Annotated in this window: 39 protein-coding genes and 3 pseudogenes; 31 read left to right on the forward strand and 11 right to left on the reverse strand. The window is 59.0% G+C overall.

Annotated elements, in window-relative coordinates; translation table 11 throughout:
* Positions 1-473, reverse strand: a pseudogene (locus NKI61_RS22075) (transposase); the annotation flags it as partial.
* A gap of 91 nt (positions 474-564) precedes the next feature.
* Here NKI61_RS22075 and NKI61_RS22080 point away from each other — a divergent pair.
* From NKI61_RS22080 to NKI61_RS22090, 3 genes are all read left to right on the forward strand, one after another.
* Positions 565-768, forward strand: coding sequence for a DUF6471 domain-containing protein (locus NKI61_RS22080; RefSeq protein ID WP_023731283.1), 204 nt, complete (start codon positions 565-567; stop codon positions 766-768).
* 289 nt (positions 769-1,057) lie between these two features.
* Positions 1,058-1,363, forward strand: coding sequence for a hypothetical protein (locus tag NKI61_RS22085; RefSeq protein ID WP_352840808.1), 306 nt, complete (start codon positions 1,058-1,060; stop codon positions 1,361-1,363).
* A gap of 151 nt (positions 1,364-1,514) precedes the next feature.
* Positions 1,515-1,757: a hypothetical protein gene (locus tag NKI61_RS22090; protein ID WP_352543328.1), complete on the forward strand. Its 243-nt coding sequence runs from the start codon at positions 1,515-1,517 to the stop codon at positions 1,755-1,757.
* A gap of 269 nt (positions 1,758-2,026) precedes the next feature.
* Here NKI61_RS22090 and NKI61_RS22095 read toward each other — a convergent pair whose 3' ends face one another.
* The 6 genes from NKI61_RS22095 to hemP all read right to left on the reverse strand — a co-directional run bounded on the left by NKI61_RS22095 (position 2,027) and on the right by hemP (position 7,765).
* Positions 2,027-2,524 carry a hypothetical protein gene (locus NKI61_RS22095; protein ID WP_023706369.1) on the reverse strand — a complete coding sequence of 166 codons (498 nt, stop codon included), beginning with the start codon at positions 2,522-2,524 and terminating at the stop codon, positions 2,027-2,029.
* A gap of 776 nt (positions 2,525-3,300) precedes the next feature.
* Positions 3,301-3,912 carry a nitrogen fixation protein NifQ gene (locus NKI61_RS22100; RefSeq protein WP_023687343.1) on the reverse strand — a complete coding sequence of 204 codons (612 nt, stop codon included), beginning with the start codon at positions 3,910-3,912 and terminating at the stop codon, positions 3,301-3,303.
* A gap of 332 nt (positions 3,913-4,244) precedes the next feature.
* Positions 4,245-4,436 (reverse strand): ferredoxin, encoded by a 192-nt coding sequence (locus NKI61_RS22105; protein ID WP_081725572.1) that lies wholly within the window; start codon positions 4,434-4,436, stop codon positions 4,245-4,247.
* 40 nt (positions 4,437-4,476) lie between these two features.
* Complete coding sequence (locus NKI61_RS22110; protein ID WP_352840809.1) at positions 4,477-5,694, reverse strand: cytochrome P450; 1,218 nt, start codon at positions 5,692-5,694, stop codon at positions 4,477-4,479.
* 844 nt (positions 5,695-6,538) lie between these two features.
* Positions 6,539-7,630, reverse strand: a complete 1,092-nt coding sequence (locus NKI61_RS22115; RefSeq protein ID WP_023672205.1) for a hemin-degrading factor — start codon at positions 7,628-7,630, stop codon at positions 6,539-6,541.
* A 30-nt stretch (positions 7,631-7,660) separates the two neighbouring features.
* Positions 7,661-7,765 (reverse strand): hemin uptake protein HemP, encoded by a 105-nt coding sequence (gene hemP, locus NKI61_RS22120; protein WP_023672206.1) that lies wholly within the window; start codon positions 7,763-7,765, stop codon positions 7,661-7,663.
* 544 nt (positions 7,766-8,309) lie between these two features.
* Here hemP and NKI61_RS22125 point away from each other — a divergent pair.
* The 17 genes from NKI61_RS22125 to NKI61_RS22205 all read left to right on the forward strand — a co-directional run bounded on the left by NKI61_RS22125 (position 8,310) and on the right by NKI61_RS22205 (position 23,487).
* On the forward strand, positions 8,310-8,630 hold the full coding sequence (locus tag NKI61_RS22125) for a HesB/IscA family protein (RefSeq protein ID WP_023698282.1): 321 nt from the start codon (positions 8,310-8,312) through the stop codon (positions 8,628-8,630).
* A 55-nt stretch (positions 8,631-8,685) separates the two neighbouring features.
* Positions 8,686-9,036: a hypothetical protein gene (locus NKI61_RS22130; protein ID WP_352840811.1), complete on the forward strand. Its 351-nt coding sequence runs from the start codon at positions 8,686-8,688 to the stop codon at positions 9,034-9,036.
* Between the two features lie 36 nt (positions 9,037-9,072).
* Positions 9,073-10,239: a cysteine desulfurase NifS gene (gene nifS, locus NKI61_RS22135; RefSeq protein ID WP_023685015.1), complete on the forward strand. Its 1,167-nt coding sequence runs from the start codon at positions 9,073-9,075 to the stop codon at positions 10,237-10,239.
* A 25-nt stretch (positions 10,240-10,264) separates the two neighbouring features.
* Positions 10,265-11,473 carry a homocitrate synthase gene (gene nifV / locus NKI61_RS22140; protein ID WP_023727119.1) on the forward strand — a complete coding sequence of 403 codons (1,209 nt, stop codon included), beginning with the start codon at positions 10,265-10,267 and terminating at the stop codon, positions 11,471-11,473.
* Positions 11,470-11,850, forward strand: a complete 381-nt coding sequence (gene nifW / locus NKI61_RS22145; RefSeq protein WP_023687348.1) for a nitrogenase stabilizing/protective protein NifW — start codon at positions 11,470-11,472, stop codon at positions 11,848-11,850. The genes nifV and nifW overlap by 4 nt, the downstream gene beginning before the upstream one ends.
* Before the next feature lie 185 nt (positions 11,851-12,035).
* Positions 12,036-12,887, forward strand: coding sequence for an electron transfer flavoprotein subunit beta/FixA family protein (locus tag NKI61_RS22150; RefSeq protein WP_023672212.1), 852 nt, complete (start codon positions 12,036-12,038; stop codon positions 12,885-12,887).
* Positions 12,888-12,904: 17 nt separating this feature from the next.
* Positions 12,905-14,014 carry an electron transfer flavoprotein subunit alpha/FixB family protein gene (locus NKI61_RS22155; RefSeq protein ID WP_023685019.1) on the forward strand — a complete coding sequence of 370 codons (1,110 nt, stop codon included), beginning with the start codon at positions 12,905-12,907 and terminating at the stop codon, positions 14,012-14,014.
* A gap of 10 nt (positions 14,015-14,024) precedes the next feature.
* Positions 14,025-15,332 carry an FAD-binding protein gene (locus tag NKI61_RS22160; RefSeq protein WP_023712672.1) on the forward strand — a complete coding sequence of 436 codons (1,308 nt, stop codon included), beginning with the start codon at positions 14,025-14,027 and terminating at the stop codon, positions 15,330-15,332.
* Positions 15,333-15,343: 11 nt separating this feature from the next.
* Positions 15,344-15,643 carry a ferredoxin family protein gene (locus NKI61_RS22165; protein WP_023806340.1) on the forward strand — a complete coding sequence of 100 codons (300 nt, stop codon included), beginning with the start codon at positions 15,344-15,346 and terminating at the stop codon, positions 15,641-15,643.
* A 51-nt stretch (positions 15,644-15,694) separates the two neighbouring features.
* Positions 15,695-16,009, forward strand: a complete 315-nt coding sequence (locus NKI61_RS22170; RefSeq protein ID WP_352840813.1) for a hypothetical protein — start codon at positions 15,695-15,697, stop codon at positions 16,007-16,009.
* A 373-nt stretch (positions 16,010-16,382) separates the two neighbouring features.
* On the forward strand, positions 16,383-17,861 hold the full coding sequence (gene nifB, locus NKI61_RS22175) for a nitrogenase cofactor biosynthesis protein NifB (protein ID WP_352840816.1): 1,479 nt from the start codon (positions 16,383-16,385) through the stop codon (positions 17,859-17,861).
* Between the two features lie 31 nt (positions 17,862-17,892).
* Positions 17,893-18,087 carry a 4Fe-4S dicluster domain-containing protein gene (locus NKI61_RS22180; protein ID WP_023672218.1) on the forward strand — a complete coding sequence of 65 codons (195 nt, stop codon included), beginning with the start codon at positions 17,893-17,895 and terminating at the stop codon, positions 18,085-18,087.
* Positions 18,088-18,185: 98 nt separating this feature from the next.
* Entirely contained in the window at positions 18,186-18,506 is a 321-nt protein-coding gene (locus tag NKI61_RS22185) for a nitrogen fixation protein NifZ (RefSeq protein ID WP_023672219.1), read from the forward strand.
* Positions 18,503-18,715 (forward strand): putative nitrogen fixation protein NifT, encoded by a 213-nt coding sequence (gene nifT / locus NKI61_RS22190; protein ID WP_023672220.1) that lies wholly within the window; start codon positions 18,503-18,505, stop codon positions 18,713-18,715. The genes NKI61_RS22185 and nifT overlap by 4 nt, the downstream gene beginning before the upstream one ends.
* Positions 18,716-18,747: 32 nt before the next feature.
* Positions 18,748-19,641, forward strand: a complete 894-nt coding sequence (locus tag NKI61_RS22195) for an SIR2 family NAD-dependent protein deacylase (RefSeq protein ID WP_352840819.1) — start codon at positions 18,748-18,750, stop codon at positions 19,639-19,641.
* Positions 19,642-19,726: 85 nt separating this feature from the next.
* Positions 19,727-21,595 (forward strand): ABC transporter ATP-binding protein, encoded by a 1,869-nt coding sequence (locus NKI61_RS22200; protein ID WP_352755919.1) that lies wholly within the window; start codon positions 19,727-19,729, stop codon positions 21,593-21,595.
* Positions 21,595-23,487, forward strand: coding sequence for an ABC transporter ATP-binding protein (locus tag NKI61_RS22205; RefSeq protein ID WP_352840823.1), 1,893 nt, complete (start codon positions 21,595-21,597; stop codon positions 23,485-23,487). The genes NKI61_RS22200 and NKI61_RS22205 overlap by 1 nt, the downstream gene beginning before the upstream one ends.
* Positions 23,488-24,083: 596 nt before the next feature.
* Here the strand turns inward: NKI61_RS22205 and NKI61_RS22210 are convergent.
* The 3 genes from NKI61_RS22210 to nifA all read right to left on the reverse strand — a co-directional run bounded on the left by NKI61_RS22210 (position 24,084) and on the right by nifA (position 28,291).
* Positions 24,084-25,130 (reverse strand): LLM class flavin-dependent oxidoreductase, encoded by a 1,047-nt coding sequence (locus NKI61_RS22210; protein ID WP_352840826.1) that lies wholly within the window; start codon positions 25,128-25,130, stop codon positions 24,084-24,086.
* Between the two features lie 88 nt (positions 25,131-25,218).
* Positions 25,219-26,358 (reverse strand): histidinol-phosphate transaminase, encoded by a 1,140-nt coding sequence (hisC, locus tag NKI61_RS22215; RefSeq protein WP_352840829.1) that lies wholly within the window; start codon positions 26,356-26,358, stop codon positions 25,219-25,221.
* A gap of 232 nt (positions 26,359-26,590) precedes the next feature.
* Entirely contained in the window at positions 26,591-28,291 is a 1,701-nt protein-coding gene (gene nifA, locus NKI61_RS22220; RefSeq protein WP_352840845.1) for a nif-specific transcriptional activator NifA, read from the reverse strand.
* A 1,221-nt stretch (positions 28,292-29,512) separates the two neighbouring features.
* On the opposite strand from nifA, the gene NKI61_RS22225 reads away from it, so the two are divergent.
* The 3 genes and pseudogenes from NKI61_RS22225 to NKI61_RS32945 form a co-directional block, all read left to right on the forward strand.
* Positions 29,513-30,841 carry a dicarboxylate/amino acid:cation symporter gene (locus NKI61_RS22225; protein ID WP_023706359.1) on the forward strand — a complete coding sequence of 443 codons (1,329 nt, stop codon included), beginning with the start codon at positions 29,513-29,515 and terminating at the stop codon, positions 30,839-30,841.
* 304 nt (positions 30,842-31,145) lie between these two features.
* Positions 31,146-32,177: a LacI family DNA-binding transcriptional regulator gene (locus NKI61_RS22230; RefSeq protein ID WP_023703127.1), complete on the forward strand. Its 1,032-nt coding sequence runs from the start codon at positions 31,146-31,148 to the stop codon at positions 32,175-32,177.
* A gap of 291 nt (positions 32,178-32,468) precedes the next feature.
* Positions 32,469-32,696 (forward strand): annotated as a pseudogene (locus NKI61_RS32945) (IS1634 family transposase); the annotation flags it as partial.
* An 80-nt stretch (positions 32,697-32,776) separates the two neighbouring features.
* Here the strand turns inward: NKI61_RS32945 and NKI61_RS22235 are convergent.
* The gene (locus NKI61_RS22235) at positions 32,777-33,802 is read right to left on the reverse strand and encodes a LysR family transcriptional regulator (RefSeq protein WP_352840832.1); all 1,026 of its coding nucleotides are present in this window, start codon (positions 33,800-33,802) and stop codon (positions 32,777-32,779) included.
* A gap of 236 nt (positions 33,803-34,038) precedes the next feature.
* Here NKI61_RS22235 and NKI61_RS22240 point away from each other — a divergent pair, with 236 nt between their 5' ends.
* From NKI61_RS22240 to NKI61_RS22275, 8 genes and pseudogenes are all read left to right on the forward strand, one after another.
* Complete coding sequence (locus NKI61_RS22240; RefSeq protein ID WP_352840835.1) at positions 34,039-34,632, forward strand: NodA family N-acyltransferase; 594 nt, start codon at positions 34,039-34,041, stop codon at positions 34,630-34,632.
* Complete coding sequence (nodB, locus tag NKI61_RS22245) at positions 34,629-35,288, forward strand: chitooligosaccharide deacetylase NodB (protein WP_023672235.1); 660 nt, start codon at positions 34,629-34,631, stop codon at positions 35,286-35,288. The genes NKI61_RS22240 and nodB overlap by 4 nt, the downstream gene beginning before the upstream one ends.
* A gap of 13 nt (positions 35,289-35,301) precedes the next feature.
* On the forward strand, positions 35,302-36,660 hold the full coding sequence (gene nodC, locus NKI61_RS22250; protein ID WP_352840839.1) for a chitooligosaccharide synthase NodC: 1,359 nt from the start codon (positions 35,302-35,304) through the stop codon (positions 36,658-36,660).
* Positions 36,661-36,673: 13 nt separating this feature from the next.
* Positions 36,674-37,303, forward strand: a complete 630-nt coding sequence (nodS, locus tag NKI61_RS22255) for a nodulation methyltransferase NodS (RefSeq protein WP_023713711.1) — start codon at positions 36,674-36,676, stop codon at positions 37,301-37,303.
* Between the two features lie 37 nt (positions 37,304-37,340).
* Positions 37,341-37,574, forward strand: a pseudogene (locus NKI61_RS22260) (carbamoyltransferase N-terminal domain-containing protein); the annotation flags it as partial.
* A gap of 54 nt (positions 37,575-37,628) precedes the next feature.
* Entirely contained in the window at positions 37,629-38,540 is a 912-nt protein-coding gene (gene nodI, locus NKI61_RS22265) for a nodulation factor ABC transporter ATP-binding protein NodI (protein ID WP_023685034.1), read from the forward strand.
* A 3-nt stretch (positions 38,541-38,543) separates the two neighbouring features.
* Positions 38,544-39,332 (forward strand): ABC transporter permease, encoded by a 789-nt coding sequence (locus tag NKI61_RS22270; RefSeq protein ID WP_023687364.1) that lies wholly within the window; start codon positions 38,544-38,546, stop codon positions 39,330-39,332.
* Between the two features lie 64 nt (positions 39,333-39,396).
* Positions 39,397-40,371 carry a LysR family transcriptional regulator gene (locus tag NKI61_RS22275; protein WP_352840842.1) on the forward strand — a complete coding sequence of 325 codons (975 nt, stop codon included), beginning with the start codon at positions 39,397-39,399 and terminating at the stop codon, positions 40,369-40,371.
* The last annotated feature ends 505 nt before the right edge of the window (positions 40,372-40,876 follow it).

The following is a 40,876-nucleotide window of genomic DNA, read 5'->3' on the forward strand; positions in this document are numbered from 1 at the left end:
CCCTCGGCGCGCACCACGCCACCAAAGTATGCGCCGTCAATCTCGACCTCGCCTTCAAGGGTTTCGTTCTTGGTTTCAGCCGACAGGCTTCGCGCAGCTTGTGAGCCAGCACAAAGGCGGTCTTGTACTGCACGTCCAGATCGCGAGAGAACTGGACCGCCGACATGCCCTTCGCGCCGTTAACAAACAGGCAGATCGCGGCGAGCAGATCGACAAACGACAGCTTGCGCCAAGGCGAAGATCGTGCCCTCGTAACCGAGAACTGCGCCCCCGCAAGCGGCGCACTTGAACTTGCGACGGGTCGGAATGTCGTAATGATCCAGGCACCCGCATTTCCGGCAAACAGGCTCGCCTTGAGTTGAAGCCCAGCGAAGGCGCTTGAACGCGTCGTAAGCCTTTTCCTCGCCACCCTTGTAAATCTCTTTCAGAGAAAGGGAGCGGCTTTCGGCGGAAAGGAGGAAGTGTTGGGCTATTGTCATCATATCCGGTTATATGCGGGCTTGTATCGCCAAATACAGGGGCCTGTACCAAACCGACTGTGATGATATTTTTTGAGGCGAGGCTATGGCAGGCAAGGACGACCCGCAGACCGTCGAATACGAGACGAAAGCCAAGAACCTTTTGAAGTCAGAGTTGAAGCGGAAGGGCGTTACCTATGCCCAACTCGCCGAAAAATTGGCGACTATGGACATCCACGAAACCGAGCGTAATTTGAACAACAAAATAAGCCGGGGGGCTTTAGCGCTGCGTTCTTACTGCAATGCTTAGACGCTATCGGGGCATCCTCATTGCGGCTTTCGGAGTAGTTTTACTCGGGGCGGCTTTACCGCCAGACGAGCGCAAGAGCACTCAGCCCCAACATTCCGAACAGCATCAAGAGACCATAGGCAAACCTGTTGCGGCGAGTCCTCCGCCAGTCCAACAGGCAAATGAACCCCCAAGTTACACTAACCCATGCCAAGCAGGTCACGATGATCGCAGTTCCGATCTGTGTGCCCAGTGGAACGCTGCCGACGCTGCCCAACAGTCGGCGAACTGGACCACCATTGGCGCTATCGTGGGTGCTTTCACGCTCGCCGCTGCTATGGCCGCTGCTTACTACGCCAAAGAGGCTGCTAGGCACACCCAGCGCAGCGCCGACATTGCCGAAAAGGCTTTGCTCGATATCGAGCGCCCGTATTTGTTCGTCACCGCCACCAAACCGTTGGTGGGGGTGACGCACGATTGGGCTGACAAGCCCGACAACAAAAGACCAATTCCGGAAGCGGCATACTCGATTAAGAATTTCGGACGCACTCCTGCCATCATAAACGAGATTCGGGCGAGCCTCCGGCTTTGCAACTTGCCGCCAACTCCGCATTAACATCCCGGAGAAATCAATGACGTTGAACGGGTGCTCGGGGCAGACGATGCTCTTAGCCCTGCAGCTTTTGATCGCGGCGGCCCTATCACAAACAATGTGCTGAATGAGCTTTTCCTGTCCGATACTCACATAGGGGCGGGTTCCCTTCCATATGTATCTGTATGGCGAGATCACTTATACGAGCGTCAACGGGATCACCGACCAATTCGGATTTATCTACCGCTACTCGCCTCCCGGCAATACGTTCCATTTGCAGGACATTCCCGGCTACACCTACCGCCACCGTGACGTGAAGAAACATAAGCAAAACGATGAGTTATCGGCCTTAGACTTGCTCCGAACGCGTAAAAGCGGCCTCGGGCGGTTGCAAGATCGCTACAATGTTTATTTTTGATATCCGCTCGGCAAGGCGCTTTTCGCTTAAGCAACTAGGCGTTCTCACATTGTTTGTTCAAGAACAAGGCGTTACACAACTTGCCTACGAGGCGAAAGCGTCTTAAGTGTCAACGTTTACATACGCGAAAGTGCCTAAACATCCTGCCTGCTGCGGATGGAAAAACGCCGACTGTAAAAGCCCGCCAACCTTTCGGCGGGCGGGCTTCCACTGCCGGAACTGGAGAGTGTCATGTCGACAGCCCCGACAGGTCGGAAAGGGGTCGCTGGTTAGCGGCGCGAGATCAGCAAGCAGAGCCGGCGCAGCTCACGATCATAGGTATCTTCGTTGCTAAGCACTTCGACGCAGCGCTTCTTCATCCGAGTGACCTGGGCGTTCGACATATCGCCGACAACGCTAGCCAGATTCGGGTTGCTCGAAGCGGTCGGGTTGCTGGGGTTGGCGGCTGGATTGGTTCCAACGCCGACATTTACGTCGGTACCGACCCCGGTGACGACACCGACATTGGCGCGGCCGGTGCCGATGGAAGCAGTCGCTCCGCCAGTGCCGCCGACGGAGGCTGCGGCATTTGCCCCAGAACCGCCTAGGGATACGCTAGCCGTAGCGCCGCTGTTGCCGCCCACATTAGCGCTGGCGCCTCCGCTGCCGACGGATACCCCGCCGACGCCTCCGACATTAATTCCAGCTGCAGTCGCTGGCATGCAAAGAATTACGAGAACACATCCGGCAGTCAGACTGCCCGTAAGAATTTCAAAAATTCTTGCCATAGTACGCCTCCTTGTTGCCCTGCAAAGGATGGGACATTTTTTGGGACCTACGGACCCCATAGTGACGCACTAGAGTTGAAAAACAACTTAACGGCCCGCGAAAGATTCGTTCTTGGATCATTACTTGGTAATTCTCAGGAATCAGATATAATAAAATTTTACTTTGGCTCCCTGCGTGATTTTTCCATTTGTCAGATAATATCATTCCCTAAGCACTCCAGGTGCGGTGCAACAAGGTTCAGGGATGACCGTCCGGCGATCAGTAAGCGGCTACTACCGCCGATCGGACATACAACGCTATATTAGCACCTTTTGACGAACCCGACCGGCGGGCCGAGCCAGAATCCCGTCAGCGCAAAACCTGCAAAATCGCTTCCGATGCTCGCCATTGACTAGCACGGAGGAAGTTCTGAGCGCCAAACACGGTGACCATCAACCTACGGCCGCTGGTAACTGTCGACGTCGAGCATTTCGCCTGGTTGAAAGCTATGTGGCGCCGAAGCGGAAGAAAACACTGCAGACCCCGTTTCGTCCGGCCTGCTCAAGATCGCGCAACGTGTCCTTCAACTCCTTGCGCTTGTAGCGATTGATGATGCCGGCTTAGGTTGTGGCGGCATCTAACAAACATTCGACTCGCGCCTGCCATGACGACGACCCGCCGAAGCGAGCATCGCGAGCGCACAGTATTCAAATCCCCCAAGGCGTCCGTCGAGATTTGACAACAGACAGATGGCGCGGCGCGAGCTCTGACGCTGTACGACTGACGCAAGCGGCTCTCAATCCTGGGCGTTGTCCTTGGTCCGTGTGAGGCGGCTTTCGCCTTCCTCCGGGCCGAAGCAGCTTTCGAAATCATTGCAGTCCCGGCAACTGGGGGAGCTGCACAGCGAAAAGCCTTCGGCCTCGCAGAGCTTTCGGTAAAAGTATTTTTTCCATTTCATGTTTTGGGTGTTGCCGGCCGCCAGCGTCGGAAAATGCGAGGCGAGCAGGCGGCCGAGGTCGCTTCGACTAAAAAGACCAAGGTCTTGCCAGAGGTGGTCATTGCGCATGGCACGGCGGGCGATGATCTTGGCGAAGCGGGCGCTTGCCTTGTCGTCGGGCCGGGCATGCGCCAGCAGCAGTCCGCGCAGAAGTTCTTCTTCCAGATCCGGCTCAGGCTCGCTCCCCTCTTCCAAGGCAAACGCGTTGATAGGAAAAGCAGGGAAACAGCGGGACAGGACATCGCGCAACTCGGCGCGCGAAAGTCCGGTTGCCTCCGTCGCCGTCGCCTCGCCGGCCTCGATCTCCTCGAGCGCACGTGAAAGCACACAGGCAAGCACATGCTGGTCGAACCTTCTCTCCAGCTGCGGCCATTGGCCGGTGCTGAGCCGGGCATAATGTTGGGCAAATATGGTGCGTTCTCCTGGTTTCGCCCTATCAAATCATGCAGAGACCCGGCCTGCCGCAACATGGGTCGGGCAGTTCTTCGGTACGGCACTCCGGGTCGCCTCGCGTCGAGTAGTTCGGCAATTCTCGTCTGGTCCATCGGCTCTGGCGCAAATTCTGTGATTCGAAGAGGTTCGCGAACCCCGGCCCTGCCGTTTGCGCCTCACGGGGAACACTGGCGCCGGAATTTGCCCCGCAGAGTTGGACGTGAACCGTGCGGGACAGAGGTCGCGTGCTGAGTGCGGCCACATGGTTCAAGCCGCCAGACTCACGGTTGAATGCCGTCTCATCCAGAGCGTCAGCGAGTGAGTTCCAGCGCACGTTCAGGACAGGATCGCGCGCCTCGTGATGCAGGCAGTTCCTCCCCTTCCGCAACTTCAATGTCACCAGGCAGGATGTAACCGTCATTATCGAGTTTAAAGATGTCCGGCGCTTGCGCCGCGCATCGCGCGTGGCCCTGGCATTTGGCCTTTTGGACGATGATGCGCATGGCGCTGCCTCCATTGTCTGTGCCCGGGCTCGGGGCGGGCCTAAGACCAGTCCAGGATCAAATTTTCGATCCCGAACACATGGCCGCCAGAAGTTATCGGCGCCGTACCCTGCTTGATCCTAAAAGCCGGGATGCGCGCCAGCCACTCCTCCAGGCCAATGACAATCTCGCGCCGGGCAAGGTGTGAGCCAAGGCAACGGTGGGGACCATAGCCAAACGCTGCGTGGCGGTTGTCCTCCCGCTCCAAATCAATCGTGTTGGGGCATTCGAATTCCGCCGGGTCACGATTGGCAATCATCGTGGCGCAGGAAACATAGTCCCCCTTCCGGATCGGCGCGCCTTCGAAGTCGATATCTTTCGTGGCCACGCGGATCAACTGAATGGGCGGATAGGCCCGCAGCAATTCTTCGGTTGCGAGCGGGATGCGGTCCGGTTCGCTCCGCAGCAATTGCTGATCTTTGAGGTTGCGTGCGAGGTACGCCAAGTCAAAGCCTATAGCTGCTGCGACCGTGTCGAGCCCAGCGACGAAGATAAGCACGCCGATGCCGCGGACTTGGGTGTCAGTCAGCCGGCGGCCCTCGACCTGTGCCTGCACTATAAAGGTCATGAAATCGTCAACCGCCTCATCGCGGCGCATGGCTGCAAGTTCGTCGATGAATGCCACGATCGTCCGGGCAGCCACAGGTCGTTCCTTATCGTCGCCGTGGAGCAGATCTTTCCCCCAGCCGACGAATGTATCGAGTCGGTCATCAGGCAACCCCAGAAAGCGAAGAAACGTGCTCACCGCGAAAGGAAAGGCAAAATCCTTCATCACGTCGCAGCTTGTGCGCGACGCGGCGATCCTTTCGATCAGCTCGACCGCCCGTTCGCGGACAGCCGGTTCCAAAGCCAACACCCGCTTTGGCGAAAGCAGCGGATTAAGCAGTGAGCGAAAGACGCCATGGGCCGGTGGATCGAGCTCAAGCGGGATCGTCGGCCAGTTCTCACCCAGTATGGAGGAGAAGATGCTGCGATGGCTGGAAAAAGTCTCTGCGTCCTGCAGCACCTTCCGCTGGTCCGCGGCACGGGTGATGACCCAGGTACCCCGGCCATCTTGCGTGTTGTAGCGGGAGTAAAAGATCGGAGGCCCGTCATGTACGCAAGCGACAGCTGCGTGTGGATCCCCGTTGGGTGTTGGTGGCATCCCTGGCGATGTAAACAGGCTGAAGTCCCTCACCATTTCGGGCGGGACATGATCTGGAACGGGGTTGGTCGCCATTTTGTTTTCTCTACATTGGCGTTCATGGCTCAATTGAGATTGCACCGCTGTTCATAAAGTCGATTTCCAGCATGGGCACGTCTCTTGTCGGGCGCCTTCTAGATTCTGTCGCCTGATACAGCCCACCTGCACCAGCGCGGATGAGATGGGTTGCGAAGTCGATCAGAGGGGCATCTCCGCCGCGCTCCGGTCATGAAGCAAAGCGGCCGCTTCCCCGTTAGGGTTGAGAGACTGGTCAATCACCTCTGCCCTGCTGATCAAATTGTCGAAGCAAGTCGCGTGCCGGATAGGGTAGCCATGGCGGTGCACCAAGCAATGCCAGCCTGCGCTGGGTCTGCCGCTGATGATCACCTGTCCATCATTCTTATGACAACGTCCGACAACCGACATCCGTGGTCGGTTTTGTCGAGCCCGCGACATCGGGCTGTTCGGCTTGGCTGTTGCTGCACAGCCTGCCGGTCGACGAGCGAGTAGATCGCTCGCACGGCCCGGATTGAGCAATGACGCGATCCAGCGCAAGGATCGGGTGCGGTCCGAGAAGACCCGACGGCGCTTGCGCGAGACGATCGGAAATATCAAAAAGGTCAAGCCGCGCTTCGGTTCGGCGCTGATGGCGTATGCGTTTTATCGCTCGCAGGCGCTGCAAGGCTTTTCCGGCAGACGGCGATGCACTCGTGCGCACCGGTGCCGACCGGCGACCAGCTTGACTGTATAGATGCGGTCCATTCCGGCGTGCATCACCTGACCATGCGCATGCGCTACGACGGCATCCTTTCCGCTCATGGACCTAGATTTGCTCGCGAGCCGCTGTCGGAACGTGGTGCTGAGTCCTATCGCGGCCAATTCAATCCGAGGACCTGTCGGCAGTCAACACACCCCTGGAGGTCGGACCGGGAACGCGTGGCAGACTCTCGGCCAGAAACCGCCAGTCGCTGCCCTCGCGTTCGCCTTCCTTGCGCGTGCCGAAGAACTGGATGATCATCTTGCCGTCCGCGCCATAGGCTTCAATGGACGTAACGTGACCATCCCTCGTCGGCTTGCGCACGGCCCAGACCTCGCGGATGCGATGGGTCCTAAGATGCAGATGGAAGGTCTCTTCGAGCACATTGATCCGCGGCCCGATCTGCTTGACCGACCTGATCGGGCCGGAATGGATCTGAATGCAACCACGATTGCCGACAAAGCACATGATCGGCATCTCGTCTTCGGCCGCCTGTTGGAACAGGGCGCCAATGGCATCATTGTCGAGTAGCCAGGCGTCATCCTCGTCGGCCATACGCATCGCCTGGCAGCGGCTGAGCTTCAGTGTCTTCAACATATGGTAGAACTGATGCACGTCGCTTAGCCGGCCCCAGTGCTCGCGTAGGTCGTCGACCGTGGTGGCGTGGTCTGGACTCACTGCGTTATCGCGCGCCCCGCTCGCCTCGAGCGATATGATCGGCTCCTGGTCGGGGGATACAAGCTCTGCCGTCAGATCCTGATAGGCCTGCAGGTTCGAGGCGGGCGTGAGATGAGCTTTGTGCATCGCCTCGCCGGTGGCATCAAAGAATTGCAGGCTGCGGCGGATCTCGGCCCCCTCGCGCTTCTCGACGGCGAAGCCATACGCCCACGCTTTCGGGAAGATGCGCAGGTCGATCTCGTCGCCGAGCAGTATGGCATGCTGGTTGCCGGTGACCACTTTGCCGTAGACGCCAATCTTTTGGTGCACGGCACTTTCGTTGCTGGTGACCGCCATCACCTCGCCGACCGCTTCGAGGCCGGTCAGCAGATCATCGACGCGCGGCTCGATGCGCACCGCGCCGTGACCACAATGCGCCGCGACCAACTCGGCTTCCGAAATGCCCAATCGAGCGGCGAGATCATGCTCCCGGATCTTCGGATTGTCTTTGCACGCCCGCCGGATTTCGTCGGGCGACGGTTTCTCGCGTTGGTCCATGCTTACCCCTGTTTCTACGACGTGTGAGGATCATCTGCCCTGCCCGGGAACCTTCAGCCGATAAGGCGCGCCGAAATGCTCGATCCTGATCTGCTGCTGGCCCATGAACAAGGTGTCGCTGGACAGCGTGCGCACGGCGTCGCACCGATGCGAAAACCGGCGAGCAGCCACATGCCGATGGCATCCCATCGAGCCGGTCGGCGGCTACTGGGCGGTGGTGAGCCAGTATGGAGGTTGTCGCAATCGGCCAAGCGGGCATTCGGATGCCACGAGCGGCGCTGCTTTGCCAACAACGCGTATCTGCCCACGGTCCTGACATGTTACTCCCTTGCTTCGCCCCATCCATCGCGATGGCACCCACGGCATGGTTGTGGATCGGCATGCTCTTGCCGTCTCGCCAAACGGAGCTTCAAAAACCGTGCCAATTGCGCCGAGGCAAGCTCAGAAGAAGTTCTGTATTTGGTGATGTGAGTTCAACCAAGAACTCAGGCCCAACATCCCTCGTGGCGGACCCGACAAACCCGACAGCACGTGTCGATTGGCCGACACCTTCTCAGCAATGCACTCACAAGAAGCACCAGTGTGAGAGATGCCGCGCTGTGTTGAAACGTTTTTTGGCTTTGGCACGGTGCATGCGACGTGATGGGCAAGCAGGTCCCGGACTGAGGAGAATGGAGCCATGATTACGCTCACCGACAACGCTGTTGCCGCCTTCAAGACTGCTCTTTCCCGCGCCAGCGAGCCGGCGGACGGCTTTCGCATTATGGTCGAGGCCGGCGGCTGCGCCGGCTTCAAATACTTAATGGGCCTGGAGAGCGTGTCGCGCGAGGGCGACGCGATCACTGACACAGATGGGGTCAAGCTGTTCGTGGACGCGGGTTCCCAACCCCATGTAGCCGGCATGACCGTCGACTTCCTCACCGGGCTCCAATCTTCCGGTTTTGTCTTCGATAACCCCAATGCGCGCGAAAAGTGCGGCTGCGGCAAGTCGTTCAGTTAAACGCCCGAAGCGCCTGTGCGGCCGACAGAGTGATTTTGCGGCAGAGGAGACTTATATGGCCGGCACAACAGATGTCCCCGTCCTAAAAAACAAGACAAGGTCAAAGCCGATCTCGGGACCGCCATTCGCTCCCAGTAAGATTCAAAGAACGTCGCCTCCCGAAGCAGCTCGGTTCCTGGTGGCACCCGAGCTGCTTGCGGACAAATCGCGCCGCTGCGCCAAATTCGGCTCATCGGTAGCGTTATCGCGTTCGGGCGTCCTTACCTGCGGGCTGACCTACGGCTACTGCGAACATGTCGATATCGACGGAGATCCGGTTTACGTCAAACACTCCGGGCGCCTGCGCGCGCTGCCAGTTCAAATGATCATCAACGGCATGCGCCAGAGGCTCAACGAGTCGGTCTAGCGCTCGCGTCATTCTGTTTAACTGAGGATCGCACCTATGAAGCCTGTCTACCTCGACAACAACGCAACCACACGGGTCGATCCTGAGGTCGTGCAAGCGATGTTGCCGTTCTTTAGGGATCAATTCGGCAACCCTTCGTCGGCACACGCTCTTGGCGCCTCAGTCAGTGCGGCGGTGAGAAAGGCGCGGAGGCAGTTGCAAGCGCTGATCGGCGCGGAGTTCGAGGATGAGATCACTTTCACCTCGGGTGGGACAGAAAGCGACAATGCAGCGCTTCTTTCAGCGCTCGAGGCGGCGCCCAACCGAACCGAGATCGTGACGTCCGCGGTCGAGCATCCCGCCGTGCTGACGCTCTGCGCGCATCTTGAGAAGACCCGCCGCCTCAAGGTGCACAGGATCCCGGTGGATTGCCGTGGTCGGCTCGATCTCGACGCCTATATGGCCGCCCTCACCCCACAGGTTGCAATCGTGTCAATAATGTGGGCGAACAACGAGACTGGTGTGATCTTCCCCGTGGCAAGGCTTTCCGAGTTGGCCAAGGAAGTGGGCGCCCTATTCCATACCGATGCTGTGCAGGCGGTCGGCAAGCTTCCGATGGACCTGAAGTCGACCGCAATCGACATGCTGTCGCTCTCCGGCCACAAGCTGCACGGGCCGAAAGGGATCGGTGCGCTTTTCGTAAAACGTGGCGTCGATTTCCATTCGCTGATCAAGGGGGGTCACCAAGAGCACAACCGGCGTGCTGGCACCGAGAATACGCCTGGCATAGCCGGGCTCGGCACGGCGGCCGAACTCGCCTTGAAATTCATGGACGACGAGACCACACGGGTAAAGTCGCTCCGCGATCGCCTGGAGGGCGGGATCCTCCAGCGCATCCCAAGCACCTGTGTCACTGGTGATCCCTTGCAACGGTTGCCCAACACCGCAAACATCTCCTTCGAACATGTCGAAAGTGATGGAATTCCACTTCTCCTCAGCCGCATTGGCATCGCGTGTTCCTCTGGCTCGGCCTGCACCTCCGGCTCTCTGGAACCAAGCCATGTCCTAAGCGCGATGAAAACGCCACACGCGGCAGTCCGCTTCTCCTTGGCGCGGGACAACAGCGAAGAGGACATCGACCGGGTGCTCGAGGTCATGCCGGGAATCGTGGGGAAGCTGCGCAGCTTTTCCGGTTCTGGGCCGGGTAGTCCGGTCTATGCGTGAGCCGCAGAAGAACAGGCTGCCTGTCATGACCGGTCATGTCTCCCTCAACGATACGACCTTGCGCGATGGCGAGCAGGCGCCGGGCGTCGCCTTCACCACGACGGAAAAGCTGGAGATCGCTGAGTCTCTTGCGGCGGCTGGCGTGACAGAGATCGAGATCGGCACGCCGGTCATGGGCGTCGACGAGATGGAAACAATTCGCGCCGTGGTAGCGCGGCGTCTTCCGGTTCGGCTCATGGCCTGGTGCCGGATGACGTCGTTGGATCTCGATGCAGCGATCGAGAGCGGCGTCCAAGCGGTCAATTTGTCGCTGCCTGCGTCGGACATCCAACTTGCCGCCAAGCTCGGCCTCGATAAGGCGGGAGCGCTCCAGGTCATCGATCATATGGTCAGGCGCGCCGCCGATGCCGGCTTCTTCGTCGCGGTGGGCTGCGAGGATGCCTCGCGGGCCAATCGGGATCATCTCGCCCGCGTCATCGAGACGGCCGCACGCGCCGGCGCAAGCCGCGTGAGGCTGGCCGACACAGTCGGTGTTCTCGACCCGTTTTCGACCTTCGAACTTGTCGCCCAGCTCGTGGTGCAGTCTCCAATTGACCTTGAATTTCATGCGCACAACGATCTCGGACTTGCTGGCGCCAACACGCTGGCGGCGATCCGCGCAGGCGCGCGCCATGCCTCCGTCACCGTCCTGGGGCTCGGCGAGCGTGCGGGCAATGCCGCGCTGGAGGAGGTGGCCGCCGCAATGGCAGTCTTCGACGGCGCAGACACCGGCATTGAGCTGACCGCATTGCCCGGCCTCGCCGCCCAGGTGGCTTGGGCCGCCCGCCGGCAGACCGCAGCCACTAAGCCGGTCGTCGGCGCCGATGTTTTCACCCACGAATCCGGCATTCACGTCGCAGGGCTGCTGAAGGACTCGCGTACTTATCAGGGGCTCGATCCGACTCTCGTGGGCCGCTGCCGGCGGATCGTCATCGGCAAGCATTCCGGCGCCACTGCGATTGCCCATGTGCTGAGCGAAAGCGGTCGCGATCTCGACCCGGATCTGGCAGCCGCGATGGTGGCCCGCGTCCGACGCGAGGCGGCCGAGACCAAATCGACCGTCACTGCAACTCGACTGGTCGAGCTCTACGATGGAATGTGCAGCGAGGCATCCCTCATCGAGCTGTGCGGGTCCAAGTCAGCCGTGCGCGAGCGCACAGAGGCCACAGTTTTGCGACCAGGAAGAATGCAATGAATTGTTCCGCTGACAGCCGCCCCATGGATGTCACCGACATCCTCGCACGACTGAAGCGCTTGTCGGCTGCAGAGGAATTCTTCTCAGTCCTAGGCGTCGCCTATGACCCGAAGGTACTGAATGTCTCGCGGCTCCATATCATGAAGCGTGTGGGCCAATACCTCGCCGAAGAAGATTTCTCCGGTCTGCCCGACCAGGTGATTGCCGCGAGGGTGCGCGCGACGCTCGAACGAGCTTACGAGGACTTTGCGATTTCCTCGCCGCTCACGCATCGGATTTTCAAGGTGCTCAAGGACCACGATCCGAACAAACCTGCCGCGCCGGGTCACACCTTTGTTCCGTTCGACTCGGTACTGAAGCGGTTCGGACGGGAATGATCGGCGACAAGGGTGCGACGCGACAATGTCGAGCAGCCGCCAAATGCGGTCATCACCACAGCGCCGTCAGAAGCAACCAGCCGAAGTTGTAGGAAAGGGGGAGCGCAAGAGACTTGGCACGAATAATGCGGACAAAGGAGATAACCGCAATGCCGGACCCGGACAGGAGCCTAGAGGAACCGCCAATGCACATCGTAATCTGCATCAAGCAGGTGCCGGACTCGGCACAGATAAGGGTCCATCCGGTCACGAACACGATCATGCGCCAGGGTGTTCCGACCATCATCAACCCTTACGACCTGTTCGCCCTCGAAGAAGCGCTCAGACTGCGCGACGCACATGGCGGCGAAGTCACTGTGCTCACCATGGGTCCGCCCATGGCAGAGGACGCGCTGCGCAAGGCGCTCGGTTACGGCGCCGACCGAGCGGTGCTCTTGACCGACCGCTATTTTGCCGGCTCCGACACGCTGGCAACCTCGTTCGCCCTTTCCCAGGCAATCGCGAAGATTGGCGAGACGTTCGGCACGCCAGACCTCGTCTTCACCGGCAAGCAGACGATCGATGGCGACACCGCCCAGGTCGGGCCCGGCATCGCCAAGCGCCTCGGACTCCTGCAACTGACCTATGTCGCGAAGATCCCTTCTGTCGACCTTGCTGCACGCGAGATCAAGGTCGAGCGCCGTTCCGAAGGCGGCACACAGATGCTGAAGAGCAGGCTCCCTTGCCTCATCACCATGCTGGAAGGCACAAACGAGATCCGCCGGGGCTCGATCCAGGACGCCTTGTGCGCCGCGCGCAGCCAGGTCTTGAAATGGAGCGCGGCCGACGCCGGCATTGAGGATCTCACCAAATGCGGCCTGCGCGGTTCACCGACGGTCGTCAAACGTGTTTTCGCCCCTCCTGCTCGAGCTGAAAAGGCGGCACAAATCGACACCGCCGAGAAGGCCTTGCGCGATGTCGCTGACGAACTCATCACCGCAATCTTCACCCGCCAGCCGGCGCTGGAACATGAGCTCGCCTTTAACGGCGGCGCGTGACGGCAAGGAGCAAAACGATGTCGACCGCGAACGGAGAAACCCCTCGCCCTGCCGCCGGCCGCGCCGGCATAAAGAAGGAATTGCCCGCCCATTTCAAGGACTATCGGCACGTTTGGGTTTTCATCGAGCTCGAACGTGGCGAGGTCCATCCGGTATCATTCGAACTGCTCGGCGAAGGCCGCAACTTAGCAGACAAGCTTCAGGTCCAGCTTGCAGGCGTCGTGCTTGGACCGCCGGGAGAGGCCGTCGGGAACGCCGTTGCCGAAGCATTCGCGTATGGCGCTGACCTTGTCTACATCGCCGAGGCGCCCCTGCTCGCCGACTATCGGAATGAACCTTTCACCAAGGCGCTGACGGATCTGGTCGATACCCACAAACCCGAAATCCTTCTTCTCGGTGCCACCACACTGGGCAGGGATCTTGCCGGCTCCGTGGCGACGACCTTGCAGACGGGGCTCACGGCCGACTGCACCGAACTCGATGTGGATACCGACAGTTCGCTCGCCGCCACGCGTCCGACTTTCGGCGGTTCCTTGTTGTGCACGATCTATACGCTCAATTTCCGCCCGCAGATGGCGACCGTGCGGCCGAGGGTCATGCCCATGCCGCAGCGGACGGATAAACCGGTCGGGCGTGTCATCCGGCACAAGCTTTCGCTTGCCGAGGACGAGATCGCTACCAAAGTCCTCGGCTTCCTGCCGGACAATCAGTCGGCGAAGGCAAACCTTGCCTATGCCGACGTCGTGGTTGCGGGAGGCCTTGGTCTTGGCGCGGCGGAGAACCTGCAGCTTGTGAAGAACCTCGCACGAGCAATCGGCGCCGAGCACGGCTGTTCGCGTCCGTTGGTCCAGAAGAGCTGGATGCCAGCTGATCGGCAGATCGGCCAAACTGGCAAGACGATCCGGCCGAAGCTTTACATAGCGGCCGGGATTTCCGGCGCCGTCCAGCATCGGGTTGGCGTGGAGGGGGCGGATCTCATCGTGGCCATCAACACCGACCCGAACGCGCCGATTTTCGATTTCGCTCACCTCGGAATCGTCACCGACGCGATCCGCTTCCTGCCCGCACTGACGGAAGCCTTCACCCGGCGGCTGTCGCCCCACAGTCGCGATAAGCTTTCGAGCTAAGGGGATGGACATGATCGAGGAAAACTTCGACGCCATTGTTGTTGGGGCAGGCATGTCCGGAAACGCAGCTGCTTACACCATGGCCAGCCATGGCCTGAAGGTGCTGCAGTTGGAGCGGGGTGAATATCCGGGCTCCAAGAATGTCCAGGGTGCCATCATGTACGCGAACATGCTGGAGAAGATCATCCCGGATTTCCGGGATGATGCGCCTCTCGAGCGGCATTTGGTTGAACAGCGGCTTTGGGTGATGGACGACACATCCCATACAGGGATTCACTATAGGTCGGACGACTTCAATGAGGCGAAGCCCAACCGGTACACGATCATCCGTGCCCAGTTCGATAAATGGTTTTCGCGTAAGGTGCGCGCGGCCGGCGCGACCGTTCTGTGCGAGACGACCGTGACGGAACTCATCCGTGATGCCAATGACAGGGTGATCGGCGTCCGCACAGACCGGGCGGGCGGAGCCATCTACGCGGACGTGGTCGTTCTCGCAGAAGGTGTCTGCGGACTGCTTGGCACTCGAGCCGGCCTGCGCGAGATGCCAAAGCCGCAAACCGTGGCCCTCGCCGTCAAGGAAATGCATTTCTTGCCCGAAGAGGTCATTGAGCAGCGGTTCGGCGTAAAGGGCGATGAGGGCTGCGTGATCGAGGCGGTGGGCACGACCTCCCGCAGCATGGCCGGGCTCGGCTTCCTCTATACCAACAAGGAGTCCATCTCACTGGGCATTGGCTGCCTCGTCTCCGATTTTGCCGCGATGGTCGAGAGCCCCTACGTTCTCCTTGATGCCTTGAAGAGCCATCCTTCGATCCGGCCGCTGATCGCCGGCTCGGAAGTGAAAGAATATTCCGCACACCTCATTCCCGAAGGCGGCTACAAGGCTATTCCGCAGCTCTTTGGCGATGGTTGGGTCGTGGTCGGCGATGCCGCGCAACTGAACAACGCCATTCACCGCGAGGGTTCGAACCTCGCCATGACCTCCGGCCGCATTGCGGCTGAGGCAATCGTCGAGGTCAAGAGCCGCAACGGTCCGATGAACAAACGGAATCTCGCCCTTTACAAAGCCATGCTGGACAAGTCCTTCGTGGTCAAGGACCTGAGGAAATACAAAGACATGCCGGCCTTGCTCCACACCAATTCATGCAATTATTTCACGACTTATCCGCGGTTGATGTCGCAAGCTGCGCAGAACTTCATGCGTGTCGACGGCACGCCGAAGATCGAGAAGGAAAAGGCGACCACGGCGGCCTTCATCAAGGCGCGCTCGCGCTGGGGGCTGGTCAGCGACGCGGTCCGCCTTGCATTGGCGTGGCGCTGAGGGGAGACGAAATGACCAGCGCAGCGACGAAGTCACGTGTCGAGGACAAGCTTTACCAGAACCGCTACTTGGTGGATTCCGGCCGCCCGCACATCAAAGTGCGACCGCACCAGAAGCCGAGCGCGAATTTGCTCGCGCTGACCCACGTCTGCCCGGCGAAATGTTATGAGTTGAACGACAAGGGTCAAGTGGAGATCACTGCCGACGGCTGCATGGAGTGCGGCACCTGCCGGATTTTGTGCGGGACGACTGGTGAGATCGAGTGGAACTATCCACGCGGCGGTTTCGGAATCCTCTTTAAATTCGGATGACCGGCGCACGCATGCCCTAAGCAGATACCGCGCTCAGGGACTCTACGATATGTGAAGGTGCTGACCGCGCCAAGCGAGCTGGAGATTACGCTCGCCATACGCTGGGCAATTGTCGTGAACGTCCTGCCCACGTTTCTGCAGACGGGTGATGGAGAAGTCGTCGTCTGGACGCTGAAGGAGAGCCGGAGATTGCCGCCACTGCCGGCAACACCCACGCACCTCAATCAGGCACTCGCCGCCTCATACCACAGGCTGTACCAGATCGAGCGGATTGCGGCTGCCGGCCAGTCGCATCGGCGCCTCCGCAGCAAGGTATCTCCCCCTACGGCCGGCGTCCGAACCATGCCGCTTGTCGCCCGCATCTGACGGAACGCTAGTGGCTGATCGACGCGATTGACAAGGCCGGTTGGGTTTTGCCAGGGCGGCTCGTATCCCTGGCCTCACGCCCTGGATAATCGGCTACGCCCTGCGCCGGCATGGTATCAAGGTTAAGAAATTCGGGACGTCGTGATGACGTCAAGCGTAAGCAGCCCGGAGTGGTCTCGCTCACACTCTGCGCGCCCGAGGCTGCTAGCCTCGCGACCCTATTTGCCTGTCCACTGTCGTAAGCCCGACAGGTGTGTCGGAGCAATCCGAAGGAATGTGACACGGGAAGCCTATTCATGAACCGAAACAGCTCTTTGGGCTGGCATAGCTCTTGCGCTTTGAACTGCGACATCACGCAGCAACGGAGCCGTTCATGTCTGCACCGGCAATTTCGCTTGAGAGCCTCAGCACGACATTCGGTGACCAGTTGCTTGGCACCATGAAACTCGGGGGCTGCGCGTCTTCGACCTGCGGCTCGTCGACAAAGCCCGACGACACGGATCCGGCTGTCTGGGAGAAGATCAAGGATCACCCCTGCTTTTCAGAAGAGGCGCATCACTATTTCGCGCGTATGCACGTCGCGGTCGCGCCGGGCTGCAACATCCAGTGCAACTACTGCAATCGCAAATATGACTGCGCCAACGAAAGCCGGCCTGGGGTGGCCTCTGAAAAGCTGACGCCCGATCAGGCGCTACGCAAGGTGATCGCGGTCGCCAATGAGGTGCCGCAGCTTTCCGTGCTCGGCATCGCCGGACCGGGCGACGCCTGCTACGACTGGAAGAAGACGAAGGCGACCTTCGCCAGGGTCGCCAGGGAAATCCCAGACATCAAGTTTTGCATATCCACGAATGGGCTGGCGCTGCCCGACCATGTCGATGAGCTTGCTGACATGAATGTCGATCACGTGACGATCACGATCAACATGGTCGACCCTGAGGTCGGTGCAAAGATCTATCCTTGGATCTTTCACGATCATCGCCGCTACGTCGGCATTGAAGCCACCCGGATCCTGCACCAGCGGCAGATGTTGGGCCTGGAGATGCTGACCGCGCGGGGCATCCTCACCAAAATCAACTCGGTGGTGATCCCGGGCGTGAATGATGAGCATCTGATCGAGGTGAATAGATGGATTAAGGAGCGAGGCGCGTTCCTGCACAACCTTATGCCGCTGATTTCGGACCCGGCCCACGGCACGCACTACGGTCTGAGCGGGCAGCGCGGCCCAAACGCAATGGAGATGAAGGCTCTTCAGGATCGTGTCGAAAACGGCGCCCAGTTGATGCGCCACTGCCGGCAGTGCCGGGCAGATGCCGTGGGCCTGCTCGGAGAAGATCGTGGCCAGGAATTCACAGTCGACCGGATTCCCGGCGAGGTCACCTACGATGCCAGCAAACGCAAGGCCTATCGGGAGCTGGTCGCGGAGGAGCGCCGTGATCACGTCGAGGCTAGGAGAGAAGCGATCGGATTGGTCAAGGCAGCGAGCCCCGGCAAGTCCCTTCTCTTCGCGGTGGCGACCAAGGGCGGCGGCCGCGTCAATGAGCATTTCGGCCATGCGAAGGAATTCCAGGTTTATCAAGCCTCGCTGAAAGGGATCAGCTTCGTCGGGCATCGGAAGGTGGACAAGTATTGCCTTGGCGGCTGGGGCGCAGAAGCCGCCCTCGATGGCGTCATCGCAGCGCTTCAAGGCATCGATATCGTGCTGTGCGCCAAGATTGGAAATTGCCCGCAGGATCAGCTCGCGGAGGCTGGAATCAGAGCCACCGACGCCTGTGCCCATGACTATATCGAGACAGCAATCAGCGCGATTTACATCGCCGCATCTGGGACCCCCACACTCGCGGCGACGGCCTGAGCTGTCTCATTCATTCGGACCAGGAGTTAAAATGGCTTTCAAGATCATCGCATCCCAATGCACCCAATGCGGCGCCTGCGAATTCGAATGTCCTTCCGGCGCGATCAAGTTCAAAGGCGAGAGCTACGTGATCGAGTCACAGAAGTGCACCGAATGCGAGGGGGTCTTCGATGCGCAGCAATGTGCCTCGGTATGTCCGGTGCCGAAGACCTGCGTTCCTGCGTAACGGACATTGGACTGCCGACATGGTTGGGGGCTGCCTACGCAGGACGCCTGGAACGCCTTGTTCGCAATCTCAGCCGCAAGAGAAATCAGGGAACGGACATGTCGCTCGGACGCGAAGAGGAGATCGAAATCCGCAGGCCTCCACGATTCATGCCGGGAGAGCGGGTACGTGCCACTCGCCACATAAAGAATGACGGCACCTATCCTGGCAGGGAGATCGGCGAAAATCTCGTGCGGAAGGGGGACGAGGGATATGTGCGCGACATTGGCACCTTTCTCCAGCAGTTCTTCATCTATGCGGTCGAGTGGATCGACCGTGGCACCGTAGTCGGTATGCGAGCGCGTGAACTGATGAGCCTCGATGAGGCCGAGGCGCCCTGCAGTGCTGAAAGCAATACCAATGAAGGGACGGCCAGATGAAAGTCATGATCCGCAGGACCGATGCTGGTTTGTCAGCGTATGTCCCCAAAAAGGACCTCGAAGAGCCGATCATCAAACTCGAGAAGGAAGAGTTGTGGGGCGGAACGGTCACGCTCAGGAACGGGTGGCGGCTCCTCCTACCCGATCTCCCACATGATACGCGTCTGCCGATCACCGTCGAGGCAAGGAAGATTTCCGAAGAGGGCTGATGCTGCCCCTAGGTGCGTCGCGAGGAAACGAGATGAACACGATCCTGACATCGGGCCACCTCGTCATTGTGCGGGACAGTTTTGCTGAAAAGCTGCTTGACCTGGCGAAGGAAGCGCTCGCCGCCGATGAGGTGATCCCCTATCTCGGTCCGGGTCTTCTTGAGTTGAACTGTGTGGAACCGCCTGTGCCGCATACCCCGGAGGTTGTTGCCGCGGCACTCAATGCACGGGCTCCAGCCCCTTCCAGGATCCGCACCAATATGTGGTCGGTTGCACAGTTCATCGAACAGCGCCGGCATCGCCGGACGCTTCAAGCTTGGATGACCGACATATTCGCAGCGCCGGTGGGGCCGACCACCTTCCACGCCTGGCTCGCAAGGCTGCCACTCTCCCTCATCATCGACAGCTGGTATGACAGCGCGATGCGCACGGCTCTGGTAGAGACCGGCCGAACGGACGTCGTTGAGATACAAGGCGTCACGCGCGCGAATGAAATCGGCAACATTTGGACGAAAACCTACGATTTGTCCGGGAGGGAGCTCGACCCCCGATTGGGGGCCAAGACGGTTCTCTATTCACCTCACGGGAGTATTACGCCCGCGCAAAACTTTCTCGTCGCAGATTCCGACTACGTCGAAGTCCTGTCCGAAATTGATATCCAGACACCGATCCCAGACGCTGTGAAGGAACGGCGCATCACCCGTGGATTTTTCTTCGTTGGCTGCCGCTTCAACGATCAGATGCTGCGCACCTACGCCAGACAGATCATGAAGCGCTCCCGCGGTCCCTATTGCACCGTAATGGACGCGGAAACCCTGACCAGAAACGAAGCGCGTTTTCTTGCGGCAAGCGGAATCACGGTGATCGACATGCCACTAAGTCAAGCGGCGGCTCGGCTTGTGGGAACGGGCACGGCTGCAGGTTGAGGACGGGATTAACAATGGCGGATGCCTTTGATGATGTCTGCTTCGGCTTTCCTCGAAGGCGCAAAATGCAGTCGGGAATACACCCGTGAACAGTGAAGCTGTCAGCGGCGCAACGAACGCACTGAATTCGTTGGCCCATGTTGAAGCGGCGCGCTGGGGCCGGGATTTGAGTACGCTGTTGCGCATCACGCGTATGAATCTGCGCCATCCGTGGCAGGTCGCCCTCGCTATGGGCTCGACGATCATGGCGGCAATCCTCCAGTTGCTCATTCCCCAGCTTCTCGGCCGGGCTGTCGACCAGACCCAGACAGCTATCGGGGGCGGTGTCGCGGGGGCTGCGGCAGGACAAGCGCTCTGGGCCCCGGCTCTCCTGCTGCTCGCCGTCAGCGCGCTACGCGGCGTTTTCACGATGGCGCAGAACTATTTTGCCGAAGCCGTCGGGCATCATGTCGCGTACGAATTGCGGCTCGCCTACTACGACAAGATCCAGCGTCTCAGCTTTTCCTTTCACGACCGGGTCCATTCAGGCGATCTGATAACCGCCGGAATGCTCGATCTCGAAGGCGTGCGGATGTATTTTTCCACCGGGCTCATGCGGGTGCTCCTGCTGACGATGCTGATCGGGATTGGCGCTTACATGATGATCTCGACCGATCCGATGCTCGGCTTGGCCGCGCTCAGCTTCGTGCCTTTTGTCGCTTGGCGCTCATCGACCACACAGCTTAGGCTGCGCGCCACCTGGCTCGACCTCTATGAGCGCCTTTCGGTACTAAGCCGCGTGATGAAGGAAAATCTCGCAGGTATCCGTGTGGTCCGCGCTTTTGCGGCTCAATCCTATGAGATGCTGAAGTTCGACGGCGCTTCCAAGAACGCGCTCGACCTCGCCAACGATCTCGTTGACATCTACGTACCCAACACATCGGCGATGACCTTGTCCTACTTTTTCGCAATGGGATTGGTGCTTGGGATCGGTGGCAACAAGCTCGTCGCTGGCGAGATCAGCGTCGGAACCATGGCGACCTTCCTGACCTTCATGACCATGCTGCAAATGCCAGTCCGCCAGATCGGTCTCATGGTCAATGCGTTTGCCCGCGCTTCTAGCTGCGGTTCGCGGCTTTTCGGTCTCCTCGATCAGGAGATCACCATCAGGGATGCTCTCGAGGCCAGACCGCTTGAGATAAGTGACGGCACTCTGCGCTTCCACAATGTCTCATTTGCCTACCCCAACGCCGAAAACCGCGCCATTCTGAAGAACCTCAGCTTTGAGGCCCGGAGAGGCGAGACTATCGCTATCGTCGGTCCGCCGGGTTCCGGCAAATCGACGATGGCTCATCTGGTCCCCCGCTTTTACGACGTGACCGGTGGCGCCATCACGTTGGACGGCCAGGACATACGCAATGTCACCCTCGAGAGCCTTCGCAAGGCGGTCGCGGTTGTACAGCAGGATGCGTTCCTATTCACAACAACGATCGAGAACAACATCGCTTATGGCGATCCCTGGGCGAAGAGACAGCGAATTGAACGCGCTGGAGAATTCGCCCAGCTCCACGACTACATCCTCGGGCTCCCGGCAGGGTATGAGACGGTCGTGGGCGAACGCGGCGTTTCTCTCTCTGGCGGCCAGCGCCAGCGTCTCACGATTGCTCGCACCATGATGCTGCGCCCCTCCGTCATCATTTTCGACGACTCGATGGCCGCGATCGATGCCGGCACCGAGCTGCGCATTCGCGCGGCGATGCGGCGCTTCGCAAAGGATCGGGTGACGATCATCATCGCGCACCGGCTGAGTGCGCTTAAGCATGCCGATCAAATCCTTTTTGTCGATAACGGCGAAATCGTAGAACGCGGCACGCATGAAGAGCTTCTGGCGAAGCGGGGACGCTACAGGGCCCTTTACGATCTCCAGACGTGCCCGGGTGATAGCATTATTAGCCAGGATGGGGGCGCCCGCTGATGGACCAGGGCCGCGGCGAACTCGAAGCCGAACCTGACGACGGGAGACGCCCTCCGCGCGCGGTCGTCGGCTCGCACCGGATCGAGGAGGAGATGTTCGGCCGGGCTTTCGACAAGAGCATCCTCCGTCGCATCTGGGGCTTCGTCCATCCCTACCGGGCAAAGGTAGTTGTCACGATTGTCGCGATGCTGATCTTCACCGGGACGCAGCTTCTCATCCCCTTGATCATCCGCTACGCGATCGACCTCGGCATGAACCCGGCAAGGCCCGATCGCTCAGCCCAGCTTGCGGCCGTCGGCGCGTTCCTTTCGGCGATTTTGGTCAATTTCGCCGCCGGCTACATGCAGGAAGCCTTGGACGGGAAAATGGCCGAAACTGTCCTGTTCGACATCCGCCGCGCCATGTTTGGCCATCTGCAAAAGGTTTCGCTCTCTTTCATGGACAAGACCGAGGTCGGACGCCTGATGTCGCGCCTGCAAGGCGACGTTAACTCCATACAGGAGTTCTTGGAAACCTCGGTATATTCCCTAGGCGATGTTGCGCTTCTCTTCGGCATCGTTTTCGTAATGCTGTGGCTCGACTTTCGCCTCGGCCTCCTGACGCTATCGGTTCTGCCGATCCTGGTGATCGTCCGCATTGTCTGGTTGCCGCGTGCCCGCGACGCCTTCATGGCTGCACACGAAACCAATTCCGTCGTCAATGGCGCGCTGGCCGAAGCCATTCACGGCGTGCGGACCATACAGTCAATGGACCGCCAGCAGGTGAATTTCAGTCTTTTTGACGATCGGGCCCATGCCAACCTCAGGACCCACCTGATCGCTGCCAGATATGCACTGGTCATGGTGCCCATCGTCGATGGCATCACCGGCCTCGCCTTGGCCGCCGTTATTGTGGTCGGCGGCTCGATGGTCATGAATAGCCGTATAGATGTGGGCGTGTTGGTAGCCTACCTATTTTACATCCAGCGCTTCTTTGACCCGATCCGCTCACTCACCCTGCAATATTCGGTCATGCAGCGCGCCATGGCCTCAGGCAAGCGCCTGACGGATGTGCTCGACGTCAAGATCGATGTTAAGGACAAACCCAATGCCGAGGTGCTTTCGCCCGAAATGGACGGCTCGGTCGAGTTTAGGGACGTCACCTTCGGCTACGATCCGAACCGTTCGGTTCTGAAAAATGTCTCGTTCAAGGTCAATCCGGGCGAGACGGTCGCACTAGTCGGACCGAGCGGTTCTGGCAAATCGAGTGCGATGGCCCTGGTCCACCGCTTCTATGATGTTCAGCAGGGTCAGGTGCTGGTCGGCGGACATGATGTACGCGACGTCACCCAGGAATCGCTCGGCCGCCAGGTCGCCATGGTGCTGCAGGAGCCATTCCTGTTCACCGGGACGGTCTTCGAGAACATCCGATACCAGAAGACGGAAGCCACGCGCGACAAGGTGATCGAGGCGGCCAAGGCTGTCGGCGCGCATGACTTCGTCATGAGCCTCGCCGACGGGTATGAGACCCAACTTGGCGAACGCGGCGACAACTTATCTCTCGGCCAGCGCCAGCTTATCAGTTTCGCCCGCGCCCTCGTCGCTGACGCCAAGATCCTCGTGCTCGACGAAGCTACCGCCAACATCGACAGCTACACGGAATTGCAGATTCAGAAGGCTCTGATCAAGCTGCTTGAAGGGCGGACTGGCCTCGTCATCGCCCACCGTCTCGCCACGGTCCGGGGGGCCGACCGCATCATCGTGCTTCAGAATGGCCAAGTTATTGCGACTGGCAACCACGATGAGTTAATAGCCATGGGCGGCCTGTATTCCAAACTCTACTATCTCAACTACGCCTCCTTCGACGACCTTCCCGAACACGATACCACCGTCCAAGCTGGCTCTCAGACCTGACATCTTGGCGGCCTTGTGGTAGTGGCGTTGACTTTCGGGCGTGTCGGCAGACCACTCAGGCCACCGCATCCGGCCAGCAGCCAGCACTCAAGAACGAGCACTCCCCGCAATTCGTGAAGACCGGCTGCGAACGATTTCCTCCAGCATCGTATCCGACCGCGGTGCACCACCATCATCGGGCGAGCTCGCTGGAGATGTTGGCTGGGCGTCGCAAAGCCGCTCGCGAGCGCGCCCTCAATAGCGCCGTAGCGAGTGACGGCTTTGCCACCGACGGGCCGCTGATGAAGCTGGATTAGTGGGCGCCGCACCGACGCCGCCCCGGGCGAGAAGAACCTCCTGCGGCTGGCTATGGGCAACGACTAGCGCCAGCGCGACGAGCAGACGCGTGCCGGCATCGTGACGCGCTCGGCTACCCTCTCCTTAGGATCGTGCATGTTCACACGATGCCCAGACGCCAGCCAACGCACAAGCTGGTATCCTGTGCCGCCTGCTCGTCGTCAGTTTGGCCTCCTCTCGATTGCCCGCCCCACCACGTGCACGCTCGATCACGTGAGTGTGAGAGCGCTGCACAACGATTTAACCTCTGACAGCGAATTTCATGGTGAGCCAAGTCGAGCCATGATTTCGGACTGAATCGTCCTCGCGGTGTAAAGGGAAGCATCTAGCGGCAGATTTCCAAATGCCATTTGACAAAGCAGGTAGTTGGCACCTGCCTCTTCCAACTGATCTAGCAGAGCTTTTCGCACAGACTCTGCTGATCCTACCACGCACAATTCACTCTCGACTGCCGCATCGAAGGTCAGCGGCAAGTTTGGTGGAGTGGGGATAGCGTTAAGCTCGTAAAGGAATTGGAAGCTCTTGAGCCAGCGTGCGTAAGCAGGTGCCGCGAGCGAATAGGCATGTGTGTCACAACGCCCAATCACGACCATGCGGAGCAATCCGACAAATCTCCCTTGATCCCCCCCGCCTGCGTTGTCCTCTCGATAGGCGCGGAACGCATCAGTAGTTTTGCGAACAGAAGAGGAAGGTCCTACACACGCGATATTTGTTCCATTCGCAGCGGCCCAAGCTGTGGACTCGCGTCGATTGGCAGCGACCCATGTGGGCGGATGTGGACGCTGATGAGGTCTTAGCGTCAAAGGAACGTCATTGAGATCAAAATGGCGGCCTTGATAGCATAGCGTGCCGACCTCCCTCGAATTCACAAGTATTTGCATAAGAATTTCGCTGGCTTCGGCATAACGGCCCGGCACCGCGTCCGCACCAATCCCGAAGTAGCCCAATTCGGTCGGGAGAGCACCGCGCCCTATGCCCAGTTCGAGCCTGCCACCGCTCAACTGGTCCAGCATACAGATCTCTTCGAACGCACGCAGCGGATGATAAAGCGCAAGCAGCATCACCAAGGGTCCGAGACGCAAGCGCCGGGTGCGCTGGGCGACGCTCGATAAGAACAGATTCGGCGATGGACCTCTCCCATGGGGAGTACAGTGGTGTTCTGCGAGATGATAGGCATAGAACCCTAGCTGATCGCACGCCTCTGCTAATATCAGGCGATCTTCGTACTGCCGGCCTATATCGCGGCCATCCTCATCCAAATGATCGAAGATGCCGAAAGCCAGGTTTGAAGGAAAGACGTTTGTCACTCTTTAAGTCCCCGATTTTAAAAGCAGGCTGTTTTCTTGCTGGGATCACCAGCAAGTCGGAAGAGATGTGTGTGATCGCCGATTAGCGTCAGCGTAACAAAGAAGCAGAGCCTGACGCTTCCCTGCCTCTGGAGCTTGGCACCGTTAAGCTTCCAGCAATGTCGCCAGCGGCAGCAAGAAATTCATCCATCTGCTCTTTTGTGCCGATGCTGACGCGGATACAGTGTTCCAAGCCTTTGTCCGGAAAAAACGCGACAAGTATCTTTTGCCTCTCCAATGCTGCTTGCCACCATGAGCCGTCCTGTCCCGCGGGCACACGGGCCAGCAAGAAATTTGCGCGGGAGGGTGTTACGGAAAATCCGAGTTGCGATAGTGCAACTGTCACTCGCTCTCGTTCATCCTTGATGTGCTTGTGGTTGTCTGCGTAGGCGCCGCGATGCGCAAGCACGCTGATACCAACGGCATGCCCGATCACGTTCATGTTGAAGACGTTCTGGATGTTTCGCAGCCTTCCAATAATTTCAGGGTGACCGAAACCGAAACCGACGCGAATGCCGGCGGCGGCATAGCTTTTCGAGAATGACCTCAAGATCAGAAGATTCGAATACCGGTTGATGAGGCGCAGTCCGTGATCGGGTGCAAAGTCGACGTAGGCCTCATCAAGGACAATCAAGCGGTCCGATTGTGCTACGAGGCATTCGATATCGCTTATCGGGAGGAATGTTCCGGTCGGATTGTTTGGATTGGCCAACATAATAAACTTGGCGTCTTTTGCCGCACCGGAAAGCAATTGCTCCATTGGCAGGGAATGAGCTTGACATCCGATTTCGAGGAACTCAGCGCCCTGAAGCATGGCAAGTTTGCGGTTGAACGAAAACCCTGGCGACATCATCGCAACCTTGTCGCCGGGTGCGAGGAAAGCTCTGTAGATCAGTCCGAGCAGTTCAGACGACCCGTTGCCAGCGATGACCTGATCCCTGGAAACGCCATAGGTGCTGGACGCTGCTTCCCTCAATCTGAAGTTATCGTCATCCGGATATAGATACTGGCGCTTGAGGGCCGCCACTGCACTTTGCATTATGATTGGCGGCAACGGAAACGGGTTCTCATTCGTATTCAGCTTGATAAGATTTGCGTCCGGCGCTGGTCCGTTGGACGGCAGAGCATCCAACTGTCGTGTCACTTGCGAAAGAGCCGAAAGCACAGTTTGCAGTTTTGCGTCGGACATATTTGACTCCGTTTCAGTACAGGGGGCATGCGTATGAGCTCGCAACGAGAGCAACATGGCGGACGGGATTGACGATGGCAGGGTTGCCTTTCACACAATGGTCGCAGCGCCGGCTGAGATGGGAATTCAGCCAGGCTGTCTTCGGTCGAATCGAGTTGACGCGCACGCGGATCTGCATCGCTGCGCGGCGCCAAGGCGCTAAGCGGCTCAGCTCATGCCCAGGGTCATGCTTTCAAAGACGCTTGATCTCGACGCCGTATTTCCTCAGCACGTAGCCAATCTGGCGCGGGGTCAGCCCAAGCAAGCGCGCTGCCTTTGCCTGCACCCAGCCACATCTTTCCATGGCAGCAATGACGCGCTCTATATCGGGCGTCCTCGCGCCAATTGGGTGGGTTGCGCCGGCAAGCGGGCCTGTAGTCGCGGCCGAACTGGCGGCCTCGTCCGGGGGCGTGGCCAAATTCGCTGACTCCGGCAGGATCGGCGGTGGTTGCAGCGCGGCCTTGCCCGATCTGCACTTCCACAGCGCCTCGGCAAAGCATTGGCCTTGGGAGCAGGCAAAGTCGTTTCTCCCGATTGACAGTCCCTCGGCCAGGATCGCTGTCCGGTGCACGCAATTTTCAAGCTCGCGAATGTTGCCGGGAAACTCACATTTCATCAGCACTTCAATCGCACGCGGATCGAAGGTGAGCGTACAGCCGTTCTCGTTGTTGAACTTCTTGAGAAACTCAGCTGCGAGGAGCGGAATATCGCTGCGCCTTTGGCGCAATGCTGGTACCAGCAAGGGAACCACGTTGATGCGGTAGTATAGGTCGGCGCGGAACTCATTCCTTGCAACCGCCTCTTCCAGGTTCCTGTTCGTGGCGGCAATCACGCGAACGTCGACCTTGATGGTCTGATTGCTGCCGACGCGCTCAAACTCCTGCTCCTGCAGCACGCGCAGTAGCTTTGCCTGGAACGAGGCCGAGATCTCGCCAATCTCATCCAGAAACAACGTCCCCTTGTCAGCGAGCTCAAAGCGCCCCTTGCGGGAATTGAATGCGCTTGTGAAGGCACCCTTCTCATGACCGAACAATTCGGATTCCAGGACTGTCTCTGGGAGCGCTGCACAATTGAGTTTAACGAAGGGCCGCTTGGCGCGCGGCGACAACTCGTGAATTGCCTTGGCAGCCAGCTCCTTCCCGGTACCGGACTCACCTCGCAACAGAACTGTGGTTTTTGCCTTCGCTACGACCGCGATCTTCTCCAGCAGGGCGCTTATCGCCGGACTGTCACCAATCATCCCCTCGACGTGAACCTTTTTGCGCCGGGGTGCAGGGTGCTTAACATCAGAAAATTTCGTTTGCAGCCGATGTTCCAGCTCCGGCGCTCGCTCGCTGTCGGCCGCGGAGAAGCGATGCAACTTGACTGTCTGTCCCACCATGTTGGCAATCATGGTGAGCAGCCGGACATCATCGTCGAGCCCATAGCTTGACCTGCTTTCCAAAACCCGGTCCAAAGTCAGCGCGCCTATGGCGTTCCCATCAACACGAATGGGAACGCCGATGAACGACACGGTGTCGGAGGCCCCAAGCACCTCGATATCAGTGGCAGTGAAGGTCGGATGCATCGCTATGTCGTCGGCGACGAGCGGCGTGTCGTTCGTCACAATCTGATCGATGGCGTTGCGCGGCAGGCGCGACCGGGAGGGCTCATTGCCGTTCGTGCCGCAGCCGCTGGCCACTGTGATGTCCAGTCCGCCCTCGGCATCGCAGAGAGCGATGATGCCGTGCCGCATCTGCACAAACGAGTGCAGGAGGTCGACTACCTTGGCCAACTTGAGTTCGAGCCGGGCGGCATCGGCGAGTACTTTCGATATTTCGAAGATGCCGGTTAGTGCGCGCTCGTGCAATGCCACATTCGCAGGATTCGTGTCGGGCTTTGGACAACCCTTCATCGCATTCGGCAGCGATATGCCGCAGTCGCGGGCATTCTGTTCTGACTTGCTCATGTTGTGGTGCATGTGATCCTCGATCTCGCGCCATCAAATCTAGGCTGGCGGCATGTGCGCCCGCGACGTCGCGGGCACGCGCGAATATGCTCCGACGTGAACTCGTGCCGCCGCCGTGTGGTCGAGTGCAAAGCGGGTCTAGCCCTGACGCATCGCTTGGCTACTCCCTCCACGAAGCTTGGCCATGTTATTGGGCTTGCCCCGGCAAACACACGTTGTTTTCAAAAGACTGGAGCGAGGCGGCATAGTCAATCGAGCTTTCTTTCATCTGTGAAAGGAAACCTCGCGGCCTATGATAGGATTCATCAGTTCTATCTTTGCGTTGAAGCAGAAATACCTGGGCCGGCCATGCCTTGCCCGAGCGGCTGACCGCGCGGAGTGTAAATGCGGGGCCGTGCCATTCACCAGCGCCCGCGAAGGAGGGGCGGGAGCGATAATAACAGCCAACGGCACTGGTCCGTTGCGGCAACCGCCATCTTTCTCGAGTTGATCAGGCGGCGGCGATGTCGCGTGTGAAGGCGCGAAGCTGGCGTCGAGTACGACTTCGTAGGCGGTGCTCGCAACTTTATGAATTGCATCGTCGTGGTCAGCACCATCACTGGGGGCCGAAATCGGCACACTCAATGAGCGTATCGAAAAGTCTGAACAGATTACGATGCGACCGCTTGGAAACGGCTGCCCCTGCTGCGGGCGTTGATTTGCAAAATGGGTCGTCCAAAAGGCCGTCCGAATTTATTCTGTGATTGCAGTGGCTGCATGGTCGTAGGCTGTCTAGAAACGAGCGCTTCCGAACAGGGGTAAGTTAGCCTGTCATCTGGACGGCCTTGAACAGGCGACCTATTGGTACGCGCTGGCGCCAACGATGGGGCCCGGTCCAAAGCCGGCTAACGAGGAACCCACCACGCTCTGTGCAGCAAACCGCTAGCCAGAGGGATCGACCGGCAGCACTCTGCCAGAGACCATCAAGGGCGTTCGGACCGCGACCTTGCCCGCTGGTCTGACACCGCATTCCTCCATCATTGGCGAGCCCACGTCAGTTCAGGTGATGCGGATTCATCTGGCATGGGTATTGCGGCGGCGTTGGTGCAGCGTTCGACCGGAGCGCCGCGATAGGGAGAAGCCCGGGAGAAGTCACGCCACCTCGATCCGGTCAGGGAGAGAGAAACAGTGTCAGCTGCACAAGTCCGCGGCGCGAGTCCCGCGCCCCGCAAACCCTTCTACACCAAGCTCTACGCCCAGGTGCTTGCCGCCATCGCGCTCGGCGTCGCAATTGGCTATTTTTATCCGGAGACCGGCGAGAGCCTGAAGCCGCTGGGTGATGCCTTCATCAAGCTGGTCAAGATGATCATCGCGCCTGTCATCTTCCTGACAATTGCGACCGGCATTGCTGGCATGAACGATCTTCATAAGGTCGGCCGGGTCGCCGGCAAGGCAATGGTTTATTTCCTCACCTTCTCAACGCTCGCGCTGATCGTCGGCCTCATCGTCGCCAATGTCGTCCAGCCTGGCGACGGCCTGAACATCGATCCGGCCTCGCTCGATGTCCAGGCCGTGAATACCTATGCCGCAAAAGCCAAAGCGCAGTCGGTCACCGGCTTCCTGATGAACATCATCCCGCCAACGATCGTCGGTGCCTTCGCGGAAGGCGACATCCTGCAGGTGCTGTTCTTCTCGGTTCTGTTCGGCATGGCGCTTGCGATGGCCGGAGAGACGGGCAAGCCTGTCGTTTCCTTCCTCCAGGCGCTCATTGTGCCTGTCTTCAAGCTCGTCGGAATTCTGATGAAGGCCGCGCCGATCGGCGCTTTTGGCGCGATGGCCTTCACCATCGGCAGATATGGCATCGGTTCGGTGGTCAACCTCGCGATGCTGGTCGCGACGTTCTATTTCACCGCCTTCCTCTTCGTGTTCGGGGTTCTCGGCGCAGTCTGCCGGTACAACGGCTTTTCGATTTGTTCTCTCATTCGTTACATCAAGGAAGAGCTGCTGCTTGTCCTCGCAACGTCCTCCTCGGAGGCGGCGCTCCCGTCGCTGATGGAGAAAATGGAGAAGGCGGGCGCCAGGCGTTCGGTTGTGGGTCTCGTCATCCCGGCCGGATATTCGTTCAATCTGGACGGCACGAATATCTACATGACGCTAGCGGCTCTCTTCATCGCACAGGCGACGAACACGGATCTGTCCATCGGCGATCAGGTGCTGCTGCTGCTCGTAGCAATGCTTTCCTCCAAGGGCGCTGCAGGTGTGACAGGTGCGGGCTTCATCACCCTGGCGGCTACGCTCGCGGTAGTTCCGAGTGTTCCCGTTGCTGGGATGGCACTGATACTCGGCATCGACCGATTCATGTCCGAATGCCGGGCGCTGACGAATTGCGTCGGCAACGCAGTGGCATCCCTCGTCGTCGCACGCTGGGAAGGAGAGTTGGACCGAGCACAGATGAAAGCTGCCTTCAGCGGTCATCAGCTTACCGAGGCATCAAACCGGCTACCCTCCTGCAAGTAAGGTGGGCGGCCCACGACCTGTCAAGTCGCTTAGCTGGTCACATAACTGAACGACCGACCCGCAGCCTCTAAACGGCTCCTCACGGACCATGTATCAGAAGCGCTAAATGTGTGAGTGCAAATCGTCACCGCCCTTTAAGCGAATGAGCCTTTCAGTATACCCGGCCGGTTTACGTCTGCAATGATGTTCGTCCAACACGTTGTGCCCATTCGTATGGGGACGTCTTCACTTTGCCACCCGAAACCGAAACGCGCTAGGCGGACAGAGAGCCGGCCCGCGTCAAAAACCAATCAGAATAGGACCTATGACCAAGCGCCCCACAATTGCCGATCTCGCCCGCGAAGCCCGAGTCAGCGTAGCAACGATCGATCGGGTTCTGAACGCCCGCCATCCGGTGCGCGAGGAGACCGCGCGGCGGGTCCACGACGCCGCCCAGGCGATCGGCTATCATGCTGCCGGGCTAATCAAGCAGCGGTTGCGGCGAGACCTACCGCACTACCGTCTGGGCTTCATCTTGAGAAAACCGGCCCAGCATTTCTACCAAGATTTAGCGCGCGAGGTCGAAGCATCGGTCAATTTGGCCCAGTCCTTCCACGGCATTCCGCTCGTCGAATTCGCCCCGTCACATATGCCGAGCGACCTGATCGCGCCGCTCAAGGAGTTGGGCGCACGCTGCCATGCAATCGCGATGGTGGCACCGGACCACCCGAAAATCACAGCAGCGGTTGAGGACCTCAAGGCCAAGGGCATTCCGGTTTTCTCGCTGCTTTCCGACTTCGCCGCCGGCGTGCGACAGGGGTATATCGGCCTTAACAACCGCAAGGTGGGGCGCACGGCCGCTTGGATGGTGTCCAAGGTCGCAAAACGGCCCGGCAAAGTGGCGGTGTTTGTCGGCAGCCATCGTTTCCAGGGGCACGAGCTCCGTGACGTCGGCTTTCGCTCCTATTGCCGTGAGAACGCGCCCACGTTCGAGGTGCTGGATCCGGTCATGAACCTCGAGAAACGGCAGATCACCTACGAGGCAACGCTTGATCTCATGCAGCGGGAGCCCGAGCTCGTCGGCTTCTATGTCGCCGGCGGCGGCATGGAGGGCGCGATCTCCGCGCTCCGAGAAGAGGGCAAAAGTCGGGATCTCGTCGCGATCGTGAATGAAATCACACCTGAGTCTCGGGCAGCGCTTGCAGATAACATCGTCACGATGGCGGTCGCCACGCCAATGCGCCGGCTTTGCCAGGAGCTGATAACGCTGATGACACGGGCTATCGAGACCGGCACCGCTGAAACACCCGGACAGACATTTCTGCCGTTCGACATCCATCTGCCGGAAAATATATGAAGGCGGAAGCGCGAGGTAGATTGCCTAGATCCGCAGCGTCAACCTCCACCGGCTTCACTTGCCAACATGCCCCACGTTCTCGTGCAGGGGGTGTGGTCAATGATCCCGCACGGCAAGAGCCGAGCGAGGCCAGCACAGTCCATTTGGGGTCGACCTCGTCGACCGCCATCTCCTCGCCTGGCTGCACGTGAAAAGCCGCGGCACAGCCGGCAAGGTAGGAATTTAACCGGGCTAACCATCTTCTGGGACTTCGCACGCAAATCGAGGCGGCAGTCAATTCAGTAGCAGCCCGGGCGTGTGTTCTGCTCATTCCGGCCCCTCGCACTTAGCAAGGAACTGCGCCGCTCTGCCGGGCCAAAGGCCCGACGCCCGAAGGGCAACCGCTCCTACGCGATCGCGTCCGCCTCCAGAAGCCGCCATCGAAAAGAATGCTCGCGTCGTCACCACCTACGGCCAAAGCGGGCAATCAAGGCAGCTGGCATCACTCTGCCACACATCCTTGACGAGCAACTCGCCTGAGATCAGCCCCAGAACGTAGGTAACACGCGCCGCGCCGGCGCTTGTCGAACATGCTGATCAGCCTGTCTTACAGGCGGTGATTAGGTGGGGCTCAACATCTTCCGGGACTTCGCACGCGATTTCGAGGTGGCAGTCGGTACCAAGAAACGAAAGGTCGGATCGGCGTGCCCGAGACGCTCAATGATTTCAGGCAAAGGCGCCAGGCGAGATGCCTCCTGCAACATCATTTCCCGCATCCACATGCTTGCCGGATCACTATTGTGAAGCTCAGGCCATTGAACGGCTTCCGTGAATGCAGGAGGAGGAAGTGGCGGCGGAAGTTGGACAATCCGCAGGGGTGTTGTTTTTGCGAAATGCTGCGCCAGCCGTAAGGGCATAGTCCCGATGCGGCTGGTGCCTGACAGGACGGGCGGGATCAGGCTAAAGCCCTGTACGACAACTTCGATACGTCTCTCGAAACCGTGCTCGAGCAAATACCATTCCTCCATGGTGGGCTGCCGGGTGTGCCTGAATTTGAGCACAACATGCCCCATGCACAAGTATCGCTCGAATGTAAGTGGCTCCGACAGCTGCTTGTTCGTGCCGCAGCCTACGCCTACGAGCTTATCTTCGAACAGGGCTGCGCGAGGATGTTTCGACATGAACACTTCCGGCATAATCAGAAAATCAACGTCGCCGCGCCGGAGAAGCTCCTCGGGGTCGTCGCAAATAGGCAGACATTCAAAGCGGACGGCGGGAGCTTCCCGCGCAGCGCGCTCTACTATCTTCCTAAAAAATACGAGCGTGATGTAATCGGAAAGCATGATTCGGAAGAGACGATCCGATTGGACCGGGTTGAAGGCGTCGGGGGAAATAATCGATAGCTGGATGTGCAGCAATGCGTCCCGGACTGCTGGGGCGAGCCCGTCGGCGCGCGGCGTCAAAATGAGCTCGCGGCCGTTCATCGTAAATAGCTCATCGTTAAAATAGGCGCGTAGCCGAGCAACGGCGGCGCTCATGGCCGGCTGGCTCAGGTTGATACTGCGAGCCGCGGCAGTGACTTTACGCTCCCTCATCAGAGCGTCCAGCACAACGAGGAGATTTAGATCCAGCCCTTTAAAACGCATGTCATGTTCTATCCAACGCGTGGATGCGTATCATTCAAACAATCAATTTTACGAATTTACGAGCCATGCATTAGAGGAACGGAAAATGAGCGACGTCAAGCTCAAATCGACGACACGGGCCGGAACTCGAGAGAGCGTCTGGCTCACCTTCGCCAACGACAACGGCTGAGTGCAGCCAACACGCCGCTTTGGTCGAGTAATGCGGCCGCAAAAACCAATATGAAGAGAGGTCCTGAATGCGCCATCAGGTGCAGTGGAAGTTGTGCTGGGAAAACGAGTTGCAGCTCTCCGATCACGTTGAGCTCGCCGATTTCTTTCGTGATACGTACGGGCCGACTGGGGCCTCCAACGCAGAACCGTTCGAAGGTAGTCGAAGCTGGGCCGGAGCCAGGCCTGAACTCCGCGTAATCGCTTATGATTCAAGCGGTGTAGCGGCTCACATGGGCATACTGCGCCGTTTCATCAAGGTCGACGCGGTCGACCTGTTGGTGGCTGAACTGGGCCTGTACGGGGTACGTCCGGACCTTGAGGGTCTGGGAATCGCCCATTCAATCCATGTCATGCTTCCAATACTGCAGGAGCTTGGCGTTCCATTCGCTTTCGGAACGGTCAGGGACGCGCTGCGGAATCATGTTGAGAGGTTCGGACGGCGATACAGCCCTATGGCCGTTTTGTCGGGAATTCGCGTGCGCTCCACCCGACCAGAGGCCCGCCTCGACCTGCCGCCCACACGCATCGATGACGCACTCACAATTGTTCTGCCAGTTGGACGGCCGATCAGCGAATGGCCCACGGGCACGATGATAGATCGGAACGGACCAGAGCTATGAGCCGGTCCGATTGCTTGTACGAAGTGCGCCGAGAGTGCTCTGACGGCACCGGCCGTCGAAGCGTTTATCTGACGTTTGACGACGGTCCCAATCCACTTTTCACACCGGAGATTCTCGACGTGCTGGCAGAGCAGCGGGTACCGGCGACTTTCTTCGTCATCGGCGCCTACGCCTTAGAGCACCCATATCTAATCCAACGGATGATCGCAGAAGGGCACGAGGTAGGCAACCACACGATGTCTCATCCGGATCTGTACCAATGCGGTTTCGGCGAAGTGCAACGTGAGGTCTTTGAAGCGAACGACGCCATCATGAGAGCGTGCCCGCAGGCCTCGGTCCGCTTTGTTCGCGCGCCCTACGGCGCCTGGAGCGAAGAAGTCTGCACAGCATCACAGATCGCCGGGCTGGCGGCCCTTCATTGGTCCGTCGACCCTCGAGATTGGTCTCGCCCTGGAGTCGAGGCGATTATCGATAAAGTGCTCGCCTCCGTCCGGCCGGGCGCAATTGTACTCTTGCACGACGGATGCCCTCCCGGCGAGTTGAGCCAGGGCGCTCACGCCGGCATGCGCGACCAGACGGTCACGGCGCTGTCCCGGCTGATTCCAGCACTGCGTGAGCGCGGATTTGTAATCCGCTCACTTCCTCAACATCACTGAACAACGAGATCCCATGACTCTTCTTGGTACAACCAGCACTGTGGCCATTTCGCTTTATGCACTGCTCTCGACTGCCTATAAGAGCATGCAAGGGCTTTATGCTATGCCGACAAAGGATTCGTCGGCGTTGGAGGTTCTCGCCGGCTCCGACAAACTGCCCAGCGTGGATGTCATCGTCCCCTGCTTCAACGAGGATCCGCGCACGCTTTCAGAGTGCCTGGCTTCCATTGCAGACCAAGAATACGCCGGAAGACTTCGGGTCTATTTGGTTGATGACGGTTCTGGAAATCGCGAAGCCTTAGGAACTGTCCACGAAGACTACGCGCGCGACCCCAGGTTCGACATCATTTTGCTTCCCGAGAATGTTGGAAAGCGCAAGGCGCAGATCGCCGCGATACGACGCTCATCAGGGGATCTGGTGCTTAACGTTGATTCAGACACGGTACTCGCGCCCGACGTCATTTCCAAGCTTGTACCGAAGATGCGAGATTCAGCGGTCGGCGCAGTCATGGGTCAGTTGACGGCCAGTAACCGAACCGAGAGCTGGCTGACCAGGCTGATAGACATGGAGTACTGGCTGGCTTGCAACGAGGAGCGCGCGGCACAGGCTCGCTTCGGTGCCGTTATGTGCTGTTGCGGCCCATGTGCCATGTACCGCCGGTCTGCGCTCCTTTTGTTACTGGACCAGTACGAGTCGCAATTTTTTCGGGGCAAGCCAAGCGACTTCGGTGAGGATCGCCATCTCACTATCCTGATGCTGAAAGCAGGCTTTCGAACCGAATACGTTCCGAGCGCCATCGCGGCCACAGTCGTTCCGAACAGACTCGGACCGTATCTGCGCCAACAACTCCGTTGGGCACGAAGCACATTCCGGGACACGCTGCTTGGGCTGCGCTTGCTGCCTAGCCTAAATAGCTATCTCACGTTGGACGTGGTCGGACAGAATCTCGGCGCGCTACTCCTCGCCCTATCGGTATTAACGGGCCTCGCACATTTCGCACTGACAGGCACTGTGCCTTGGTGGACAGGACTGATGATTGTGTCCATGACCATGCTCCGATGCAGCGTGGTAGCATTTCGTGCCCGACAATTTCGATTTCTTGGCTTTTCGCTGCACACGTTCATCAACGTCTTTCTCTTGCTTCCGTTGAAGGCCTACGCGCTGTGTACCTTGAGCAATAGCGATTGGCTGTCGCGAAGCTCTGCTGTCGCTACATCGAACACTGGGGGAAAACAGGCCCCCACCCAAGCTCCGATCACTGGTTCCAGCAGGGCAGAACTCTCGCCCCATTCGGCTCCGCTTCGCAGGCTCAATCTTGCGCGGGATTCTTCGGAATTAGTCCTGTCGGACAACATTTGCGGCGACGAGTGATCGCAAATACCTAATGGACGAGAGGTGCACGAGTTTGACCCAGAACGTGAATCATCAGTTGCTTGATCGGGAATTGGCCGCCGACGATCCGTGGCGCCTCGACGGCAATCCATTCGAGCGGAAGCGCCACACGCAAATGCTCCAGCTGGCGCTTGCCCAAGGCTCCATTACAAATGCCCTCGAAGTCGGGTGCGCTGCCGGCGCATTCACGGAAAAACTAGCCCCCTACTGCCAAGGGCTCACCGTCATCGATGTCGTGGCGCAAGCCATTGCTCGAGCACGTCAACGGATAAAGGAGCCGTCGCGCATCAACTGGATAGTCTGCGATGTTCAACAGTTTTCGACCGACGAGTTGTTTGACGTGATCGTTGTGGCGGAGGTCCTCTACTACCTCGGAGACATAGCCGAGATGCGCGCGGCCGTCAAAAACCTGGTGCGGGTGCTTGCGCCAGGCGGGCATCTGATCTTCGGATCGGCAAGGGATGCTAATTGCCGTCGCTGGGGTCACGCCGCTGGTGCTGAGCCGGTCATCGCCATGCTGAACGAAACGTTGATCGAGGTAGAGCGGCTTGAGTGTCGGGGCGAGTCGGTCAACGAAGACTGCTTGCTCGTCCGTTTCCGGAACCCGATTTCCGCTTCCTGATGAATCTCGAATCTATCGCCGTTAACGTGGAGACACTATGCGCATCTGTGGTACCAAGCTGACCCATGATGGGGCGATCGCCCTGGTCCAGGATGGACGGCTCGTCTTCTGCGATGACCTGGAAAAGCGGCACAACGATCCGCGATACCAATCCATCGATAATCTCGACGCAATTGTCGCCGCTTTAGCGGAGCAGCGGCTAGATCCTTGTGATGTCGATCAGTTCGTTATCGACGGCGGGGATGACGAAGACGAGTCACAGTTTCAGGTCGGCAGGGAACCAAGCAACCGCCAGTTTTGTCGTCCCTCTCGGTAAAATGAACCCATGTCCATGATAGCGATCGACCTTACTGACGTAAGCAAAACTTATGACAAGCTCGTTGTCGACAGGCTGTCGTTCCGCGTTGCGGCGGGGGAATGCTTCGGGCTCTTGGGACCGAACGGCGCGGGCAAAAGCACGATTGCGCGTATGGTCCTCGGCATGACATCGCCTGATGCGGGCAAGATTACTGTGCTCGGCGCTCCAGTGCCGGCGCGCGCGCGTTTGGCACGTATGCGCATCGGCGTGGTCCCGCAGTTCGACAATCTTGATGCCGCGTTCACTGTACGCGAGAACCTGTTGGTGTTCGGGCGCTACTTCCGGATGAGCAGACGCCAGATCGATGCGGTCATACCATCGCTGCTTGAGTTCGCCCGCCTCGAGAACAAAGCGGATGCGCGCGTCGCCGAACTGTCCGGCGGCATGAAGCGGCGCCTGACGCTCGCGCGTGCGCTCATCAATGACCCGCACTTGCTGGTGATGGACGAGCCGACCACCGGCCTCGATCCGCAGGCCCGCCACCTGATCTGGGATCGGCTGCGATCGCTGCTGGCGCGGGGCAAGACTATTCTTTTGACTACCCATTTCATGGAAGAGGCCGAGCGGCTGTGCGATCGGCTGTGCGTTATGGAGGAGGGGCGCAAGATCGCCGAAGGTCGCCCGTCCGAACTCATTGACGAGCAGATCGGCTGTGACGTGGTGGAGGTCTACGGCGGCAATCCGCATGAACTAGGTGCGCTGATCCGGCCGTACGCACAGCGCATCGAGGTGAGCGGTGAGACGCTTTTTTGCTATGCACCCGATCCGGAGCAGGTGCTGGCGCAGCTACGCGGGCGCACGGGTCTACGCCTTCTGCAGCGTCCCCCCAATCTCGAGGATGTGTTTTTGCGGTTAACCGGGCGCGAGATGGAGGACTGAACAATGGGCGAACGTTATGCGGCGGGCATGCCCGCCAATGCGTGGAATTGGGTCGCGGTTTGGCGCCGCAACTATCTTGGATGGAAGAAAATCGGGCTTGCATCGGTTCTCGGCAACCTCGCTGATCCGATGATCTATCTGTTCGGTCTCGGCTTTGGCATCGGAACAATGATAGGTCCTGTTGAGGGCACTTCGTACATTGCGTTTCTCGCGGCTGGCATGGTTGCCACAAGCGTGATGGCATCGGCGACCGCTGAAACGGTCTACGGGAGTTTCGGCCGCATGGGCGACCAGCGCACCTGGGAAGGAATGCTATGCACTCAGCTGACGCTCGGCGATATCTTACTCGGCGAATTGGCGTGGGCAGCCACGAAGGCCCTCATGGCGGGCACAGCAATCACTATTGTTGCTACCACGCTCGGCTACGCATCTTGGCCATCCATCCTCTGCTTGCTGCCAGTCATCGCTCTCAATGGCCTCGCCTTCGCGAGTCTAGCGATGGTCGTCACGGCGCTTGCGCCCAGTTATGAATATTTCATATTTTATAATACGCTTGTTATTACACCCATGCTGTTCCTTTGCGGCGCGATGTTTCCGGTCAACCAATTGCCCGGCGCTTTTCAGTATGCTGCCTCCTTATTACCGCTCGCACATGCAATCGACCTCATTCGTCCAGCGATGCTTGGCCGTCCGATTGACAAAATGGGCCTGCATATCGGCGCGCTTTGCATATACACAGTTTTGCCCTTCTTCTTTTCGATTGCTCTTTTTCGTCGAAGGCTGATGCGTTGACGCTACTCACCATTCGAATTGAATGTTTGGTCGCAACCCATTCACACGCCGCCTAGATCAAGACATGCGTTTTAAGGGACTCGATCTGAATCTCCTCGTTGTGTTGGACGCTCTGGTCAGGGAACGTAAAGTCACCGCGGCGGCCCGCAGTATTAACCTGAGCCAGCCGGCAATGAGCGCCGCCGTTGCTCGGTTACGCGCCTATTTCAGCGATGAGCTATTTACGATGAGCGGCCGCGAGCTCATTTTGACGCCGCGCGCTGAGGGGCTCGCCCCAGCAGTCAGGGAGGCATTGCTGCACATCCAGCTATCGATTATTTCCTGGGACGCCTTCAACCCAGCCCAATCGGATCGTCGCTTCCGGATTATCCTTTCCGATTACATCACGCTCGTATTTTTTAAGAAGATCGTAGAACGTGCTGCGCGGGAAGCTCCCGCCGTCCGCTTTGAATGTCTCCCTATTTCCGACGACCCCGAGGAGCTTCTCCGGCGCGGCGACGTTGATTTTCTGATTATGCCGGAAGTGTTCATGTCGAAACATCCTCGCGCAGCCCTGTTCGAAGATATGCTCGTGTGCGTAGGCTGCGGCACGAACAAGCAGCTGTCAGAGCCACTTACATTGGAGCGATACTTATCGATGGGGCAGGTTGTGTTCAAATTCGGGGACACCCGGCAGCTCTCCATGGAGGAATGGTATTTGCTCGAGCACGGTTTCGAGAGACGCATCGAAGTTGTCGTACACGGCTTTAGCCTGATCCCGCCCGTTGTAGCAGGCACCAGCCGCATCGGGACCATGCCCTTACGGCTGGCGCAGCATTTCGCAAAAACAACACCCCTGCGGATTGTCAAACTTCCGCCGCCACTTCCTCCCGCATTCACGGAGGCCGTTCAATGGCCTGCGCTCCACAATAGTGATCCGGCAAGCCTGTGGATGCGGGAAATGATGTTGCAGGAGGGATCTCGTATGATTCCTCTGCCTAAGAGCACCGGACGTCTCAGTTGTCCCCAAATTGAGAAACTGCCCCCCCCTCGACTATGAGAGGAGGCATGGATGGCGATGCCCCGCCGCCTGCGACCCCGCAACTGCTCAGCAGAAGGGCGAAGCGAACGAGAGTGAATTCATTTCGTAAATGTGTGCCTATCCAAGCAATCGATTTCTGCAATTGTCCGATGACGAATATGAACGCGCCTGAAGGTGTGGAGGCGGAAGCCTGTTCGGGCCCTTGCGGCCGACCACGATGAATCCCTTCCAAACTTTCAGCCGGACGGTGTTGTTGACCCGCTCCATTAAATGCCGGGACCAAACATATTCGGCGGGAGCACTGATCCTGAACCAGCGAGCGGATGCAGTCGGTTGCCGGTCGGGGAGCAATATAGGGAGCTGGGTCGCCAGCCTCCGGAGACTTACGTGACAACCATTCCTTAAAGGATTCAGCTTTGAGACCCTTCCCTCTGACTTCCGCGATTTGGGGCATTGTGTTGATCAGCGGCGTGGTCAACGTGCTTGCGCTCATCTCGCCGCTGTTCATGCTTCAGGTCTATGA

The sequence above is a fragment of the Mesorhizobium sp. M0514 genome (assembly GCF_040321145.1).
In the GTDB taxonomy this organism is placed as follows: domain Bacteria; phylum Pseudomonadota; class Alphaproteobacteria; order Rhizobiales; family Rhizobiaceae; genus Mesorhizobium.

Excerpts from the sequence above, each read along its gene's own strand:
- NKI61_RS22185 (WP_023672219.1), top strand. The coding sequence starts at position 18,186 with ATGTCGCTCGGACGCGAAGAGGAGATCGAAATCCGCAGGCCTCCACGA.
- NKI61_RS22180 (WP_023672218.1), top strand. The coding sequence starts at position 17,893 with ATGGCTTTCAAGATCATCGCATCCCAATGCACCCAATGCGGCGCCTGC.
- NKI61_RS22130 (WP_352840811.1), top strand. The coding sequence starts at position 8,686 with ATGGCCGGCACAACAGATGTCCCCGTCCTAAAAAACAAGACAAGGTCA.
- NKI61_RS22160 (WP_023712672.1), top strand. The coding sequence starts at position 14,025 with ATGATCGAGGAAAACTTCGACGCCATTGTTGTTGGGGCAGGCATGTCC.
- nifA (WP_352840845.1), bottom strand. The coding sequence starts at position 28,291 with ATGAAGGGTTGTCCAAAGCCCGACACGAATCCTGCGAATGTGGCATTG.
- NKI61_RS22230 (WP_023703127.1), top strand. The coding sequence starts at position 31,146 with ATGACCAAGCGCCCCACAATTGCCGATCTCGCCCGCGAAGCCCGAGTC.
- nifW (WP_023687348.1), top strand. The coding sequence starts at position 11,470 with ATGAATTGTTCCGCTGACAGCCGCCCCATGGATGTCACCGACATCCTC.
- NKI61_RS22155 (WP_023685019.1), top strand. The coding sequence starts at position 12,905 with ATGTCGACCGCGAACGGAGAAACCCCTCGCCCTGCCGCCGGCCGCGCC.
- NKI61_RS22115 (WP_023672205.1), bottom strand. The coding sequence starts at position 7,630 with ATGGACCAACGCGAGAAACCGTCGCCCGACGAAATCCGGCGGGCGTGC.
- NKI61_RS22105 (WP_081725572.1), bottom strand. The coding sequence starts at position 4,436 with ATGCGCATCATCGTCCAAAAGGCCAAATGCCAGGGCCACGCGCGATGC.
- NKI61_RS22205 (WP_352840823.1), top strand. The coding sequence starts at position 21,595 with ATGGACCAGGGCCGCGGCGAACTCGAAGCCGAACCTGACGACGGGAGA.
- nifT (WP_023672220.1), top strand. The coding sequence starts at position 18,503 with ATGAAAGTCATGATCCGCAGGACCGATGCTGGTTTGTCAGCGTATGTC.
- NKI61_RS22150 (WP_023672212.1), top strand. The coding sequence starts at position 12,036 with ATGCACATCGTAATCTGCATCAAGCAGGTGCCGGACTCGGCACAGATA.
- NKI61_RS22195 (WP_352840819.1), top strand. The coding sequence starts at position 18,748 with ATGAACACGATCCTGACATCGGGCCACCTCGTCATTGTGCGGGACAGT.
- NKI61_RS22240 (WP_352840835.1), top strand. The coding sequence starts at position 34,039 with ATGCGCCATCAGGTGCAGTGGAAGTTGTGCTGGGAAAACGAGTTGCAG.
- nodS (WP_023713711.1), top strand. The coding sequence starts at position 36,674 with ATGGACGAGAGGTGCACGAGTTTGACCCAGAACGTGAATCATCAGTTG.
- NKI61_RS22270 (WP_023687364.1), top strand. The coding sequence starts at position 38,544 with ATGGGCGAACGTTATGCGGCGGGCATGCCCGCCAATGCGTGGAATTGG.
- nodC (WP_352840839.1), top strand. The coding sequence starts at position 35,302 with ATGACTCTTCTTGGTACAACCAGCACTGTGGCCATTTCGCTTTATGCA.
- NKI61_RS22080 (WP_023731283.1), top strand. The coding sequence starts at position 565 with ATGGCAGGCAAGGACGACCCGCAGACCGTCGAATACGAGACGAAAGCC.
- NKI61_RS22275 (WP_352840842.1), top strand. The coding sequence starts at position 39,397 with ATGCGTTTTAAGGGACTCGATCTGAATCTCCTCGTTGTGTTGGACGCT.
- NKI61_RS22110 (WP_352840809.1), bottom strand. The coding sequence starts at position 5,694 with ATGGCGACCAACCCCGTTCCAGATCATGTCCCGCCCGAAATGGTGAGG.
- hisC (WP_352840829.1), bottom strand. The coding sequence starts at position 26,358 with ATGTCCGACGCAAAACTGCAAACTGTGCTTTCGGCTCTTTCGCAAGTG.
- NKI61_RS22095 (WP_023706369.1), bottom strand. The coding sequence starts at position 2,524 with ATGGCAAGAATTTTTGAAATTCTTACGGGCAGTCTGACTGCCGGATGT.
- nodI (WP_023685034.1), top strand. The coding sequence starts at position 37,629 with ATGTCCATGATAGCGATCGACCTTACTGACGTAAGCAAAACTTATGAC.
- nodB (WP_023672235.1), top strand. The coding sequence starts at position 34,629 with ATGAGCCGGTCCGATTGCTTGTACGAAGTGCGCCGAGAGTGCTCTGAC.
- NKI61_RS22125 (WP_023698282.1), top strand. The coding sequence starts at position 8,310 with ATGATTACGCTCACCGACAACGCTGTTGCCGCCTTCAAGACTGCTCTT.
- NKI61_RS22235 (WP_352840832.1), bottom strand. The coding sequence starts at position 33,802 with ATGCGTTTTAAAGGGCTGGATCTAAATCTCCTCGTTGTGCTGGACGCT.
- nifV (WP_023727119.1), top strand. The coding sequence starts at position 10,265 with ATGACCGGTCATGTCTCCCTCAACGATACGACCTTGCGCGATGGCGAG.
- nifS (WP_023685015.1), top strand. The coding sequence starts at position 9,073 with ATGAAGCCTGTCTACCTCGACAACAACGCAACCACACGGGTCGATCCT.
- nifB (WP_352840816.1), top strand. The coding sequence starts at position 16,383 with ATGTCTGCACCGGCAATTTCGCTTGAGAGCCTCAGCACGACATTCGGT.
- NKI61_RS22165 (WP_023806340.1), top strand. The coding sequence starts at position 15,344 with ATGACCAGCGCAGCGACGAAGTCACGTGTCGAGGACAAGCTTTACCAG.
- NKI61_RS22090 (WP_352543328.1), top strand. The coding sequence starts at position 1,515 with ATGTATCTGTATGGCGAGATCACTTATACGAGCGTCAACGGGATCACC.